Origin of the sequence: Mesorhizobium sp. M0152, assembly GCF_040322415.1 — a bacterium.
Taxonomy (GTDB): domain Bacteria; phylum Pseudomonadota; class Alphaproteobacteria; order Rhizobiales; family Rhizobiaceae; genus Mesorhizobium.
On record NZ_JAMYTH010000032.1, the window covers coordinates 1 to 55,740 of the forward strand.

Annotated in this window: 51 protein-coding genes and 1 other RNA gene; 30 read left to right on the top strand and 22 right to left on the bottom strand. The window is 64.0% G+C overall.

Going from position 1 to position 55,740, the window contains the following annotated elements; genetic code table 11:
* Nucleotides 1–214: 214 nt before the first annotated feature.
* Both NKJ26_RS25345 and NKJ26_RS25350 read right to left on the bottom strand, forming a co-directional pair.
* Complete coding sequence (locus NKJ26_RS25345; RefSeq protein ID WP_352697921.1) at nt 215–1,690, bottom strand: esterase-like activity of phytase family protein; 1,476 nt, start codon at nt 1,688–1,690, stop codon at nt 215–217.
* 268 nt (nt 1,691–1,958) lie between these two features.
* Nucleotides 1,959–2,984, bottom strand: coding sequence for a LacI family DNA-binding transcriptional regulator (locus NKJ26_RS25350; protein WP_352597776.1), 1,026 nt, complete (start codon nt 2,982–2,984; stop codon nt 1,959–1,961).
* 195 nt (nt 2,985–3,179) lie between these two features.
* Between NKJ26_RS25350 and NKJ26_RS25355 the strand changes: the two genes are divergently transcribed.
* From NKJ26_RS25355 to NKJ26_RS25375, 5 genes are all read left to right on the top strand, one after another.
* Nucleotides 3,180–4,211, top strand: a complete 1,032-nt coding sequence (locus tag NKJ26_RS25355) for a Gfo/Idh/MocA family protein (protein WP_352697923.1) — start codon at nt 3,180–3,182, stop codon at nt 4,209–4,211.
* Nucleotides 4,208–5,116 (top strand): sugar phosphate isomerase/epimerase family protein, encoded by a 909-nt coding sequence (locus tag NKJ26_RS25360; RefSeq protein ID WP_352697925.1) that lies wholly within the window; start codon nt 4,208–4,210, stop codon nt 5,114–5,116. The genes NKJ26_RS25355 and NKJ26_RS25360 overlap by 4 nt, the downstream gene beginning before the upstream one ends.
* 101 nt (nt 5,117–5,217) lie before the next feature.
* Nucleotides 5,218–6,228: a substrate-binding domain-containing protein gene (locus NKJ26_RS25365; RefSeq protein WP_027025487.1), complete on the top strand. Its 1,011-nt coding sequence runs from the start codon at nt 5,218–5,220 to the stop codon at nt 6,226–6,228.
* 76 nt (nt 6,229–6,304) lie between these two features.
* Entirely contained in the window at nt 6,305–7,102 is a 798-nt protein-coding gene (locus NKJ26_RS25370) for an ATP-binding cassette domain-containing protein (RefSeq protein ID WP_027025488.1), read from the top strand.
* A complete protein-coding gene (locus tag NKJ26_RS25375) occupies nt 7,099–8,148 on the top strand; it encodes an ABC transporter permease (protein ID WP_352697928.1) in 1,050 nt (349 codons plus the stop codon). Before NKJ26_RS25370 ends, NKJ26_RS25375 begins: the two co-directional genes overlap by 4 nt.
* A gap of 296 nt (nt 8,149–8,444) precedes the next feature.
* On the opposite strand, the gene NKJ26_RS25380 is transcribed toward NKJ26_RS25375, so the two are convergent.
* Nucleotides 8,445–11,111 (bottom strand): ATP-dependent helicase, encoded by a 2,667-nt coding sequence (locus NKJ26_RS25380; RefSeq protein WP_352697930.1) that lies wholly within the window; start codon nt 11,109–11,111, stop codon nt 8,445–8,447.
* A gap of 262 nt (nt 11,112–11,373) precedes the next feature.
* On the opposite strand from NKJ26_RS25380, the gene NKJ26_RS25385 reads away from it, so the two are divergent.
* Nucleotides 11,374–13,692, top strand: coding sequence for a glucose/quinate/shikimate family membrane-bound PQQ-dependent dehydrogenase (locus NKJ26_RS25385; RefSeq protein WP_352697932.1), 2,319 nt, complete (start codon nt 11,374–11,376; stop codon nt 13,690–13,692).
* Between the two features lie 400 nt (nt 13,693–14,092).
* Nucleotides 14,093–14,986: a dienelactone hydrolase family protein gene (locus tag NKJ26_RS25390; protein ID WP_352697934.1), complete on the top strand. Its 894-nt coding sequence runs from the start codon at nt 14,093–14,095 to the stop codon at nt 14,984–14,986.
* A 37-nt stretch (nt 14,987–15,023) separates the two neighbouring features.
* On the opposite strand, the gene NKJ26_RS25395 is transcribed toward NKJ26_RS25390, so the two are convergent.
* Nucleotides 15,024–15,920, bottom strand: coding sequence for an EamA family transporter (locus NKJ26_RS25395; protein ID WP_352597792.1), 897 nt, complete (start codon nt 15,918–15,920; stop codon nt 15,024–15,026).
* Between the two features lie 89 nt (nt 15,921–16,009).
* Between NKJ26_RS25395 and NKJ26_RS25400 the strand changes: the two genes are divergently transcribed.
* Nucleotides 16,010–16,489 (top strand): Lrp/AsnC family transcriptional regulator, encoded by a 480-nt coding sequence (locus tag NKJ26_RS25400; RefSeq protein WP_352597794.1) that lies wholly within the window; start codon nt 16,010–16,012, stop codon nt 16,487–16,489.
* A 52-nt stretch (nt 16,490–16,541) separates the two neighbouring features.
* Here the strand turns inward: NKJ26_RS25400 and NKJ26_RS25405 are convergent, their stop codons facing one another.
* The 5 genes from NKJ26_RS25405 to NKJ26_RS25425 form a co-directional block, all read right to left on the bottom strand.
* Complete coding sequence (locus NKJ26_RS25405; RefSeq protein WP_352597796.1) at nt 16,542–16,994, bottom strand: SRPBCC family protein; 453 nt, start codon at nt 16,992–16,994, stop codon at nt 16,542–16,544.
* Between the two features lie 20 nt (nt 16,995–17,014).
* Complete coding sequence (locus tag NKJ26_RS25410; protein ID WP_352597798.1) at nt 17,015–17,506, bottom strand: MarR family winged helix-turn-helix transcriptional regulator; 492 nt, start codon at nt 17,504–17,506, stop codon at nt 17,015–17,017.
* Nucleotides 17,503–18,357 carry an N-acyl homoserine lactonase family protein gene (locus NKJ26_RS25415; RefSeq protein ID WP_352697937.1) on the bottom strand — a complete coding sequence of 285 codons (855 nt, stop codon included), beginning with the start codon at nt 18,355–18,357 and terminating at the stop codon, nt 17,503–17,505. Before NKJ26_RS25415 ends, NKJ26_RS25410 begins: the two co-directional genes overlap by 4 nt.
* A gap of 232 nt (nt 18,358–18,589) precedes the next feature.
* Nucleotides 18,590–18,787: a hypothetical protein gene (locus NKJ26_RS25420; RefSeq protein ID WP_015317249.1), complete on the bottom strand. Its 198-nt coding sequence runs from the start codon at nt 18,785–18,787 to the stop codon at nt 18,590–18,592.
* 145 nt (nt 18,788–18,932) lie between these two features.
* Nucleotides 18,933–19,418: a thioesterase family protein gene (locus tag NKJ26_RS25425; protein ID WP_352697939.1), complete on the bottom strand. Its 486-nt coding sequence runs from the start codon at nt 19,416–19,418 to the stop codon at nt 18,933–18,935.
* Nucleotides 19,419–19,523: 105 nt separating this feature from the next.
* On the opposite strand from NKJ26_RS25425, the gene NKJ26_RS25430 reads away from it, so the two are divergent.
* From NKJ26_RS25430 to NKJ26_RS25440, 3 genes are all read left to right on the top strand, one after another.
* On the top strand, nt 19,524–20,936 hold the full coding sequence (locus tag NKJ26_RS25430; protein ID WP_352697941.1) for an FAD-binding oxidoreductase: 1,413 nt from the start codon (nt 19,524–19,526) through the stop codon (nt 20,934–20,936).
* 130 nt (nt 20,937–21,066) lie between these two features.
* Nucleotides 21,067–21,435 carry an avidin/streptavidin family protein gene (locus NKJ26_RS25435; protein ID WP_352697943.1) on the top strand — a complete coding sequence of 123 codons (369 nt, stop codon included), beginning with the start codon at nt 21,067–21,069 and terminating at the stop codon, nt 21,433–21,435.
* 226 nt (nt 21,436–21,661) lie between these two features.
* The gene (locus NKJ26_RS25440; RefSeq protein ID WP_352697945.1) at nt 21,662–25,660 is read left to right on the top strand and encodes an AsmA family protein; all 3,999 of its coding nucleotides are present in this window, start codon (nt 21,662–21,664) and stop codon (nt 25,658–25,660) included.
* A 40-nt stretch (nt 25,661–25,700) separates the two neighbouring features.
* Here the strand turns inward: NKJ26_RS25440 and NKJ26_RS25445 are convergent, their stop codons facing one another.
* The 3 genes from NKJ26_RS25445 to NKJ26_RS25455 form a co-directional block, all read right to left on the bottom strand.
* Nucleotides 25,701–26,588, bottom strand: coding sequence for a sigma-70 family RNA polymerase sigma factor (locus NKJ26_RS25445; RefSeq protein WP_352697947.1), 888 nt, complete (start codon nt 26,586–26,588; stop codon nt 25,701–25,703).
* Between the two features lie 32 nt (nt 26,589–26,620).
* Nucleotides 26,621–26,926, bottom strand: a complete 306-nt coding sequence (locus NKJ26_RS25450; RefSeq protein ID WP_352597808.1) for a hypothetical protein — start codon at nt 26,924–26,926, stop codon at nt 26,621–26,623.
* 124 nt (nt 26,927–27,050) lie between these two features.
* Nucleotides 27,051–27,488, bottom strand: a complete 438-nt coding sequence (locus tag NKJ26_RS25455) for a MarR family winged helix-turn-helix transcriptional regulator (RefSeq protein WP_352697949.1) — start codon at nt 27,486–27,488, stop codon at nt 27,051–27,053.
* A 155-nt stretch (nt 27,489–27,643) separates the two neighbouring features.
* On the opposite strand from NKJ26_RS25455, the gene NKJ26_RS25460 reads away from it, so the two are divergent.
* Entirely contained in the window at nt 27,644–29,446 is a 1,803-nt protein-coding gene (locus NKJ26_RS25460; RefSeq protein ID WP_352697951.1) for a chloride channel protein, read from the top strand.
* Here the strand turns inward: NKJ26_RS25460 and NKJ26_RS25465 are convergent.
* From NKJ26_RS25465 to NKJ26_RS25480, 4 genes are all read right to left on the bottom strand, one after another.
* Nucleotides 29,443–29,661 (bottom strand): ribbon-helix-helix domain-containing protein, encoded by a 219-nt coding sequence (locus NKJ26_RS25465; protein WP_352697953.1) that lies wholly within the window; start codon nt 29,659–29,661, stop codon nt 29,443–29,445. The genes NKJ26_RS25460 and NKJ26_RS25465 overlap by 4 nt on opposite strands.
* Before the next feature lie 10 nt (nt 29,662–29,671).
* On the bottom strand, nt 29,672–29,869 hold the full coding sequence (locus NKJ26_RS25470) for a DUF4169 family protein (protein ID WP_352697955.1): 198 nt from the start codon (nt 29,867–29,869) through the stop codon (nt 29,672–29,674).
* Nucleotides 29,870–29,881: 12 nt separating this feature from the next.
* Nucleotides 29,882–30,412, bottom strand: a complete 531-nt coding sequence (locus NKJ26_RS25475) for an SspB family protein (RefSeq protein ID WP_027025901.1) — start codon at nt 30,410–30,412, stop codon at nt 29,882–29,884.
* 140 nt (nt 30,413–30,552) lie between these two features.
* On the bottom strand, nt 30,553–31,242 hold the full coding sequence (locus NKJ26_RS25480) for a TetR/AcrR family transcriptional regulator (RefSeq protein WP_352697957.1): 690 nt from the start codon (nt 31,240–31,242) through the stop codon (nt 30,553–30,555).
* Between the two features lie 165 nt (nt 31,243–31,407).
* Between NKJ26_RS25480 and NKJ26_RS25485 the strand changes: the two genes are divergently transcribed.
* Nucleotides 31,408–32,613: a multidrug effflux MFS transporter gene (locus NKJ26_RS25485; RefSeq protein ID WP_352697959.1), complete on the top strand. Its 1,206-nt coding sequence runs from the start codon at nt 31,408–31,410 to the stop codon at nt 32,611–32,613.
* 198 nt (nt 32,614–32,811) lie between these two features.
* Here the strand turns inward: NKJ26_RS25485 and ssrA are convergent.
* Nucleotides 32,812–33,170, bottom strand: a transfer-messenger RNA (tmRNA) gene (ssrA, locus tag NKJ26_RS25490).
* Nucleotides 33,171–33,335: 165 nt separating this feature from the next.
* Between ssrA and NKJ26_RS25495 the strand changes: the two genes are divergently transcribed.
* The 6 genes from NKJ26_RS25495 to NKJ26_RS25520 all read left to right on the top strand — a co-directional run bounded on the left by NKJ26_RS25495 (nt 33,336) and on the right by NKJ26_RS25520 (nt 38,199).
* On the top strand, nt 33,336–33,647 hold the full coding sequence (locus NKJ26_RS25495; RefSeq protein WP_352697961.1) for a DUF2853 family protein: 312 nt from the start codon (nt 33,336–33,338) through the stop codon (nt 33,645–33,647).
* Nucleotides 33,648–33,986: 339 nt separating this feature from the next.
* On the top strand, nt 33,987–34,781 hold the full coding sequence (locus NKJ26_RS25500; protein WP_352597822.1) for a thymidylate synthase: 795 nt from the start codon (nt 33,987–33,989) through the stop codon (nt 34,779–34,781).
* Nucleotides 34,782–35,155: 374 nt separating this feature from the next.
* Complete coding sequence (modA, locus tag NKJ26_RS25505; RefSeq protein WP_352697963.1) at nt 35,156–35,950, top strand: molybdate ABC transporter substrate-binding protein; 795 nt, start codon at nt 35,156–35,158, stop codon at nt 35,948–35,950.
* Nucleotides 35,951–35,963: 13 nt separating this feature from the next.
* A complete protein-coding gene (modB, locus tag NKJ26_RS25510) occupies nt 35,964–36,668 on the top strand; it encodes a molybdate ABC transporter permease subunit (protein WP_352697965.1) in 705 nt (234 codons plus the stop codon).
* Nucleotides 36,665–37,777, top strand: coding sequence for a molybdenum ABC transporter ATP-binding protein (gene modC, locus NKJ26_RS25515; RefSeq protein WP_352697967.1), 1,113 nt, complete (start codon nt 36,665–36,667; stop codon nt 37,775–37,777). Before modB ends, modC begins: the two co-directional genes overlap by 4 nt.
* 80 nt (nt 37,778–37,857) lie before the next feature.
* A complete protein-coding gene (locus NKJ26_RS25520) occupies nt 37,858–38,199 on the top strand; it encodes a winged helix-turn-helix domain-containing protein (RefSeq protein WP_352597828.1) in 342 nt (113 codons plus the stop codon).
* Nucleotides 38,200–38,380: 181 nt separating this feature from the next.
* On the opposite strand, the gene cobF is transcribed toward NKJ26_RS25520, so the two are convergent.
* Nucleotides 38,381–39,145: a precorrin-6A synthase (deacetylating) gene (gene cobF, locus NKJ26_RS25525; protein WP_352697969.1), complete on the bottom strand. Its 765-nt coding sequence runs from the start codon at nt 39,143–39,145 to the stop codon at nt 38,381–38,383.
* Between the two features lie 233 nt (nt 39,146–39,378).
* On the opposite strand from cobF, the gene NKJ26_RS25530 reads away from it, so the two are divergent.
* From NKJ26_RS25530 to NKJ26_RS25555, 6 genes are all read left to right on the top strand, one after another.
* Nucleotides 39,379–40,395: a DUF4424 domain-containing protein gene (locus NKJ26_RS25530; RefSeq protein WP_352697971.1), complete on the top strand. Its 1,017-nt coding sequence runs from the start codon at nt 39,379–39,381 to the stop codon at nt 40,393–40,395.
* Nucleotides 40,395–40,913 carry a dihydrofolate reductase gene (locus NKJ26_RS25535; protein ID WP_352697973.1) on the top strand — a complete coding sequence of 173 codons (519 nt, stop codon included), beginning with the start codon at nt 40,395–40,397 and terminating at the stop codon, nt 40,911–40,913. Before NKJ26_RS25530 ends, NKJ26_RS25535 begins: the two co-directional genes overlap by 1 nt.
* A gap of 152 nt (nt 40,914–41,065) precedes the next feature.
* A complete protein-coding gene (gene hflK, locus NKJ26_RS25540) occupies nt 41,066–42,181 on the top strand; it encodes an FtsH protease activity modulator HflK (protein WP_027025913.1) in 1,116 nt (371 codons plus the stop codon).
* Nucleotides 42,181–43,146, top strand: coding sequence for a protease modulator HflC (gene hflC, locus NKJ26_RS25545; protein ID WP_352697975.1), 966 nt, complete (start codon nt 42,181–42,183; stop codon nt 43,144–43,146). The genes hflK and hflC overlap by 1 nt, the downstream gene beginning before the upstream one ends.
* A gap of 6 nt (nt 43,147–43,152) precedes the next feature.
* Complete coding sequence (locus NKJ26_RS25550) at nt 43,153–43,341, top strand: DUF2065 domain-containing protein (protein WP_352697977.1); 189 nt, start codon at nt 43,153–43,155, stop codon at nt 43,339–43,341.
* Between the two features lie 145 nt (nt 43,342–43,486).
* Nucleotides 43,487–45,004 (top strand): DegQ family serine endoprotease, encoded by a 1,518-nt coding sequence (locus NKJ26_RS25555; protein ID WP_352697979.1) that lies wholly within the window; start codon nt 43,487–43,489, stop codon nt 45,002–45,004.
* A 37-nt stretch (nt 45,005–45,041) separates the two neighbouring features.
* On the opposite strand, the gene NKJ26_RS25560 is transcribed toward NKJ26_RS25555, so the two are convergent.
* Entirely contained in the window at nt 45,042–45,614 is a 573-nt protein-coding gene (locus tag NKJ26_RS25560; protein WP_352697981.1) for a GNAT family N-acetyltransferase, read from the bottom strand.
* Complete coding sequence (serB, locus tag NKJ26_RS25565; protein ID WP_352597836.1) at nt 45,611–46,498, bottom strand: phosphoserine phosphatase SerB; 888 nt, start codon at nt 46,496–46,498, stop codon at nt 45,611–45,613. The genes NKJ26_RS25560 and serB overlap by 4 nt, the downstream gene beginning before the upstream one ends.
* On the opposite strand from serB, the gene miaA reads away from it, so the two are divergent.
* Both miaA and NKJ26_RS25575 read left to right on the top strand, forming a co-directional pair.
* A complete protein-coding gene (miaA, locus tag NKJ26_RS25570) occupies nt 46,482–47,453 on the top strand; it encodes a tRNA (adenosine(37)-N6)-dimethylallyltransferase MiaA (RefSeq protein WP_352697983.1) in 972 nt (323 codons plus the stop codon). The two genes, serB and miaA, sit on opposite strands and share 17 nt — an antisense overlap.
* Before the next feature lie 105 nt (nt 47,454–47,558).
* The gene (locus NKJ26_RS25575; protein ID WP_352697985.1) at nt 47,559–48,350 is read left to right on the top strand and encodes a GGDEF domain-containing protein; all 792 of its coding nucleotides are present in this window, start codon (nt 47,559–47,561) and stop codon (nt 48,348–48,350) included.
* 287 nt (nt 48,351–48,637) lie between these two features.
* Here the strand turns inward: NKJ26_RS25575 and NKJ26_RS25580 are convergent, their stop codons facing one another.
* Nucleotides 48,638–50,470, bottom strand: a complete 1,833-nt coding sequence (locus NKJ26_RS25580) for an ATP-binding protein (protein ID WP_352697987.1) — start codon at nt 50,468–50,470, stop codon at nt 48,638–48,640.
* Nucleotides 50,471–50,623: 153 nt separating this feature from the next.
* Between NKJ26_RS25580 and NKJ26_RS25585 the strand changes: the two genes are divergently transcribed.
* Both NKJ26_RS25585 and NKJ26_RS25590 read left to right on the top strand, forming a co-directional pair.
* Complete coding sequence (locus NKJ26_RS25585; RefSeq protein ID WP_352697989.1) at nt 50,624–51,187, top strand: helix-turn-helix domain-containing protein; 564 nt, start codon at nt 50,624–50,626, stop codon at nt 51,185–51,187.
* 4 nt (nt 51,188–51,191) lie between these two features.
* Complete coding sequence (locus tag NKJ26_RS25590) at nt 51,192–51,497, top strand: hypothetical protein (protein WP_352597841.1); 306 nt, start codon at nt 51,192–51,194, stop codon at nt 51,495–51,497.
* A 116-nt stretch (nt 51,498–51,613) separates the two neighbouring features.
* On the opposite strand, the gene NKJ26_RS25595 is transcribed toward NKJ26_RS25590, so the two are convergent.
* The gene (locus NKJ26_RS25595) at nt 51,614–53,416 is read right to left on the bottom strand and encodes an NAD(P)-binding domain-containing protein (protein ID WP_352697991.1); all 1,803 of its coding nucleotides are present in this window, start codon (nt 53,414–53,416) and stop codon (nt 51,614–51,616) included.
* A gap of 528 nt (nt 53,417–53,944) precedes the next feature.
* Between NKJ26_RS25595 and NKJ26_RS25600 the strand changes: the two genes are divergently transcribed.
* On the top strand, nt 53,945–55,726 hold the full coding sequence (locus NKJ26_RS25600; RefSeq protein WP_352597842.1) for an acetolactate synthase 3 large subunit: 1,782 nt from the start codon (nt 53,945–53,947) through the stop codon (nt 55,724–55,726).
* The last annotated feature ends 14 nt before the right edge of the window (nt 55,727–55,740 follow it).

Below are 55,740 nucleotides of genomic sequence, written 5' to 3' on the forward strand. Positions count from 1 at the left end.
GGGCCGCGGGCCGGGTGGGCGGCGGGGGGCGCGGGGGGGGGGGTCTTTTTCAGGCGGCCGTGGGGGCGTGGCTCCGTCTCGGCGCGGGGGGGCGGCGCGCGCTCATCGCCCCGCGCCGCGACCGAGATGCACCCTGGCGGAGCGGAAGCGCGGCCGAATACCGGTGCTCCGACGGGATGGCCGTGAGCGCGCTCGGCGACTACCTTCGGGGCCGTTACTTCCTGCCGAGGCCCGGCAGCGTGACCTGATAGACCAGGAACATGGTATCGACATTGGCGCCGTCATCGGCCTTGTAGGAGGCGCCGACCTGAAAACCGTCCTGGGTGAGAAAGTCGTTGTCGTTGCCGACGAACAGGAAATAGTCGTCAGGCAGTTTTGGATCGAGCACGCTCACGACCGACATCGCTTCCCACTTCTCGGACAGGTTGTCGTGGTCGTTCGGCGCGCCGTTGTGGAGGCCGAAGCGGCCGAGTTCCGCACTGTCGTTGATGTCGATGAACGGCGCCAGCCTGGCCGGCGTCACCGAGGGGGCGAGCACGCCCTTGGGCGCGAGCGGCTTGTCGGCCGTGTCGAAGGCGCCGGCGATATCGGTCGCGCCGGCGAGATCGACGATGTTGATTCTGCGATAGAACGAGGTGTCACCCTTCACGCCCTGGCCATTGCCGCTGTCGCGCGCCAGCATCAGGAAAGCGGTGTCCGACAGCGCTACGATCTCGCTTTGCGCAGCGACCTTGGTCTTGCCCTTGGCGTCGGTGAATACCGGCAGCGGCACGACATATTCGTGCGCCAGCTTCAGATGGGCGGGGTCGGAGGCGTCGTAGACCAGAGCCCTGGTGTTCTGCCGGGTCGAGGGGGAATCGCCGCCATCCTGCCTTGTCGCGGACTGGAGCACAGCGATCAGGAACTTGCCGTCCGGCGTCAGCGCCATGCCCTCGAGGCCCTGATTGTTCTGGCGGCCCGTTTCGGGGTCCTTCGGATCGGGTTCGGCGGCACCCGCGCCGGGATTGTCCGAGGAGAAGTTCGGCGTTCCCTTGCGCATCGGCACCAGTGCGGCCGGCGGCTGCGTCGCCGACAGCAGGCGGCCTTCGGCGGAAAACCGGTAGATGTTGGGACCGTATTCGTCGGAGATGAACATCGAACCGTCGGGCAGCCGCACGATCGCTTCATTGTCGAGCGCGAGCTTGCCGTTGGTGGCGGCGGGCAGCATCGGCATGTCGCCGCTTGCCGCGCGAACATCCGACAGCGGATCGAGGCCGGTGGCGTTGACGCCCTTGTCGTCGGTGAGCAGCATGGTGTCGGCCAGCGTCGCCTTGACGCCGGTCTGCTCCTGGCCGGCGGCGGGAGCGGCGCCCGGCGCGACGGGAGCGAACTCGATGCCGATGGTGTTGAGGCGCGGCCGGTAGTCGGCGGTGCCGGCGACATTGTAGCCGCGGTCCGGCAGCAGCCAGAGCGAACCCTTGTAGCCGGTCACGTCATGCGTCCAGCCGGCGGGGTCCATCGCCATGCCGGAGCCCGAGCCGAACGTCTCGCCGAACTTGTCGCGCTGGCCTGCCGGGATGCGGCCGACGCCGACGAGCCCCTTGTTGACGAAGCTGGCGCCGCCGGCGGTGCCGTCGGCAAGCGCCGGCGTCAAGGCGGTGAACAAGGCCAGCGCGACGCCGAGCGACGCGGTTCGGTACAGGTGTTTCATGGACAATCCTCTTTCTGAAAAAGCGTGCCGGAGCGGCCCAAAGACGAAAAGCTGAAAGAGGCGGCACATCGACGATGGCGCGCGCTTCCCCGAAAGCGATCTACGGCGCGAACATGATGCTTGCATGACAGCGTGGGGTCGCATCTCCGCCAGTCTCTGGGCGCGACGTTGGAAACGAGCACCGGCGGGAAGATTTGCTTGCCCGCCGGCGTGACGCACGGGCGAAGCCGGCAGCGAAAGCAGCCGCTGGGCTCGGCTTCAGTCCTGCTCAATCGCTGTCGCGCGCAATCAGCTCCAGGGGCCAGACCTCGCGCATGATGCGCGTTCCTTCGGGGCCGGCGAAGGCGGGAAGCGAGGCCAGCAGCATTTCGGCCAATCGCTTCCCCATCGGCTCCAGAGCCGGGCGGAAGCCGGTCAGCGCCGGCGAGAAATAGCGGCAGAGCGGCGTGTCGACGATGACGATCACCGCGATGTCATGGCCGGGCCTGATGCCCATTTCGGCCAGCGCCTTGCAGCCGCCGAGCGCCATCGCGTCATTGTTGAAGATGATGGCGGTGGGCCGGTCTTTCGCGAGCATCACTCGCGGCGTCACCTGGTAGCCGCCGGCCTCGTTGATGAACCCCTCCGCTATCAGCCCGGGATCGACCTCGATGCCGTGCCGCCGCAGGGCCTTGCGGTAGCCGGCGACGAACAGATGCCCGAAATTCAGGTCGAGCGATGGGCGGATGGCGGCGATGCGGCGGTGGCCGCGCGACACCAGCCGGTCGACCGCGTCGGCGCCGGCCTTCTCGAAATCGAGGTCGAGCGAGGGATAGGCCATCCCGCCGGAGCGGCTGCGGCCAAGCGTGGCGAAGGGGAAGCCGGCCTGGGTGAGATAGTCGATGCGCTCGTCTTCGCGTCGCGTCCAGGCCAGCACCACCGCATCGGCGCGGCGCGTTTCGACGACACGGCGCAGGCGCTCCTGCTGATAGTCGCCGGGCGCGCCCATCACCACGATCAGGTCGAGCCCGCTTTCGGCTAGCCTAGCCTGCAAACCGGTCAGGAACGGAATGAAGAACGGCTCGCCATATTCCAGGTCGCCCGGATGCGGCTGCAGCATGAAGGCGATCGAGCGGGTGGCGCCTTGCCTGAGACTGCGGCCGGACTGGTTGGGCGCATAGTTCAACTGCTTGGCGGCATCGAGCACGCGCTGGCGCGTGTCGGCGTTGACGTCCGCGCGGCCGTTGAGCGCGCGCGACACGGTGCCGATCGAAATGTTCAGGTGACGCGCGAGGTCGTGGATGCTGGACGCCAAGGACAGTTCTCCCCCGCTCTGGCTAGCACCGGCCGCCGCTCAGGCCAAGGCGGTCGATGATGATTTTCGTCAGCGGCCGGTTGACATTCTACGCCTTCGGGTGTGTTCTCGTAAACGTTTACGGAACAACATTTACGGTGCTGCCGTGGATGCCGGGACGATCGGTCTGGAGGGGCCGAGAGGGAGGAGCGCTGGATGATCAATGTCGTCCTTGTCGGCTGCGGAGCGATGAGCAAGCAGTGGCTCGATGCCGCGAGGCAGATCGATGGGCTCGCCATCGTCGGCCTTGTCGACCTCGACGCCGAGCGGGCGAAGGCGAGGGCGCGCGAATACGGGCTTTCCGGCGCCGTCATCGGAACCAATCTCGACATGGTCCTCGACCAGACCAAGCCCGACGCGGTGTTCGACGTCGTGGTTCCCGCCGCCCGGCGCGAGGTCGCGCTTTCCGCATTCGCCCATCATTGCCATCTGCTCACCGAAAAACCGCTGGCCGACAGTCCGGACAATGCCCGGATCATCGTCGATGCCGCGCGCCGGGCGGGGCGTATCCACGCCGTCGTGCAGAACCGCCGCTATGTCGCCAATGTCAGGCGGATCAGGCGGTTCCTGGAATCCGGCGCCATAGGCGCGGCGACAAGCATCCATGCCGACTTCTTCGTCGCGCCGCATTTCGGCGGCTTTCGCGAGGAGATGAGCCATGTGCTGCTGCTCGACATGGCGATCCACACGTTCGACGCCGCGCGCTATATGGTCGGCGGCGAGCCGGCCAGCGTCTATTGCCAGGAATGGGAGCCGCCCAATTCCTGGTATAGCCAGGGATCTTCGGCCAGCGCCGTCTTCGATCTCGGCGGCGGCAAGGTCTTCACCTATGCCGGTTCCTGGTGCGCGGCCGGCTTCCGCACCAGCTGGGAGAGCACCTGGCGCATCGTCGCCGAGCGCGGCAGCCTGGTCTGGGACGGCAATGACGAGGTGAGAGCAGAGGTCGCGCTGCCGGTGCGCGAGGGCCTGTTCGACCAGACACAGCCGATCGCCGTGCCGCCGCTCGACGCCGCCGACCGCATCGGCGGCCACCTCGGCATCATCAAGGATTTCATGCAGGCCATAGAGACCGGCACGGAGCCGGAAACGCGTGGCGCCGACAACATCAAGAGCCTGGCCATGGTTTTCGGCGCCATCGAAAGCGCCGAGAGCGGACGCCGCGTGGCGATCACACAGGATGCACGATGATGCCAAACCCGCTTCTCGACATCAGGATCGGCACCATGGTGCGGGCCAACCTCGACGACCCGGCGGCTTACATCAAGCAGATCCTGCCGCTTGGCTTCGAGAGCATCCAGCCCTTTTTCTGGCAGACGCTGGGCGGCAAGGATCTGCCGCGTCTGGCCGGCCAGATCCGCGAGGCGATCGGCGACGCCGACGTCACCGTGTCCTCGCTCGGCGTGTTCGGCAATCCGCTGGAGAGCGGCGATGTCGATCGCGGCGTGCTGAAGGCCTGGGAGATGGTGATCGACAATGCGCATCTGTTCGGCGCCTCGACGGTCAGCGGCTTTACCGGCCGTATCCGTGGCAAGCCGCTGCCCGACAGCCTGCCGCGCTTTCGCGAGGTCTGGGGGCCGCTGGCCAAGCGCGCCGCCGACAAGGGCGTGCGCATCGCCTTCGAGAATTGCGCGATGGACGGCAACTGGGCCGGCGGCGACTGGAACATCGCCCACAATCCCGACGCCTGGGAGCTGATGTTCAACGAATTGCCGGATGAGAATCTCGGGTTGGAATGGGAGCCCTGCCATCAGCTCGTCTATCTGATCGACCCGATGCCGCAGATCCGCAAATGGGCGCCGCGCATCTTCCATGTCCACGGCAAGGACGCGACGGTGCGCTGGGACGTGATCCGCGAGCATGGCGTGTTCGGCAGGCTGCCATTCGTGCAGATGCGCACGCCCGGCTTCGGCGACAGCGACTGGACGCGGGTGATCAGCGAATTGCGGCTGGCCGGCTATCGCGGCGCCATCGACATCGAAGGCTGGCACGATCCGGTCTATCGCGACGATCTCGAGATCACTGGCCAGGTGCGGGCGCTCGATTATCTCAAGCAATGCCGGGGAGGTGCGACCTACCTGCCGAACCCGGCGTGACAGCGGCCGGCGGGAGGAGCCGGCCGGCCAGATTGCAAAGCACTGCCGGAGCGAATGTCGAAAACCCTCGGTTAGCGAGGACACAAAGGGAGGATAAGTGCATGAGCATTGCGAAGAGAACATTTCTGCGCTCGACCGTCGTGGCAGCCGCCACGGCGCTTGCCGCCGCCGTCTCCACCTTGCCGGCGCAGGCGCTCGACGCCCAATGGTGCAAGGACGTCCATATCCGCTTCTTCGTCGGCGGCGCCGAGGGCGACGCTTTCGGCACCATCGTCTACAATGGCGCCAAGCAGGCAGCGGCCGATCTCGGACCCAAGGTCGACTACATCTTCTCGGGCTGGGACATCGAAAAGATGGTGCAGCAGCTGCGTGAAGCCGTCGCCGTCAAGCCCGGCGGCATCGCCATGATGGGCCATCCGGGAGATGCGTCGATCATGCCGCTCGCCGAACAGGCGCATAAGGAAGGCATCAAGATGATGTACCAGAACGTGCCGGTGCCGAAGGTGACGGCAGCGTTCGGCGGCGGCTATGTCGGCGCCCAGCAGGAGCAGCAGGGCCGCGCGCTCGGCGCCGAGGCGTTCAAGCTGGCCAAGCTGAAGGCCGGCGACAAGGCGATCATGATCGGCCCGTTCGAGAATGAGAGCCGCGGCGCGCGCGAGCGCGGCACGGTCGCGGCGCTGAAGGAAGCGGGCGTCGAGGTCATCCAGCTGTCGTCGCCGCCGAGTGGCGAATGGGCGTCCGATCCGAACCTCGCGATCCCGGTGATCACCGCCGCACTGCTCAACAATCCCGACGTCAAGGCGGTTGGTTATCCCGGCGGGCAGATGCTCGGCAATGTTCCCACCTACATGCAGGCGGCGGGACGCAAGGCGGGCGACATCTTCAACTTCGGCTTCGACACCAGTCCGCAGATCGTCGAAGGCTTCAAGGGCGGCTGGGTGCAGCTGACGGCCGACCAGCAGCCGTTCCTGCAGGGCTACCTGCCGATCCTCAGCCTTTGCCAGCAGGTGGTGCTGGGGCTGGCGCCGATGAATGTCGACACCGGCGCCGGCTTCGTCACGCCGCAGAATTACGAGATCGTCGCCGAGCTGGCCAAGCAGGCACTGCGCTGAACCTCCCAAGCCGCCGGCCGGGGCTCAGGCCCGGCCGGCGGGACCGCCGGCACCCGGAAACAAAGCGAGGACAGTCATGGCCGAACGCATCATCGAACTGCGCGACATCAAGAAGTCCTATGGCCAGGTCTATGCGCTGGGCGGGGTCGACCTCAGCGTCGACCGCGGCGAGGTGGTTGGCCTGATCGGCGACAATGGCGCCGGCAAATCGACGCTGATCAAGATCCTGTCGGGCGTGGTCAGGCCGACCAGCGGCGAGATTCTCGTGCGCGGCAAGCCGGTAACCGGATGGAGCCCGGCGCGCTCGCGCGACGCCGGCATCGAAACCGTGTTCCAGGACCGGGCGCTGGCCGTGCAGCAGACGATCGTGCGCAACATCTTCATGGGCCGCGAGCTCACCGGTTTTCTTGGCTGGCTGAAGGTCGAGAAGGAGATCGAGGAGGCGAGCCGGCTGATGCGCGAGATCGGCTTTACCTCGAAAGTGTTCACGCCGCACTCAATCGTCGGCCAGCTGTCGGGCGGCGAGCGACAGGGCGTGGCGATCGCCCGCGCCATCTACAAGCAAGCGGAGTTGATCATCCTCGACGAGCCGACGACGGCGCTGTCGCTGACCGAAACCGCCAAGGTCTTCCACTTCGTACGCCAGGTGCGGGCGAGCGGCCGCTCGATCCTGTTCATCGGCCATAACATCCACCACGTCTTCGACATCGCCGACCGCTTCGTGGTGCTGGACAGGGGCAAGGTGGCGCTGACCACCGATCGCAGCCAGGTCAAGTCGGCCGAGGAGCTCATCAATTTCATGGAAGACGTGGCGCATCCGGGCGGACTGCCCGGGCTGCACGAAGCCGGCGATGCGGAGAGGGCGGTGCGATGAGCAAGACCATGGAACCCGACCTGCACGAGCCGGCCGCCGGCATTCCCCGCCCCGGTCCCCAGAGGGAGTGGAAGCACCCGTCCGACCACTGGCTGCGCGGCTTCGTCCTCGACAATCGCGCCGCGCTCGGCACGCTCGGCGTGTTCATCATCATGATGGCGGTGTTCATGATCGCCAACCCGACCGTCTTCACCACCTGGTATCTCTACAGCTCCGTGCTGACCACGCTGCCGGTGGCGCTGTTCGTGGTGGTGCCGCTGGTCTTCGTCGTCACCTGTGGCGAGATCGACCTGTCTTTCCCGGCGACGATGGGCTTTGCCTCATGGGTGTTCGCGCTGGTGGTGCAGGCCGGCTACGATCCGTTCCTCGGCATTGCCGCCGCGCTCGTCACCGGCACGCTGCTCGGCTTCCTGGTCGGGTCGCTGGTCGTCTATGGCGGCCTGTCGTCGCTGATCGCCACGCTCGGCATGAATTTCCTGTTGCGCGGCCTGATCCAGATCATCAATGAGGGCAGGTCGATGGCGCCGACCGGCGTTGCCGACAGCTGGGCCTACAAGATCTTCTCCAGCCAGCTCTACGGCATTCCGGTGCAGATCTTCTGGGCCATCGCCTTCGTGGTGCTGTCGGCGATGCTCTATAACCGCCACCGCTTCGGCGCGCAGGTAAAGGTGGTCGGCGACAACCCCGACAGCGCCCAGCAGATGGGCATCGACGTCAAGCGCGTGCGGGTGAAAGTGTTCGTCTTCGTCGGCATCGGTGCGGCGATCGCCGGCACCTTCTCGGTGATGATCAACTTCACCTGGTGGCCGACGGCCGGCGACGGCTATCTCCTGCCGGTGCTGGCCTCGGTGTTCGTCGGCGGCACGCCGACCTGGGGCGGCATCGGCACCGTCGCCGGTGGTGCCATCGGCGCCGTCACCGTGTCGTTCATCCAGACCGGCGTCGTGGCCGCGGGCCTGAGCGGCTTCTACGTCCAGTTCTTCAACGGCCTGATCATCATCCTGTCGCTGCTTGGCCATAAGTGGAACCAGGCGCGGTATCGGTGAGGGGGTTGGTTCGTTTGGCGGACGCATGCTGTAACGATTGGCGCGGACGCCCGTCGCTTCGTCATCCACGGGCGAAGCAAGGAGCGTAGCGACGCAGCGCAGACCCGAGGATCCATGCCGCGACTTAAATGCACCGCTCCGGTTGCAGAATTCTGCTCCGCTGCACCCTTCGGCCAAGGTCACGGAATGGATCCTCGGGTCTCCGCGACGTCGCTTCGCTCCTGCTCCGCCCGTGGATGACGACGGTAGGGGCTTCTGCCAGAGAATGGTCGCCTGTAGGACAACAGGGCGCACACTCACACCGCAGCGACAAACCCGTCCAGCACGCGTTTCTGGCCGGCCTTGTCGAAGTCGATGGTCAGCTTGTTGCCTTCGATGGCGGAGATGTTGCCGTTGCCGAATTTCTGGTGGAAGACGCGGTCGCCGACGCTGAACGGGGAGGGCTTGTCGGCGACGGACTTGGCGACCAGTTCGCCGTCGATGGTGCGGCCCTTGCCCGAGGTGCGGCCGGCGCCGTAGCCGGAATCGGTCTCGCCATAGCCGATGCGCTCGACCTGGTGGCCCGAGCGGGTGCCCCAGTTGCGGTCGGTCGCCTCGGTGCGGTTGGCTTGGGCGCGCTGCCAGCCCGGCGTCGAATAGGTGTTGGAGAAAGCGCCGGATTTTTCCGCGCCGACATTGTCGAAGCGCGAGGCGCCATAGGGGTTCTGTCTTCCCGCCCCCTGGCCGCCACGGCCGGAGGCGAATGAGCCGCCGCCATAGGGATTGCCGTAGCCGCCATAGGAATTGCCCGCTTCGGCGATTTCGACATGGGCTTCCGGCAGTTCCTCGAGGAAGCGCGACGGGATGGTCGATTGCCACAGGCCGTGGATGAGGCGGTTGGAGACGAACCAGAGATGCAGGTTCTTCTTGGCGCGCGTCAGGCCGACATAGGCGAGCCGCCGCTCTTCCTCCAACCCGGAGCGGCCGCCTTCGTCGAGCGCGCGCTGGTGCGGGAACAGGCCTTCCTCCCAGCCGGGCAGAAACACGGTCTCGAATTCGAGGCCCTTGGCCGAATGCAGCGTCATGATGCTGACCGCATCGAGTTCGGCATTCTGCTCGGCATCCATGACGAGCGCGACATGTTCGAGGAAGGAGCGCAGCGATTCGTACTCCTCCATCGAGCGGATCAGTTCCTTCAGGTTCTCCAGCCGGCCGGGGGCTTCGACCGAGCGGTCGTTCTTCCACATGTCGGTGTAGCCGCTCTCTTCGAGAATGGTCTCGGCGAGTTCGGTGTGCGGCTTGGTCTCCAGTGCCTTCTGCCAGCGCTCGAAATTGGCCGCGACCTCGCGCAAGGCGGCGCGCGGCTTCGGCTTCAACTCGTCGCTCTCGGCCAGCGTCGCCGCCGCCTCCAGCATCGGAATGCGGAGCGCGCGCGCCGTGTCGTGGATCTGGCGGATGGTGGCTTCGCCCAGCCCGCGCTTGGGCACGTTGACGATGCGCTCGAAAGCGAGGTCGTCGCCGCCATTGGCGACAACGCGGAAGAAGGCCAGCGCGTCGCGGATTTCCATACGCTCGTAGAAGCGCGGGCCTCCGATGACGCGGTAATTCAGGCCGAGCGTGATGAAGCGGTCCTCGAAGGCGCGCATCTGGAAAGAGGCGCGCACCAAGATCGCCATGTCGTTGAGATTGTGCTTCTGCCGCTGATAGGCCTCGATGGTCTCGCCGATGGCGCGGGCTTCCTCCTCGGAATCCCAGGCGGCGTGGACGTTGACCTTGGCGTCCTCCGGATCGTTGCGGTCGGTGAACAGCGTCTTGCCGAAGCGGCCTTCATTGTGAGCGATGAGGTGCGATGCGGCGCCGAGAATGTGGGCGGTGGAACGGTAGTTGCGCTCCAGCCTGATGATGGTGGCGCCGGGAAAATCCTTGTCGAAGCGCAGGATGTTGTCGACCTCGGCGCCGCGCCAGCCATAGATGGATTGGTCGTCGTCGCCGACGCAGCAGATGTTAACTTTGTTTTCGCTCACGGGCTGTTCCGCGCCTGCCGGCGCGGGCCCTCCGCGCGGGCCTCGCAACGGCTCGGACGCCCGGTCGGGCTTGCGGCCTTCGGCCGATCGCAAATCCGTCGACGTTGATGCGCGTCCGACATCGGGCCGCTGCGCCAAAAGCCGCAGCCACATGTATTGGGCGGTGTTGGTGTCCTGGTACTCGTCGACGAGGATGTATTTGAAGCGCTTGTGGTATTCCTTCAGCACATCCGGATTGGCGCGCAGGATGCGGATGGGATGGCACAGGAGATCGCCGAAATCGCAGGCGTTCAGCGTCTTCAGCCGCTCCTGGTAGGCTTTGTAGAGTTCGCGGCCCTTGCCGTTGGCGAAGCTGCGCGCGTCGCCCTCGGCGATGTCGGCTGGACCTTGCCCCTTGTTCTTCCAGCCGTCGATCATCTGGGCGAACTGCTTGGCCGGCCAGCGCTTGTCGTCGAGGCCCTCGGCCTGGATCAACTGCTTGATCAGCCGCACGACGTCGTCGGTGTCGAGGATGGTGAAGTCGGAGCGCAAGCCGGCGAGTTCCGCGTGGCGGCGCAAGAGCTTGACGCCGATGGAATGGAAGGTGCCGAGCCAAGGCATGCCCTCGACATTGCCTTCGCCGATCAGGATGCCGATGCGCTGCTTCATCTCGCGCGCGGCCTTGTTGGTGAAGGTCACGGCGAGGATCTGCGACGGGAAGGCCTTCCCCGTGGCGAGGATGTGGGCGATGCGGGTGGTCAAGACGCGGGTCTTGCCGGTGCCGGCGCCGGCCAGCACCAGAACCGGGCCTTCGGTGGTTTCCACCGCCAGCCGCTGCTCGGGGTTCAACCCCTTGAGATAGTCCGGCGCATTGTTCTGGCCGCTGCGGGCAGCCATGGCGCGCGCGGCAATGCCCGACGGGGCCGTGGGCCGCGCATTGGGTTCATCGAAAAAGGGCATGTCTTCGGAAAAGCCGGACATCTTCCCTCCGAATGTAGTGATTCGGGGGCGAAAGACCAGAAGTGTCTACGTTTTGTTCCGGGTAAAGTGCCTGATGCGGCCACAAGACCTTGTGCGGCAACCGGCCTGGGCGCCATTACCAAGAGAACAAAGGCCGGCTCAACCGCTTACGACCCACGCTTGACAGGCAGGGCAGGCGTGGGAAAGTTGTGTCCGGGGCAGAAGCGCAATGCCGGGTTGCCCATGGCCGCGTCACAGGCGCAACAGTCGAAGGAGTATCATCTTGGCTGTCACCATCACCTCCCTCATTCTTCTGCTCATCGGTTTGGCGCTTGGCGCCGGCGGCATCTGGTTGGCGTCGCTGGGCGGCAGCTGGTACTACATCGTCGTCGGCATCGCCTTCCTGCTCGCCGCCTGGCTGCTCTACCGGCGCCGTTCCACCGGTTTGTGGCTCTACGCGGCGATCGTGATCGGCACGCTTGCCTGGGCGGTGTGGGAAATCGGCTTCGATTGGTGGGAGTTGGGCCCGCGCGGCGGCATCATCGTGGTGGTGGCGCTGTGGCTGCTAACGCCCTGGGCGCGGCGGGGTCTTGCCGGGCCTGACGGCCGCGCGCCGCTCATCCTGGCCGTGCTCGCCTCGCTGGCTGTCGCCGGCTATTCGATGACGACCGATCCCAAGGACATCGCCGGCGAACTCGATACCGACAAGGTGGTCCCCAACGCCAATCTTGGCAATGACGTGCCGGCCGGGGAGTGGCACTATTACGGCCGCACGCAGTTCGGCCAGCGCTATTCGCCGCTCGACCAGATCACGCCGGACAATGTCGCCAACCTCAAGCCGGCATGGACGTACCAGACCGGCGACGTGAAAGGGCCGGACGATGTCGGCGAGACCACCTACCAGGTGACGCCGCTCAAGATCGGCGACACGCTTTACATCTGCACGCCGCACAATTTTGCCATCGCGGTCGACGCGGCGACCGGCAAGGAGAAATGGCGCTACGATCCCAAGGTCAAGCTCGACAAGGACCGCCAGCACCAGACCTGCCGCGGCGTATCCTACTATGCCGATGCCGCCGGCGCCGCCGGGCAACCCTGCGCGACACGCGTCTACCTGCCGACGTCCGATGCGCGGCTGATCGCGCTCGACGCCGCCAACGGGCAGGTCTGTCCCGCCTTCGCCGAGGGCGGCACGCTGAACCTTCTGGCCAACATGCCCTATCCGAAGTCGGGCTATTACTACTCGACCTCGGCGCCGCTGATATCGGGCGGCAAGATCATCGTCGGCGGGGCGGTCAACGACAATTATTCGACGCAGGAGCCGTCCGGCGTCATCCGCGCCTACGACGCCGCCACCGGCAAGCTGCTGTGGAACTGGGATTCCGGCAATCCGGACCAGACGGCGCCGCTGGCGCCCGGCCAGACCTATACCGCCAACTCGCCCAACATGTGGTCGACGCCGAGCGCCGACGAGAAGCTCGGCCTGCTCTATGTGCCGCTCGGCAACCAGACGCCGGACCAGCTCGGCGCCGGGCGCAGCGACAATGTCGAGAAGTTCTCCTCCTCGATCACCGCGCTCGACCTCAACACCGGGCAGTTGCGCTGGGTTCGGCAGACGGTGCACCACGACCTCTGGGACATGGATGTGCCGGCGCAGCCGAGCCTGCTCGACATCACCAAGGCCGACGGCTCCGTCGTGCCGGCGCTGGTCGGGCCGACCAAGCAGGGCGATCTCTATGTGCTCGACCGGCGCACCGGCCAGCCGGTGATCGCGGTCAAGGAAGTGCCGGCGCCGCGCGGCGCCATCGAAGGCGACCACACATCGCCGACCCAGCCGGCGTCGGACCTGTCCTTCAATCCGCCGCCGCTCAGGGATGCCGATATGTGGGGCATCACCATGTTCGACCAGCTGGCCTGCCGGATCGCATTCCACAAATTGCGCTATGAAGGCCGCTACACACCGCCGTCCTTGCAGGGATCGCTGGTCTATCCCGGCAATTTCGGCGTCTTCAACTGGGGCGGGGTCGCGGTCGATCCGGTGCGGCAGGTGCTGTTCGGCATGCCGACCTATCTGGCCTTCACGTCGAGGCTGGTGCCGCGCGCGGATGTGCCTGCGCCCGGCGACGACACCAAGGGCAGCGAGCAGGGGCTGAACCGCAATGACGGCGCTCCCTATGCGGTGGTCATGGGGCCGTTCCTGTCGCCGCTCGGCATTCCTTGCCAGGCGCCGCCCTGGGGCTATGTCGCCGGCGTGGATCTGCGGACCGGCGCCATCGCCTACAAGCACCGCAACGGCACCGTCTACGACATGACGCCGCTGCCCCTGCCGCTCAAGGTCGGCGTCCCCGGCATTGGCGGGCCGGTGATCACCGCCGGCGGCGTCGCCTTCTTGGGTGCGGCGGTCGACGACTATCTGCGCGCCTATGACCTGACGTCAGGCAGACAGCTCTGGCAGGCCCGGCTGCCGGCCGGCGGCCAATCGACGCCGATGACCTATACGGTGGCCGACGGACGCCAGTTCGTGGTCATCGTCGCCGGCGGCCACGGCTCGGTCGGCACCAAGCCCGGGGACTATGTGATGGCGTATGCGTTGCCGAAGTAGGAGGCTCGAGGCTGGAGCGAGTCGGGCAGCTATGCTGTGGCAACGTTGGCGCTGCCCCTCATCGCCCTGCCGGGCGCTTCTCCCCGTATAGCGACGGGGAGAAGGGGCCGTCATCGATGGTTTCGCCAATCGTCGACGCAGCAGGAATGGCGTGAGCGTTGAAGCTGTCCCTTCTCCCCGTCACTATACGGGGAGAAGGTGGCGGCAGCCGGATGAGGGGCGGCGCCAACGCCAGTCAATAAAGCAGGATGTCCTTCTGCCTTCCAGTGGCCAGTTGGCCGTGCCTATCTCAGCTGATCCCAGGGCCAGTCGCGGCACGACGAAATGTCATTCGCCGATGACTGGACGCGGCGGGTCACGCCCCTATCTTGCGGATATTCCGAGATCGAAGGAGCGCGCCATGCCCAAAACCGACGCCGCCACCAAGCCCGTCATCACCCAGGCGATGATCGATGCCTATGACGAATATACGCATTTGACGCTCGATCGCCGCCGCTTCATGGAGCAACTGACCAGGCTTGCCGGATCGGGCGCGGCGGCGGCCGCGATCGCGCCAATGCTGGCGGCGAACTCGGCCCAGGCGGCAATCGTCGCCGAGAACGATGCCCGCGTGAAAGGCGAAGACATCACTTATCCCGGCAGCAGCGGCGAGATGAAGGGCTATTTGGTCAAGCCGGCGAACCAGACCGGCAAGCTCGGCACAGTCATGGTCATCCACGAAAACAGGGGGCTCAACCCGCATATCCGCGACGTCGCCAGGCGCGTGGCGCTTGAGGGGTTCGTGGCGCTGGCGCCGGATTTCCTGTCGCCGCTCGGCGGCACGCCCGATGACGAGGACAAGGCACGCGACATGTTCACCAAACTGGATGCCGCGCAGACCGTCGCCAACGGCGTTGCGACCGTCGCCTTCCTCAAGGCCGACAAGGACGGCAACGGCAAGGTCGGTGCCATCGGCTTCTGCTGGGGCGGCGGCACGGCAAACATGCTGGCCGTCAACGCCCCCGATCTCAGCGCCTCGGTCGCCTATTACGGCATGCAGCCGAAGGCAGCCGACGTGTCCAAGATCAAGGCGGCCTTGCTGCTGCACTATGGCGGGCTGGACGACCGCATCAATGCCGGCATCGACGCCTTCAAGAAGGAACTCGACGCCGCGCATGTCGAATACACAGTCTATGTCTATGAGGGCGCCAACCATGCCTTCAACAACGACACCTCGGCGGCACGCTACGACAAGAAAGCGGCCGACCTCGCCTGGGGCAGGACCATCGCTTTCCTGAAGGAGAAACTGGCCTGAAGAAGAAACCGGCCTGAAGGAGAAACCGGCATAGGGTTCAGCCTGTGTTCGCCGGCTTGTGGGCGGCCACGCCGGCGACGACGAGAGCGATGCCGAGGCAATCTCTGACGTCCGGAATCTGGCGCAGCACGATGACGCCGATCAACGTCGCGGTGACCGGCAGCAGCGACAGCATCAGCGCGAAGCTCGAGCGCGGCAGCCGCGACATGGCGAGCTGGTCGCAGATGTAGGGAATGACCGACGAGCAGATGCCGACGCCGACGGCGGCGAGCAGCAATTGCGGTGCCGAGAAAGCCGGCAATGCTTGGGCAAGGCCGATCGGTAGCACGGTGATGAAAGCGATCGCCATGGCCGCCCCCAGGCCAGCGATGCCGGCGCCGGCGCGGGCGACCTTGTGGCCGAGCACGATGTAGCCGACGAACAGCGCGCCGTTGAGGAAGGCCCAGAACAGTCCAAGCGGATCGCTCGACCATTTGATGTCGATGAGCAGCAAGGTGCCGACGACGGCGACGGCAAGGGCGGCGAGATTACGCGGGCTTCTGAAGCCGATAAGCGCGACACCGATGGTGCCGACGAATTCGATCGCTGCCACCAGTGAGATCGGCAAGCGGTCGAGCGCCAGGTAGAACGAGCAGTTCATCACCGCCAGACAGGCGCCAAAGGCGAGCAAGAGCAGCCGCGTCGGGCGATCGGCATGGGCGAGGGTTCGCCATGGGCGGGTCAGCGGCGCGAAAATCAGCGCCGCGGTGGCGATGCGCAGCCACGCCATGCCGAGCACGCCGACATGCGGGAAAAGCAGCACGGCAAAGGCCGGTCCAAGATAGTGGAAGACGGCACTGATGCCGAACCAGACATGCGGCGGCAGTTTTGTCGCCATGCTGTCGAGCGCGCCGAGGGCTGAGCTGATAACCGGGGCTTGTGTCTGGTCATCCATCGGAGCAGTATCGCAGGCGATATCCGCGAATTATATGGATGATGCTCAAGCGATTTGATCGTCCCTTCGCCGAAAGCAAGGAGATTTTCGTGAAACGCCTTCGAACCGAAAATATCGATCTCGACCCGGCCGACATGAAGATCCTGCGCTTGCTGGAAAAAGACGCACGCACCAGCACCGCGGAACTGGCACGCTCGGTCGGCCTGTCGGCGCCGAGCGTCGCCGAGCGCATCAAACGGCTGCAAGAGAGCGGCGTGATCGAGGCTTATTCGGTGAGGATCAACCCTGCCGCACTTGGCCTGCCACTATCGGCATGGCTGCGCATCCGGCCGGTGCCGGGGCAATTGTCCGTCGTGGCCGAGATCATCCGCGACCTGCCGGAGATCGCGCAATGCGACCGGGTGACCGGCGAGGATTGTTTCATCGCGCTGGCGCATGTCGGCTCCGTGGCCGAACTGGAGCGAGTGATCGACCGCATCATTCCCTATGCGATGACAAACACGGCCATCATCCAGTCGTCACCGGTGGCGGCGCGTTCGCCGCTGCGGGCGCTCAGGCGCATGGCATGATGCTCAAGAGACGAAGCAATCGTTCGCCGATTATCCGCTAAACATCGCGCCGCTATGCGTCTGGGCCGAGTCTTGCTTCAAGGATGCGCTTCAGATTGGCGATGTTTGCCCGCATGCCCTGCTCGAAAAAACGCGATGCGAGCGGAGCCAGAAGTGCTATCGGTCCGCCCAGCCCGTCGCCGCTAATGGTGCCCTCGAGGTGCAGGATCGTCGCGGCGCCATCCCGGTCGAGCCGGTAGCGATAGCTGAACGGCGTTGGTCCGCTCACGCTTGCGAGCGTCAACAGCTTTTCGTCCTGGAATTCGGTGACTTCGACCGTGTTTTGGATGCGCCGTCCGGCAATTTGGCGAGTGAAGACAAAGCGACTTCCGCAACCCACTGGGCCATCGGACAGTCTTGTTACCGATTCCACCGCCGAGTACCAGCGTGGTGCAGCTTCGATATCCTGGAGGTATGCGAATACCGTAGCCGCGGGCCTTTCGATCTTCAGCGATATTTCGAACATTCCTTGCCCCTTTGCCCTTTTTAGCCTTTTCGACCGGGAAGCGGTTCGTCGAACGACTTTCTCTCCAATTTGCGCCGCGCAATGGCGTCACCCGACGGCGTTCCATCGACAAGGTGCCGCAATTGTCCGACTGCGATCACAATGCCTTCCGCTCCGAGGCGCTGCGAAACCCAGCCATAGAGCTTGTCTTCGACCTCGACGATGCCCTTGGCCAATTGCTTGCCCTCTTCGGTCAGCGCCAGGGTTACCTGCCTGCGGTCCAGCGCATTCTCACGCCGGTCCACGATGCCGCGGCCGACGAGTGTGTCGACCAGCCGGCTCGGACTGCCTGTCTCGCAGACCAGCAGCTTGCCGAGCGAACTGAGCGACATCTCACCGCCGGTACTGAGACACGAGATGACTTCCCCCTGCGACGGCGTGACCCCGAGGGGGGACAGCATTTCGGCGAGAAGCCGGTTTCCCTCTCGCTGCGCACCTAAAATGAGGAAGCGCAGCTCCTCTTCCGGGCTCATGCGGTCCCCCTGGGGTCGAGCGGGCGGAGCAGCGAGGCCGTCACCGGAGTGCGGGCAGCGAGGCGCGCGGCGCCGTCCGGGTCATGGGTCGGCAGATATACCGTCGGCTGTTCAAGACCAAAGCGCTTGATGTTCGCCAGTGTTGCGGCGGAGGCCTTGGCGTCGGGGCTGACGCCGTCCACTTTGCCGGCGAGCATAAGTCCCTCGGTGTAGGACGTATCCCCCGCGAGGAAAATGGTGGTGTCGCCATCGTGGACCAGCACGGAGAGGTGATCGGGCGTGTGACCCGGCGTGGCAACAGCAACGACATCGCCTGCCTTGGTCAATCGCTTGCTCGCCGCGAAGGGTCCATACGGCCCATCGTCGAGTTCGAGAGAGATCGGATCAAACCAGTTCGGCCAGCGTTGCGGAAGGTATCCGCGGATCATCCCCATAGCACCTTTGGCCTTTTCAATCTCGCCGCGCGCCGCCAAAATCTCGGTGTTCGGAAAGTGGACGAGTCCTGCATCGTGGTCCATGTGAAGATGGGTCAGCACCACGCGTTTGACATCACGCGGCGCGATGCCCAGCGCTCGCAACTGTGGGCCGATTTCCTCTTCGGGTTCAACTCGAAACATAACCTCCCAGCGGAAAAACGGATGCAGGGAACGGCCATGTCCGCGCAACAGATGCGCCGCCTGGCCGGTATCGACGACGATGACCCCCTCATCGTGCTCGATTGCCCAAGCGAACGACGGCAACCAGTCCGACCAGTTCCGGTCGGCGAAAATGCTGGCGAGGCCGTACCCTCGTCCCTCCATCTGCGCGGTTTTGATGCGGACGGATCCCGTCTGGATGGCATGTATTCTCATTTCCAGCTCCGATTTAATGACATATCATTTAATGACATAGCATGTATATGGGCAGACGCGATCTCGTGTCAATAGGCGGATATTCACGCCATGCGGGGCATCTTTAGCTGGTTCAAGGATGGATCAGCGCGATTCACCCAGCCCGTGAGCGTCACGGGAACGCATTGGCGCTACGGAGAGATGACCGGCAAGCTGATGAGGGAGGCCTGGAGCTATTTCACTGCCACGCCGATCAGGCGTGACCACGCTTCAAGCGGGCGCGCTTGAGGATACTGCGCCAGCGGATCATGTCGAACGGGATCGGCTCGTTGTTGTTGGCGATATGAAAAATCTCATTGTCGACGTTCTTGAGCGAGCGCCAGAAATCATAGTCTGATATGCGCGGATCGGCCGCCAGCCTGTCCACCTCGACCTTGATGTCGGTTTTCATGCACGTTCCTCGAACCGGCTCGCCGCGCCGCCCGCATCGCAACCCTGTGCGGATCGTTCTCGACCGCTCCGCTGAGTCGTTCAACGGCTCAATTGGCTTGTTCCCGTTAAAACCTCGGTAAGGTTAATGCGGCCGGTCGAGGGCTTCAAGCGGTCTTGCGGCGAATCCCGATCGAGCGGCCGGCGCGTTCCGGCATCGGCAATGCAGAATGCGCGGCGCGCATGGCTTCCACCTTGGCAAGCACATCGGTCGGGAAGGGCGCCACCTTCGGCCCGGACATGTCGACATGCAGGGACAGGGTCTCGGAGGTGGCGGCGAGCCAGCCGTCGACATGGCGAATTTCCTGGTAGGCCCGCAGCCGCTTCTCGTCGTGGTCGATGAGCTGGAAGGAAACCCTGACCTTGTGGTCCAGATGCAGCTCCTGCACGTAGCAGACATGGACTTCGGCGGTGTAGATGGTGAGTCGCCGGCTCTTCACGTAATCCAGCCCCATGCCCATCGCCTCGAAGGCCTCGTCCGAGCAGCGGTCGAACAGCACGTTGTAATAGGCCATGTTGAGATGGCCGTTGTAGTCGATCCAGTCCTTCTCGATGTCCATGGGCTTGGAGACGAAGGGGGCGGAGATGGACATCGAAACTTCCTTGTTCTGGCGCTGGACAGAGCGTGTCTACAGAGACTAGGCATCATCCATAGATGCATGACAAGGATGGGCGCTGGTCCATTCGCGGAGGATTTCATGGCTCTGAGCGACCTCAACTTGATTGAACGCAACGAGGAAGGCATCGCCGCGGTGCTCGGCATCCTCAAGCAGCGGCTGGGCGAGCGCTTCCAGACCGGCGAGGCTATCCGCTCGCAGCACGCGCACACCACCACTTACATCCCGACGCAGGCGCCGGACGGCGTCGCCTTTCCCGAGACAACAGCCGAGGTGCAGGAGATCGTGCGCGCCTGCGCCGCGCATCGCGTGCCGGTGATCGCCTTCGGCGTCGGCTCCTCGCTGGAAGGCCACACCAACGCCCCGGGCGGCGGCATATCGGTCGATACCTCGCGCATGAACCGCATCTTGGCGGTCAATCCGCAGGATCTCGACTGCACGGTCGAACCCGGCGTCACGCGCGAGGATTTGAACCGGCACCTGCGCGACACCGGCCTGTTCTTTCCGATCGATCCGGGCGCCAATGCTTCGCTCGGCGGGATGGCGGCAACGCGGGCATCCGGCACCAATGCGGTGCGCTACGGCACCATGCGCGAAAACGTGCTGTCGCTGACGGCCGTCATGGCCGACGGCGAGACGGTGAAGACCGGCAAGCGCGCGAAGAAGAGCTCGGCCGGCTACGATCTGACGCGGCTTTTGGTCGGCTCGGAAGGCACGCTCGGCATCATCACCTCGCTGACCTTGAAGCTGCAAGGCATTCCGCAGGCGATCTCCGGCGGCGTCTGCCCGTTTCCCAGTGTCGAGGCGGCCTGCAACGCGGTCATCGCCACGATCCAGATGGGCATCCCGGTGGCGCGCATCGAACTGGTCAACGCCTTGCAGATGCGGGCGATGAAGAACTATTCGAAGCTCGATTATCCGGAGAGCCCGTGCCTGTTCGTCGAGTTCCACGGCAGCGATGCCGGCGTTGCCGAACAGGCCGAGACTTTCGGGATGATCGCCGAGGAGAATGGCGGCGGGCCGTTCCTGTGGACCAGCGTCGCCGAGGAACGGACAAAGCTATGGAAGGCCAGGCACGATGCTTACTGGTCGTCGCTGACGCTGCGGCCGGGCGCCAAGGGCCTGTCGACCGATGTCTGCGTGCCGATCTCGCGCTTTGCCGAATGCGTCACCGAAACCGAAGCCGATATCGCCGAAATGGGCCTGATTGCGCCGATCGTCGGCCACGCCGGCGATGGCAATTTCCACGTGCTGGTGCTGATGGACGTGAACGACCCGAAGGAGATCGCGCTGTCGGAGAAATTCGTCGCGCGGCTCAACATGCGGGCGATCGCCATGGATGGCACCTGCACCGGCGAGCATGGCATCGGCCAAGGCAAGATCGGCTTTTTACGCCACGAGCTAGGCCATGGCGTCGATATCATGCGCACCATCAAGCAGGCGCTCGATCCGCTTGATATCATGAACCCGGGCAAGATATTGCCGAGGGACTAGGCCAGTCCTCCGACGCAAGTTTCCCAGGCGGCTCGAGCCGAGCTCGGCAGCTGCCCGCCACCTTCGGAACCGAGTCTCGGCTTTCACGTTGCGGCAACCAACGGATGTCGTCAAAGCGGAGCGGCCGCCCATGAACTGGAAAGGCGTCTGGAAGAATCAATACGGGTCCATCGTCGAAATCACCGACGATGCGGAAAACCGGATATCGGGATCGTTTCGGACCGCGCTGACGGACAGCGGTTTCCATGGCCAGGAAATTCCGATTCTGGGCGTCCACCGCGGCGACTGCATCAGTTTTGCCGGCGGTGGGAAAACGGCGGCTGGCGATGCAATCGTTTCTTACACCGGTCTCCTTCGGGAGGGAAAAATGGAGACGTTGTGGTTTGTCGTCTCGGATGCAGCGATAAAGGCTAGCGGCGAGGGCCAGCCTGCGAAAATCGAAAAACTGAATTGGTGGCGCTCGATGTCGACCAACGCGGACACTTTTCAAAGAAGCTAGTCCGATTTTGCCTCGCACGCGGCCGCTCGGTCATTCGCGGTCGGAGCCGACGTTCTGCGCGTCGAGCGGCACGCGGTCCCAGTTCTGCCCGACACCCAAGAATCTCCACTTTCCAGGATTTGCTTCAGATCGTCCGACATCGCGCAACACTGGATGAATTGCCTCTTTATCGACACGCGGATGCGGGTAGAGTGCGGCTGAATTTCATCAAACCCATTCGGAGCTGATGCTCGCACGCCTGTTCGTGATTTTCGGTGGCTTTTTCGTGCTGGTGCTGTGCGCGGCGCTGGTGGTGCCGTACTTTGTCGACTGGACCGGCTATCGCGCCGATTTCGAGCGCGAGGCCAGCGCCATCCTCGGCCGCAAGGTGACGGTGCAGGGCGACGCCACGGCGCGGCTTCTGCCGTTTCCGTCGGTGACCTTCTCCAACGTCGCCGTTAGCGGCGGTCCCGACGGCCAGCCGGCCATGACCGTCGAGACGTTTTCGATGGATGCCGAGCTGGCGCCCTTCCTGCGCGGCGAAGTGCTGATCTTCGACATGCGGCTGGTGCGGCCGAAAGCGACGATCGACATCGCCAATGACGGCACCGTCGACTGGGCGATGCGGCCGTCCTCGCCCTTCGATCCCGCCCAGATCTCGATCGAGAAGCTGACGGTGACGGAAGGGCAGATCGAACTGCGCCATGCCGCCGGCGGGCGCAGCCATTTCATGTCGGAGATCAACTCGACCATTTCGGCCAAGTCGCTGGCGGGGCCGTGGCGGCTGGACGGCACGCTGCGGTTGGATGGGTTGCGCACCACGGTCGCCGCCTCCACCGGCAAGACCGAAGGCAACGGGCAGATGCGGCTTCGGCTGAGGGCCGATCCCGACGCCTATCCGCTCATCATCGAGACCGACGGTAATGCCGGCATCGTCAACGGTGCCGCCGTCTATTCCGGCCAGTTCAAGATTTCGAATTCAGACAAGGACTCCGCCGACAGGGACAGCGCCGAACTGCGCGGCACCGATGGCAAGACGGTGAAGGTCAGCGCCGGCAAGCCCGATCCGGGCTTTCGGCTGAACGGCAAGTTTTCGCTCGACCACCAGAAGCTCGGCGTCGACGAATTCCGTTTCGAGACCGGACCGCTGGACAATCCCTACACCGCCGAAGGCAAGGCTTCGGTGGATCTCGGACAGAAGCCGAGCTTCGCCATCGAGGCCAATGGCGCGCAGGTGCAATTCGACGAAGCGGTGACAGGTGAAGCAGGCGCCGGCCTGACGCTGGATCAGCGCATCGCCGGGTTGGAGCAGGCGCTGCTCGGGCTTCCGAAGCCGACCATCCCCGGCACCGTGGAGGTCAAGCTGCCGGCGGTGGTGGCCGGCGATACCACGGTACGCGACGTGCATCTTTCGGCCGAGCCGGTCGATGGCGGCTGGTCGGTGAAATCGCTGGCGGCAACCTTGCCCGGCCGCGCCAAGCTGGAAGCCGACGGCATGCTCAGCGTCGAGGACCATTTCGGCTTCACCGGCTCGCTCTTGCTGGCGGTGGCGCAACCCTCCGGCTTTGCCGCCTGGCTGTCGAAGGATGTCGACGAGGCGATCCGCCGTCTGCCGGCCGCAGGCTTCAAGGCCAAGGTCGATCTCACGGAAAAGCGCCAGGCCTTCAGCGACCTCGAACTGATCCTGGGCAAGGCGAAGTTCTCCGGCCGCATCGATTCCAGCCGGCCTGATAATGCCAGGCCGTCGGTGCTGATGCGGCTCGAGGGCGGCGAACTCGACGTCGACGGGCTGGCGGCCTTCGCCTCGATCTTCGTCAGCGACAAGGGCGCCAACCGCTTCGCCGACCGCGACCTCGATTTCCAGATCAAGGCCGGCCCGGTCAGCGCCGGCGGTTTGACCGCCGACACGGTCGACACGGCGCTCAGGCTGCGCGAAGGGCTGCTCGAGATCGACCGGCTGTCGCTGGGCGGCCTGGCCGGCGCCTCGATCAGCGCCACCGGCCGGATCAAGGATTTCCCGGCGAGCCCGACCGGCAAGCTCGACGCTTCCGTGGTTGCTGTCGATCTCAAGCCGCTGATCGACGTCGCCGCGCAGCACTATCCCGACAATGCAGTGCTGGAGGGGCTGGCGAGCCGTGCCGCAGCCTATCCCGACCTGTTCCAGGATGCGCGCATCGACGTCGTGGCAAGTGCCGCCGACAATGGCGACTCCACCACGGGCTTGGCGGTGAGCGCGCAAGGCAAAGCCGGCGGATCATCCTTTTCGGCCTCTCTGTCGGGGAACGGAGCGGCGGACAAGCTTCTCGAAGCGCCGGCGACGCTGACCTTCAACGCCAGGAACCCTGACGCTACCGCGCTGCTGGCCCTCTACGGCCTGCCGGCGCTGCCGCTTGGCATGCTGGGAGAAGCTACCACGGATATCCAGGCCAAGGGCACGCTTGGCGGCGGCCTGGCGACGACTTTCAATCTCACCGGCAATGATTTCAGGGCCGGCTTCGAAGGAACCGTTGCGGATACGCCGCAAGGGCCCACCGCCAAAGGCAAGATCAACCTCGATGCCGCCGACATCGAGCCCTGGCTGATGACATCAGGCATCGGGCTGCCAGGCATGGGGGCGGGCATGTCGACGTCGCTGACGGCACAAGGAGATTACGGCAACGGGCTGCTGGTGCTGGGCAATCTAAGTGGCGCCATCAACGAAGCGGCGGTGTCCGGCGACGTCAATGTCGACGCCAAGGACGGCGTGCCACACCTGGCCGGCGCGCTGGCGCTTGACGAAATCGACCTCGATCCGATGGCCGTGGCCCTGTTCGGCGATTCCGCTTTTCTTGCCGACAAGAGTGGTCTTGCTGACAAGAGTGGGGCTGACAAGAGTGGAGCCGACAAGAGCGGCAACGACAGGAATGGCGTCTGGCCATCGGCTCCGTTCAGCCAGAAATCCAGCCTGCCGTTCACAGCCGATCTCGACCTGACGACAGCCGCACTTGCCGCCGGGCCGTTCGCCGCAGCCTATGACGCCGCCTTTTCACTGAAGCTCGACCAGGAAAGCGTCCGCGTTTCGGACCTCAAGGCAAAGTTCCTCGGCGGGGCGCTGACCGGCCTATTCGAACTGAAGAACAATGAAGGCACCGGATTGTTCACAGGCCAGATGAAACTGGCGGGTGCCGATCTGGCCAACGTGCTGCCGGATGCCGGCATCGGCGGCAAGGGCGACTTCTCGGCGGCGCTGTCGACCAGCGGCAAGTCGGTCGACGCCATGGTAGCCGCACTGTCCGGCTCCGGCACGGCGACGCTCAAGGGTTTGCAGATTGCCGGCGTCAATCCCAATGCGTTCAGCGCGTTCCTGGCCAAGGCCGATGCGATCGGCCGCGACATCGACGCGGCCAAGACCGCCGGCTTTGCACCTGAGATCGCTGGCGATGGAAGTTTTGCCGCCGGGGATGCCGACATCGCCTTCACGATTGCCGGCGGCACGCTGCGGGCGCCGCCGATCAGCCTCGAAACTCCGGCGGCGACCTTGTCCGCCGACATCACGGCCGATCTCAACACAGCCATGGTTTCCGCCAAGGGAGCAATCACCTATCGGCCCGGCGACGAAGCGCTGGTCGGCTCCGACCCGGTCGTGAATTTTACCGCCGAGGGACCGTTCGGCGGCGTGAAACGGCAGTTCGACAGCGAGCCGCTGGCGCAGTTCCTGACCCAGCGCGCGCTGGAAAAGGAGCAGCAGCGCGTCGAAGCGATGCAGGCCGCGTTGCTCGAAAAGCAGCGGCTGCGGCGTGAGGTGCGCTACTACGCGGCGCTGCAGGACGCGCGTGAAAAGGCGGCCGAGGAGAAGCGCCAACAAGAGGAGGCGGCGCGGTTGAAAGCAGAGGCCGACGCCAAGGCCAAAGCCGAGGCGGACGCCCAGGCCCAGGCTGAAGCCGATGCAAAGGCGAAAGCCGATGCGGAAGCGAGAGCCAAGGCGGATGCCGAGGCGAGGGCACAAGCCGAAGCCGAAGCGAAGGCCGCGGCCGAACGACAGGCTGCCGACGAAGCGGCCAAGGCCGAGGCCGAACAGGAGCGGCGGAAAACGGAAGAGGGGGTTGGCATCGCCACGCAGGAAAAGGCGAGGCTCGAGGCTGAACGCAAGGCCGCGGAACAGGCGCCGAAGCCCGAGCGGACGCCGCCAGCCAACGACAATCCGCCTCCGGCCAAGCCAAAGGCCAATCCCTTCACGATCGACAATCTGCTGAAATCGTTGGAGTAGGGAGTAGAGCTCCCATCGCTCAATCCGCAGGGGTAACCATTCAAAGAACGGACATTTTGGCGCTGTCGGCGACGTAGCGGGCGTGGCGAAAATCGCGGATGGCTGCAAGCCTACCATCCTGCCAGGCCAGCAGGATGAAATAGGCCGGAGGTGCCGTCGGATCGTCGCCATCGCGGACGAGAACCGCCGGTCTGTCCTCGACAAACCCGGGCACGAAACACCAATCCTGGACCCGTGAATAATTGTAAAAGTAGGTGCTGACTTCCTTGCGTCCGTTGAGCCGCGCCTTGGCCACCAGCTCCAGCCGCACTTCATCGGCCAGCATGTCGCGCACCGCATCGAAATCGCGGGCGTTGAAGCGATCGATATAGACGTCGAGCAGCGCACGTTCGGATGTGCTCAGCCGGGGAAGCGGGCGGTCGTCAGGTTCGTCGGCAAGCTCGCGCAGGCGGCCGCGGCCGCGATGCAGCGCCGCCTTGATCGCCGGGATGCTGGTCCCCAGCATGGCGCTGATCTCCAGCAGCGAATAGCCCAGGACATCCATCATGATGACGCTGCTTCGCTGGGCGACGGGAAGGCGCATGAATGTATGCAGGCCGGCCGCGGCCGCCTGACGGTCGATGGCGGGATTTGCCGGGTCGACGATCATATCCAGCTCCTCGTCGGAAAATGCCTTTTCACGGGTGCGCCGGCGCAGGAAATCGAGCGCCGCATTGTGCGCGATGCGGAACAGCCAGCCTTCCGGATTGGTGATCGGGCCGGCATCCGGCAACGCCTCGAACGCCTTGGCCATCGCCTCCTGCAAGACATCCTCGCCATCGACGACCGAGCCCGTCATGCGGGCGCAATAGCGGTGCAGCTTGGGCCGCAATTCCCCGAACAGCCTGTCAAAGAGCGCGCTCTGGTCGCCAGGAACGGTTATGTTCATACGCCTTCCCCGTGACGTCGTTGCACCCGCAACTACTCGGCCTGCATCCGGTAATGGCCGACCATGGTCATTACGTCGCGATGCGGCGGGTCGATGCAGCGATCCCGGATGCCGTCCTGAAAGGCCTCAAATGCGGCAAGCCCGGGAATGATGCCGGCATGGCCCTCGGTTTCCATCTCGACCATGTGGACGAACGTACCGTCGCTGGACCGCCATGTCATGTAGCGGACGCCTTCCGGCGATTTGTCGCGCAGTTCCTGGAACACGGCCTTGACCAGGCGCTCGTTCTCGTCGGCCCGTTCCGGTTTGGTCTTGTAGCGTATCAGGTGGTGTTTCATCGCATCCTATCCTTTTTGGCCGCCTTGCGTTCCGCAGGCGCTCATCTCCAAGACGTCGCGGCGAGGCCAAAGGATTCGACGTCGGCGAAAATAACCGGCGTTGTCCGCGCCAGGACGCCGGCAGTCACTTGGCGCCCCGATCGAGCAGGCGCCTCAGCATGGGTTCGATGCGGGACAGTTCGTCAAGATGGGCGGCCGACAACTCGGCCAGGCGATCGTCGGCGCGCTCGGTCAGCCGCAGCAGCACGCGCCGATGATCGTCCTTGTCCTGATCCCTTGCGACCAGCCCTGCCTCGCAAAGGCGATTGACCAGTTCGACGGCGCTGTGGTGGCGGATGCGCAGGCGCTCGGCCAGATCGCCGACCGTGACCGGTCGGCCGCCCGGAAACCCCTTGATCGCCAGCAGCGCCTGGTGCTGGCGCGGCGTCAGGCCGGCGTCTTCGGCCTGCACCTGGCTGAATTCGATAAAGCGGCGGATCAGGTAGCGAAACTCGGAGAGACGCTGGTAATCGGCTTGGCTGATGGCGGGGCGTGATTTTTGCGGCTGCGTCATATCAGACATTTGTTTGTTTTCCGGCGAAAGCTCAAACGGATTTCGAACAGAACCGGCTTGAATATTTATATCGTGTTACGATACATAGCCAACCGACAGTCCCGGTCGGTCGCGTTGGCCCTGCCGCGGATCAGATACGGCCGCCGCCAGGAAGCAAATCCACCATGAAGACGCATCAGCCCAATCCCGGCCACCTCAGGGATTTCACCACCGACGCCAGGGTGTTGCTTGTGGCGGCGATAGCCGTGGTGGTGGCGACAGCGGGGCTGTTTGCCGGCATCGTGCTTTTGAAACTGATCCGGCTTGCCACCAACATCGCCTATTTTGGCCAATTCTCGCTCGCCGACCTGAAGCTTGAGGATACGCCGCTCGGCTATGCCGCCGTCATCGTCCCGGTGATCGGCGCACTGATCATCGGCCTGATGGCGCGTTTCGGCAGCGAGAAGATCCGCGGCCACGGTATTCCCGAGGCCATCGAGGCGATCCTGCTCGGGCGTTCGAAACTCGACGCCAAGGTTGCGATCCTGAAGCCGCTGTCGTCGGCGATCTCGATCGGTTCCGGCGGACCGTTCGGCGCCGAGGGCCCGATCATCATGACCGGAGGCGCGATCGGCTCGCTGATCGCGCAGATGCTGCCGGTCAGCGACAATGAACGCAAGACGCTGCTGGTGGCGGGAGCGGCGGCCGGCATGACCACCGTGTTCGGAACGCCGATCGCCGCCATCATGCTGGCCGTCGAATTGCTGCTTTTCGAATGGACACCACGCAGCTTCATTCCCGTCGCGGTCGCGGCGATCATTGCCGAGGTCGAGCGCACCATGCTGCATCTGCCCGGGCCGATCTTTCCGTTTCAGGGCGGCATGGAGATTTCCTTTGTCGGCCTTGCCGGCTGGATCGCGATCGGTGTCGCGGCAGGCCTGTTGTCGGGGCTGCTGACGCAGATGGTCTATGCCTGCGAGGACGGTTTCCAGAAGCTGCCGATTCACTGGATGTGGTGGCCGATGCTCGGCGGCCTGGTGGTCGGCATCGGCGGGCTGATCGAACCGCAGGCGCTCGGCGTCGGCTACGACAATATCGCCGAGATGCTGGACGGCCGCATGGTCGCCACCGCGGCGCTCATGCTGCTTGTGGTGAAGGGCATTATCTGGTCGGTTGCGCTCGGTTCGGGAACATCGGGCGGCGTGCTCGCGCCGCTGTTGATCATGGGCGGGGCAATGGGAGCGGTGCTTTCCGGTTTCCTGCCGGAGGCGGATCCAGGCTTCTGGGCGCTGCTGGCGATGGCCGCCACCATGGGCGGCACGATGCGCGCGCCGCTGACGGCGACCTTCTTCGCCGTCGAACTGACCGGCAACACGCATATGCTGGTGCCGCTGATCGCCGCCTGCGCGGCGGCGCATGCGGTCACCGTGCTCCTGATGAAGCGTTCGATCCTGACCGAGAAGATCGCCAGAAGGGGACATCATCTGGTTCGCGAGTATCGCGTCGATCCTTTCGCCCTGACCAGGGTGCGCGAGGTGATGACCTCGCAGGTCGAGAGCGTGCCGGCGGCAATGACGCTGCATGGCGCGGCCGCGTTCCTGACCGCCCCGGAAACGCGGCATCCGAGCTTTCCGGTGGTCGACGAGAACGGACATGTGCTCGGCCTCATCGATCCGCCGGCGATCCTGCGCTGGAGACGCGCCGGCAAGCACAGGACGACGACGCTCGGCGACTTGCTTGCCGGAAGCAAGGTGACGCTCGCCTATCCGGATGAGTATCTGGAAGGCCTGTCGGACAAGCTGTTGACCGCCAACGTGTCGCATCTGCCGGTCGTCACCCGCGAAAGCCAGCAACTGGTCGGTTATGTCGGCTGGAAGGATTTGATGCGCGTACGGTCAAGGAAGCAGGCCGAGGAGCGCGATCGCTCGACTTTGCTGGGTTTCGGCGCCGGACGCAGGAAAAAGGAAGACGTGGTCGACGGTGTCTAGCCGCCGCGCTTCGCCCGCTCCAGGACATAGAGCCTGAGCGCCGAGGACAGATTGGTGTCGCGGGGCCGCGTCTCATCGACTTCGGCGACGAGCGCGGCGAGCGTCAATTGCCGCGCTGCGGCGATCGCGACGAGGTCGTCGTAGAAGGGCTTTTCGAGGGAATAGCTGGTGCGGTGGCCGCGGATCGTCACCGAACGCTTTTCGACGGCGCTCACGCCGGCACCGTCATTGCTCGCTGTCGCCGCCGGATGGCTCGCGGCGGTGTCCGGCGACGAATCTTTCGCTTCTGTCGGCCGTCATGCGGTCGCGCTCTTTTTCGGCCCGGGTGCGGCCATGCAAGGCGCGGTTCTGGTCGGCCGTGTGTTCCTTCTCCAGCCTTGCCTTCTGCTTGCGGACATGGCGAAGATTGACGATGTCGGCCATTGGCTCGGGAGCTTATTTCTTGCGGAAGGCGTCGAGCGAAACGACTTCGGCGCCCTTGGCGGACGCATCGGCCGGGGCAGGCTTCTTCTCGGCTTCGGCGGCGGCCTTCTTTTCGGCTTTCGGCTTTTTCTCCGAAACGACCGCCAGCGGCTCGGGGGCGGTCGGCTCCTCGGCCGCCGCGTCGTCGGTCTTGACGTCGAACTCGAGTTCGAAATTGACCGACGGATCATAGAAGCCGCGCACGGCCGAGAACGGGATTTCGAGTTTCTCCGGCACGTCGGAGAAGGAAAGGCCGACCTCGAAGCCGGTGTCGGTCACCTTGAGGTCCCAATATTGGAACTGAATGACGATGGTCATCTGCTCGGGATACCGCTCGCGCAGCCGCGACGACACCCGCACGCCCGGTGCGCCGGTCAGGAAGGTGATGAAGAAATGATGGTTGCCGGGGAGGCCGGTGCGCGCGACCTCGGCCAGAACCTTGCGCATGACGCCGCGCAACGCCTCCTGGGCCAGAATGTCGTAGCGTATGTGGTCGTCGGCCATGTCGGGTTCCGTTGAATCGTCCGCATAGCTGTAATCAAGCTTGAGCGCGGCGTAAACCGCATATAGACCATAGCCGCGCCGAAGCGAGGACTTATTGCCGACGATTTGATCGGTGGGCTGCTCCGCCGCGGCTGTGATTGTCAGGCGCCAGCCAGGGCGCTCTGCTTTTCCACCAGGGCCGCGGACCGGCGCTTGCCGAAGGCGCGAAGGAAGGTACGCACACCATTCCTCGCGGATTGCACTACCTCCTCCTCGCTCGGCGTGCCGCCGAGCATGAAGGTGGTCTGCAGCTCGGCATTGGCAAGGCCAAGGAATTGGCGTGCCGCCACGTCGGGATTCTCGATCGTGAGATAGCCGCCATAGGCGAGGCGGGCGAAGCGGGCGGCGATTGCCGGCCATGTCCTGCCCGGTCCCTGTTCGCGCCACTCGGCGAACAGTTCGGGATAACGCTCGCCTTCGGTATGGATCAGCTTGCGCAGGAATTTGCCGTCGCGGTTGCAGATGCAATTCTGATTCATGCGCACGGCAAAGCCGGTCAGATCCGCTTCAAGATCCTTCGGCTGGTCGGGAAAGGTGGCAATAGTGGCGAAGATGCCGGCATTGCAGCGCTCGGTAAGATCGCGCACCACGGCGATGAACAGTTTTTCCTTGTCGCCGTGGTGGTTGTAGACCGTCTGGCGCGAGACGCCGGCCTCGACTGCGATCAGGTCGATATTGGCGCCGGCAAAACCTTCGCGGCAGAACACGCCAGCGGCGGCGTCCACGATCGACACCCGCTTGGCCTCGTGGCCGCGTGGCGGGAAAATGTCAGGAGAGACGCTCGATTTCATGAAAATCTATATAGAGGTGATTGACGATTTAGACAAGAGTGTCTAAATTTCTGGACACAATATTAAGAGATTTCGCTGCGGAAACGTGTCGGAATCTCCTGGGATGAAACGTCCTAGGGTCAGATGTCGCCGGCCGGCGGCAACCAAATTCGAAAGAGCCTTATCATGAGTCCCAAATTCCTCCGCATCGCGGTCGTGCTCGGCCTGTTGTCCGCCATCGGCCCGTTCGCCATCGATATGTATCTGCCGGCACTGCCTTCGATCGGCGCCGATCTCAACGCCAGCACCGCGGCCGTGCAGATGAGCCTGTTGATCTTCTTCCTGTCGATGGGCTTTGGCCAGATCGTCGTCGGGCCGATTTCCGACATGGTCGGCCGCAAGCTGCCGCTTTATGGCGGTCTTGCGCTGTTCATGGTCGGCGGCATCGGTTCGGCCCTGGCGCCGAGCATCGAGTGGCTGATCGCTTTCCGCTTCCTGCAAGGGCTTGGCGCCAGCGCCGGCATGGCCATTCCGCGCGCCATTGTGCGCGACCTGCACACCGGCAATGAAGCCGCCAAGCTGATGTCCTTGCTGATGCTGGTGTTTTCGGTGTCGCCGATCCTGGCGCCGCTGACCGGCAGCCAGATCATCGAGAATTTCGGCTGGCGCGCCGTGTTCTGGACGGTGACGGGCGCGGCGGTGCTTGCCACCATCCTGCTCGCCACCTCGCTCAAGGAGACGCGACCGGCGGAAGAGCGTGTCGGTTCCTCCTTCGGCACGGCGCTTTCCGGCTATCGCTTCCTGATGGGGGACCGCAATTTCCTCGGCCTGGTGGCGATCGCAGGGTTCGGTATTGCGAGCTTCTTCGTCTATCTGTCGAGTTCGTCCTTCATCCTGATCGGCCATTACGGGCTGTCGCCTTCGGTCTACAGCGTGTTCTTCTCGATCAATGCGGTGGCCTTCATCGGCATGTCGCAGTTGACGGGATTGCTGGCCGAGCGCTTCGGCCTGCGGCGCGTGGTGCGTGTCGCGGTGACCGGCTACGCGACGACGATGGTGGTGCTGTTCGCGGTGATGGCGACAGGCATCGACCGGCTCGACGTGATGGCGGCACTGTTGTTCGTCGGCTACGGCTTCCTCGGCCTGGTCATCCCGACCACCTCGGTGCTGGCCATGGAAGAGCATGGCGAGATCGCCGGCACGGCCTCGGCGCTGATGGGCACGCTGCATTTCGCCATCGGTGCGGTCGCCATGGGCGTCGCCGGGGTGTTCTTCGACGGCACGCCATTGCCGATGGTCGCCGGCATCACGCTCTGCGCGGTGATTTCGTTCACGCTGGCCAAGATAACGCTCGGCCGCTCGCGCGAAGCCGTCGAGGCGCCAGCGGAGTAAGCGGCCACGAACACATGAAAAAGGCCGGGTTCGACCCCGCCTTTTTCATGTCAGTCCCGCCTCGGCCAGCACGAAGCGCAGCCGCGCCTCGACCATGGGAAAGAAGCACGCGGCGGCTCCGCGGCCCATGGGTCGTGCGAAGTTGGGTCGTGCAAAGTCTGCCAGCGCGGCCGATGCGTGTGCATTGAAAGGGGGAGAAGTGGAGGTTTCTGTTGCCAGGTACCTCCGAACCCCGCCTAGAAGTGCGAACCCCTAGGGCTTGATTTGAAGCTATCGCACTGCATTAAGCAGCGAGACGTGCTTCCGCATAGTTGTCGTTGGCAACTACAAGTTTAGCCCGATAACGGTGGTACAATGCCGGGCAAAAGTACGATCTTTACACCTTCGTCGATCCTATTTCGCCCCCAGCAAAAACCGCTCTGTCCAACAGCGGCTTTTGGTGGAGGCGCCGGGTACCGCCCCCGGGTCCGAACGGCTTATTTCATCGCCCATTTATCGCCATAGTCGGTCAAGCCGACAAAGCGAATATAGGGGGCCACCGCATGAAATGAAAGGCCACCTTGGCACTTTGTCCCTGTGTCAAATCGCGACGCCGAGGGTTGACTTGCACGCGGTCTCAACCGAAGCTTTGTCACGGTGAGGAGTTACCGAACGAGCGCACGAGTTGCGGAGCGCGCCACAGCCCTCATCGATCGATCCGTGGCGCCGACGAGGGGATTTTTATGGCCGACTATCTTGCGGATGTGAAGAAATACGACGCTGGCGCCGATGCCAACGTGGTCGAGAAAATCGTCAAGCATCTCGGCATCGCGCTGAGGAATCGCGATTCCTCCCTGGTATCCTGCACGGATCCGAAGGAATTGGAGCGCGTCAAGGAGAACTGGGTCGCCAAGAAGCTCGGCGTTGCCGACGCACAGAAGGCCGACGCCGCGATCGAGAAGACCTGCAAGGCGATGACCGCGGACAACACCAAGAACCGGGTGACTTTCTACTATCTCGTCGCAAAGGATCTGGGCAAGCTCGCGTCTCTCTGAAGGGGTGCTGCGATTTGCAAGGCTGGCAGCAGGCGGTTTGATTTTTAACTTGCCGGAGTCGGCGCCGCCCCTCATTGCCCTGCCGGGCATTTCTCCCCGTATAGTGACGGGGAGAAAGAGGCTGGCCGCGATCGCGCTGCCTCTCCTGCAACGTGGACGATTGGCGAAACCATCGATGACAGCGCCCCTCTCCCCGTCTCTATACGGGGAGAGGATGCCGGGAGGCAGGTGAGGGGCAGCGCAAACGCAGGCATGTGAAATAGGGCAAGCGCCGCTTTGTTGTGTTCGGCAGCCTGTCTGTCGGTTATGATGGCCGGACAACCGAATCGAGCGGAACCGATGCGCCAGTATCTCGACCTCTTGCAGCATGTGCTGGAAAACGGCGCCGACCGTGGCGACCGCACCGGTACCGGTACCCGCTCCGTCTTCGGTTACCAGATGCGGTTCGATCTGGCGCGCGGCTTTCCGGTCACCACCACCAAGAAACTGCACCTGAAGTCGATTATCCATGAGTTGCTGTGGTTCCTGGCCGGCGACACCAACATCAAATACCTGACCGACCATGGCGTTTCGATCTGGGATGAATGGGCCGATGAGAATGGCGACCTCGGCCCGGTCTATGGCAAGCAGTGGCGCTCGTGGCCAGACGGCCATGGCGGCTCGATCGACCAGATTGCCAACCTTCTGAAGGAGATACGCCGCAATCCTCAATCGCGGCGGCTGATCGTTTCGGCGTGGAACCCGGCCGAGGTGGAAGCGATGGCGCTGCCGCCCTGCCACTGCCTGTTCCAGTTCTATGTTTCGGAAGGGCGGCTTTCCTGCCAGCTTTACCAGCGTTCCGCCGACATCTTTCTCGGCGTGCCGTTCAACATCGCCTCCTATGCGCTGCTGACGCTGATGGTGGCGCAGGTGACCGGGCTAAAGCCTGGCGATTTCGTCCACACGCTGGGCGACGCGCATCTCTACTCGAACCATTTCGAGCAGGCGCGCGAACAGTTGCGGCGTACGCCGAGGGCGCTGCCGACGATGTGGATCAATCCGGAGGTGAAGGATCTGTTCGCCTTCCGCTTCGAGGATTTCCGGCTCGAAAACTACGTCGCCGATGCATCGATCAAGGCGCCGATCGCCGTCTAGAGCGGTTCACCGTTTCACGGAAACACCGAACCGCTCTATCTCTTTGTTTTTACGCAATTCCCAAGGGAAAGCGCTGCGCGCTTTTCCCGGGAAAACCGTTTCACACTTTTCTGGAATTGCTCTTGGAGCCGCGGGCCTCAATCGACCCCGACCGTCACATCCGATGCCTGACCGCGGCGTAGACCTGCTTGCGCTTTTCGAGCTTGAGATCGGCCACGGCCTCGTCGTTTCGAGGTTTGTGGTGCCTGTCTTCAGAGCAATCCATGTCGCACGGGCTCTTTCCAAGAGCGTCGGGCCTTCCCTTGTTATATTCATGCGGATATATCGGTTGGCGAGCCACAGCCGATTGGGTTTGAACCTAGGGAGAATTTTCGATGACGCGCGACGGTTTCGGATTGAGGGCGATTGCCATTGGCGGTTTTGCGGCGATGCTGATGGCGGCCGTGCCGGCCGCACATGCCGAAGACAAGGTTGTGGTTTTTGCCGCGGCAAGCCTCAAGGACGCGCTCGACGCCGTCAACAAAGCCTGCGCGGCCGATGTCGGCGATGCGGCGACGATCTCCTATGCCGCGAGTTCGGCGCTGGCCAAGCAGATCGAGGGTGGGGCCCCGGCCGACGTCTTCATCTCGGCCGACCTCGACTGGATGAAATATCTCTCCGACAAGAAGCTGACGAGGCCCGATACCGAAGTGAAGCTGCTCGGCAACGAGATCGTGCTGGTGGCGCCAAAGGATTCGACGGTGGAAACCAAGATCGAAAAGCGTTTCGACCTTGCCAGGCTGATCGGCGACGGCAAGCTCGCCATGGGTGACGTCAAGGCGGTGCCGGCCGGCAAGTACGGCAAGGCGGCGCTGGAATCGCTCGGCGTCTGGTCCTCGGTCGAGGGCAAGGTGGCGCAGGCCGAGAATGTTCGTGCGGCACTGAAGCTGGTTTCGACGGGTGAAGCGGGTCTTGGCATCGTCTATGCCACCGACGCGCATGCCGAGAAGGGCGTCAAGGTGGTCGGTACATTCCCGGAGGATTCGCACCCGCCGATCATCTATCCGGTTGCCCAGACCGCCGATTCGAAGGACAAGAATACGCTGGCCTTCCTGAAGTGCCTGCGGTCCGCCAAGGCCAGCGCGCTGTTCAAGGAGCAGGGTTTTACCGTACTCACGCCGAGCAACTGAGGTACGAAACAGCATGGACTGGCTGCTGGACCTCACTCCCGACGAATGGAATGCGGTCCGGCTGTCGATCAAGGTGGCAAGCGTGGCGATGGTGGCCAGCCTGCCGCCGGGCATATTGATCGCGCTGCTGCTTGCCCGGGGCCAGTTCTGGGGCAAGACCTTGCTCAACGGGCTGGTGCATCTGCCGCTTGTCCTGCCGCCTGTCGTGACCGGCTATCTGCTGCTGCTCGCCTTCGGCAGGCGCGGTCCGGCCGGCGCCTTCCTGGCCGAGCATTTCGGCATCGTCTTCTCGTTTCGATGGACAGGTGCGGCTCTGGCCTGCGGCGTCATGGGTTTCCCCTTGATGGTGCGGGCGGTCAGGCTGTCGATCGAGGCGGTCGACCGCAGGATGGAGGCGGCAGCGGGAACGCTCGGCGCCAATCCTTGGTGGGTTTTCGCCACTATCACGCTGCCGCTGATCCTGCCCGGGCTGATCGCCGGCGCCATCCTGTCCTTCGCCAAGGCGATGGGCGAGTTCGGTGCCACCATCACCTTCGTTTCCAACATTCCGGGCGAGACGCAGACGCTGCCGTCGGCGATCTACACTTTCACGCAAGTGCCGGGCGGCGACGAAGGCGCGCTCCGGCTGACACTGATCTCGATCGTCATCTCGATGGCGGCACTGGTTGCCTCGGAGGTGTTGGCGCGTCGCGTCGGCCGGCGGATGGACATCGAATGACGGTCCTCGTCGATATCAACCATCGGCTGGGTGCGTTCGCGACCGACGCCAGCTTCGAAAGCGCCGGGCGGCTGACGGCGCTGTTCGGACCTTCGGGCTCCGGCAAGAGCACCCTGATCAACGTGATTGCCGGGCTGATCCGGCCGGATAAGGGCCGCATCGAAGTCGACGGTCGCGTGCTGGTCGACACCCGCGCTGGCATTTTCGTGCCGAAGCACAAGCGGCGGATCGGCATGGTATTCCAGGATGCGCGGCTGTTTCCGCATATGAGCGTGGGCGGCAATCTGCGCTATGGCCGCTGGTTCACACCGGCAGCGGAGCGATACGCGGACCTGGATTCCGTCGTCGATCTGCTTGGCATGGGGCCGCTCATGGACAGGCGGCCGGCAAAGCTCTCGGGCGGCGAAAAGCAGCGCGTGGCGATCGGCCGGGCGCTGCTGGCGAGCCCGAGATTGCTGTTGATGGACGAACCGCTGGCCTCGCTCGACGAGGCGCGCAAGGCCGAAATCCTGCCCTACATCGAGCGGCTGCGCGACGAGACGAAGATCCCGATCGTCTATGTCAGCCATTCGGTTGCCGAGGTGGCGCGGCTGGCCAGCGACGTGGTGATGCTGGCGCAGGGCAAGGTCCTCGCCAGCGGCCCGACCGAGGCGGTGATGCAAAGGCTCGACCTGTTGCCGGCTGAAGAGCGCGGCGAGGGCGGTGCGGTGCTGGACACCAAGGTGCTGCGTCACGACGAAGCCTTCGGCATGACCGTGCTTGCCTCGGCCGCCGGTGAGATCCGAGTGCCGCGGCTGGCTTTGATGGTGGGAGCGCCAGTCCGCATTCGCATCCGCGCGCGCGACGTCATGATCGCCACCGAACGGCCGGTGGGCCTCAGCGCGCTCAACATCCTGCTCGGCACGATCGTCGCGATCAGCCCGGGCGAGGGGCCGACGGTCGAGGTCGGCATCGACTGCAACGGCGCAACCGTGTTGGCCCGGATCACCGAACAATCGCGGCATGCGCTGGCGCTGCGGCTTGGCGGACAGGTCTTCGCCGTGATCAAGACGGTGAGCTTCGACCGGGCGAATACCGGGGCCGGCTTGCCGGTCGAAGCGGACGGATGACTACCGCTATGTTTTTTTGGAATAGCGATATCGCTGAACAGCTTATAGTGTGGGATCGGGTGTAGTCGCGGAGGAGCAACATGCCGTCGCTGAGTTTGCGGATAAACCTCGATCCCGACGGGCGGATCGGACCGGGCAAGATCGAACTCCTGGAGCAGATCGCCGCTTTCGGCTCGATCTCGGCCGCCGCGCGCGGCATGGAGATGTCCTATAAGCATGCCTGGGACCTGGTCGAGGATATGAACCGGGTATTCGGCAAGCCGCTGGTCGCGGCGCAGACCGGTGGCCGCAAGGGCGGCGGCGCGCAACTGACGGCCGTCGGCCTGGCGGTGGTCAGCCGCTTCCGCGCCATCGAGCGCGCGGCGGCTGCCGCGGCGGCGACCCATATGGCGGCATTGCAGGCGGAGATTGAGGCGGGGTAGGGAATTAGGCAGTAGGGAATTAGGCAGTAGGGCAGTAAGGCAGTAAGGCAGTAAGGCAGTAAGGCAGTAAGGCAGTAAGTGGAGGAGACATCGGGAGCCGAAACACAAGAAAGCACACGAAAAAATTTCGATACTCCCGAGTTGGCCTGCCCTACTCCCCTACTCCCCTACTGCCTAATTCCTACTCCCCCGCCTTCCGCAGCATATACGTGTCCATGATCCAGCCCTTTTTCCGGCGGGCTTCCTCGCGGATTTTTTCGATCTCGGCGCCGACGTCACCGAGGCGGCCGGAAACGATGATTTCGTCCGGCGTGCCGAGATAGGCACCCCATTGGATGAAAAGGTCCCGGTCGGCGAGCGTGTTGAAGGCGCATTTACCGTCGAGCATGACGACGGCGCTGCCGGCATTTTGCGGCATGCCTTCATCGGTCAGGCGGCGGCCGGTGGTGATCAGGATGGAATCGCCGATGCGGTTCAGCGCCGTTGCATGGCTGGCGGCAAGTGCCTGGATCGCGGTAATGCCGGGGATGACCTCGAGGCCGAACGCGACGTTGCCTCTCAGGCGCACGCGCTCGAGGATGCGCAGCGCGCTGTCGTAGAGCGACGGATCGCCCCAGATCAGGAAGGCGCCGCAGCCGTCTTCGGCAATCTCGTCGCGGATCAGGCCTTCGTAGATGGCGGCGATCGCTTCGTGCCAGTCGTCGACGGTCGAGCGGTAGCTTGGCGCCGGCTCGGCGCGCACCGGCACGTCGAATTCGACGCGCCGCGACTTCGGGTTGGTGACGAAGCGGTCGCATATACCGCGCCGCAGTTCGGCAAGGTCGTTCTTGTTCGCTCCCTTGTCGGGGATGAACAGCACATCGGCGCGGTTCAGGCCGTCTATCGCCTGGACGGTCATGTGGTCGGGATTGCCGGCGCCGATGCCGATGACGAGGAACTTGCGCATGGAGCGAACTCCTGCCCGATCGGAGCCTGTTAGTCCAGACGCTGTGGCACGTCCAGGACGCGGAAGGGCTTTGAAACGCCGCGTCGAAACCGCTAGAGCGGTTCACCGTTTCAACGAAACGCCGAACCGCTCCATCTTCATGTTTTTACGCAATTCCGGACGGAAAACCGTTTCACACTTTTCCTGGAATTGCTCTAGGGTCATGCCGATATCCTCGCCGAGGAGGGCCTTCTATGTTCCGATACGTCTTGACCGCCGCGCTCGCGCTGTGCGCAACACCAGCCCTTGCCAATGACTCGGTTGCCGAACTCGGCACCGGCGGCTTGATCCTGTCGCGCAGCGATGCCGTGGCGATGCAGAGCGAGGACCTCTTCATCTCGCCGGAAAAGGTGACGGTCGACTACGTCTTCCACAACAACACCGACAAGGATGTCGAGGCGATCGTCGCCTTCCCCATGCCCGACATCTCGGGCGATCCCGAGGAGATGCCGGCGATCCCCGAAAACCAGAGCGACAATTTTCTCGGTTTCGAGGTGACCATCGACGGGGTCGCGACAAAGCCACAGCTCGAGCAGAAGGTGTTCGCGCTCGGCATCGATATCGGCGCCGACCTGAAGGTCCAGAACGTGCCGTTCAACCCGTTCGGCGACGCGGCCAAGGCGGCGCTGGCGAAGCTGCCGCAAGCGGTGGCCGACGATTGGGTCAACCGCGGCATCATCATCGAGGATACGGTCGACGACGGCAGCGGCATGAAATCCACCTATGCGCCGTTCTGGCAATTGCGTTCGACCTATTGGTGGCGCTCAACCTTTTCGGCCAACAAGGACGTTCATGTCTCGCACCGCTACAAGCCGAGCGTCGGCGGCACGTCCTCCGTCAGTTTCTTCTATGACGGAAAGTTCCAGGGCCAGTACGCCGCCTATAAGACCCGGTACTGCATGGACGAGACGTTCGAAAACGCGGTGCGCAAGGCGGCGAAGGACAATCCCGACGGCTACCCCGGATATTATGAAAGCCGGATCGCCTATATCCTGACCACCGGCGGCAACTGGGCGGCGGGCAGCATCGGCAAGTTCAAGCTGACGGTCGACAAGGGCAATCCGAAAGCCCTGGTCTCCTTCTGCGGCGACAATGTCAAAAAGGTCGGGCCGACGAGTTTCGAGATGAGGGCGGACGATTTCTATCCTGAGCGCGACATCGACATCCTGATCCTCAATCCTTCGGACAGCAGTGGTGGGAACGGCGGCTGATGGACGTTGCGATCTACGTTGCCATCGCCCGGAACGGCGTCATCGGGCGGGATGGCGGGCTGCCCTGGCGGCTGTCCTCCGATCTCAAGCGTTTCAAGGCCGACACGATGGGCAAGCCCATCATCATGGGCCGCAAGACCTATGAAGGCATAGGCCGGCCGCTGCCGGGCAGGTTGAACATCGTCGTCACCCGCGACAGGGCCTGGCATGCCGAGGGCGTCGAGGTGGCGCATACGCTGGAAGCCGCGATCCAGTTGGCGACGGTGCGCGGGCGCTGCATGGCCGGCGTGGAAGAGGTCTGCGTCATCGGTGGCGGCGAGATCTATGCCCAGGCGCTGCCGCTGGCCGACCGGCTGCACGTCACCCATGTGTTGGCCACGGTCGACGGCGACGCGCTTTTTCCGCCGATCGACCCTGATTCATGGCGCATCGTGAGCTCGCAGGAGGTCCCGGCCGGGGAAAAGGACAGCCACGCGACGCGCTATACGGTTTACGAGCGCCGCCGCGACGTGCATTGAAGGACGACAAAGGGTCGCGACCGGTCCAAAATCGGATCGTGTCGGCAGGGCATCGCGTTGAAAGCGCCCCGTGGCGTCCCTATAGAAGAACAACACTAGGATTTTGCGCCGTAACACCGGTGCATGAGGGAATTCCAAGCGAAAGGACGTTCATGCCCTGGAATGACAAGAGTGGCGGTGGCGGCGGCCCGTGGGGCGGCGGCGGCAACAATCAGGGACCCTGGGGGCAGGGGCCAAAGGGACCGAGCGGCCCGCAGGGGTCGCCTCCCGACCTCGAAGACATTATCCGCCGCGGCCAGGACAGGCTGCGGCGCGCGCTGCCCGGCGGCGGTGGCGCAAGCCCCGCCGTGTTCGGGCTGATCGGCGCGGTACTCGTGGTGCTTTGGGCATTCCAGGCGGTTTATACGGTGCAACCCGACGAGGTCGCGGTCGAACTGCGCTTCGGCAAGCCGAAGGCCGAGCTGTCGCAGCCCGGCCTGCATTTCCACTGGTGGCCGCTTGAGACCGTCGAGACGGCCAAGATTTCCGAGCAGCTCGTCGACATCGGCGGCGGAAACACCAGCGGCAACGGCCTGATGCTTTCGGGCGACCAGAACATCGTCAACGTGCAGTTTTCGGTGGCCTATCAGGTTTCCGATCCCCGGGCCTATCTGTTCGACGTCTCCGATCCGGACGGCATGCTGCGGCAGGTTGCCGAAAGCGCCATGCGCGAAGCCGTCGGCCGCAGGCCGGCGCAGGACATCTTCCGCGACGACCGTCAGGGCATCGCGGCTTCGGTCCGGGAAATCATCCAGACGACGCTGGACGGCTACAAGGCCGGCCTGCAGGTCAATGCCATCTCGATCGAGGACGCGGCCCCACCGCGCGAAGTGGCCGATGCCTTCGACGAGGTGCAGCGCGCCGAGCAGGACGAGGACAAGTTCGTCGAGCAGGCCAACCAGTATTCCAACCAGAAGCTCGGCCAGGCACGCGGCGCGGCCGCACAGATCCGTGAAGACGCGGCCGCCTACAAGAACCGGGTGGTGCAGGAAGCCGAAGGTGAGGCGCAGCGCTTCATCTCGGTCTACGACGAATATGCCAAGGCGCCCGACGTGACGCGCAAGCGGCTTTATCTCGAAACGATGGAGAGGGTGCTGAAGGATTCGGGCAAGGTGATCGTCGAACAGGGCAACGGGCAGGGGGTCGTCCCCTATCTGCCGTTGCCGGCGTTGCAGCAGAAAACGCCGCCTCCGGCGATCCCGGGTGCGACCACGGGAGGTAACCAGTGATGGCCAACCGCCTTCCCGTCTTCGTCGTCATCGCCGCGGTCATCCTGTTCCTGATCTATTCGTCGGTCTTCGTCGTCAATGCGCGCCAGCAGGCGCTCGTGCTGCGGTTCGGCGAGATCGTCGACGTCAAGACCGCGCCCGGCATCTACTTCAAGGCGCCGTTCTCGTTCTTCGACGCCGACACGGTGCAGATCATCGAGAACAGGGTGCTGCGCTTCGACCTCGACAACATCCGCGTCCAGGTTTCGGGCGGCAAGTTCTACGAGGTCGACGCCTTCATCGCCTATCGCATTTCGGACCCGCGCGTGTTCCGGGCGGCGGTCTCCGGCCAGATCGAACTGGCCGAGGCGCGGCTGAGGACACGTCTCGACGCCGCCTTGCGTCGCGTCTACGGTCTGCGTGACTTCGAGGCAGCGCTCTCGGAAGAACGTGCGGTGATGATGCGCGAAGTGCGCGATCAACTGCGGCCCGACGCCACCTCGCTCGGCCTGCAGATCGAGGACGTCCGTATCCGCCGCACCGACCTTACGGCCGAGGTCTCGCAGCAGACCTTCGACCGTATGAAGGCCGAACGTCTGGCCGAGGCCGAACGGCTGAGGGCACGCGGCAACGAGGCGGCGCAGCGCATCAAGGCCCGCGCCGATCGCGAGGTCGTCGAGATCGTTGCCGAGGCGCAGAAGGAATCCGAGATCCTGCGCGGTGAGGGCGAAGCCCAGCGCAGCGCCACCTTTGCGGGAGCCTATCAACGCGACCCGGCTTTCTTCGACTTCTACCGGTCGATGAATGCTTACGGCACGGCGCTGGACAACACCGGAACGACGATGGTGCTGTCGCCGAGTTCGGAGTTCTTCCGCTTCTTCCGCGATCCCGACGGCAAGCAAGGACCGGCGACGCCGGCCGCGCCGGCACCTGCCGCGCCGGCGACGGCACCTGCCGCGCCGGCGGCACCCAGCACCGGCCAGTAACGGCCGGTGCAGGATTTTTTCGCCGCCATCGGCCTGGTCCTCGTCATAGAGGGCCTGGTCTATGGCGGCTTCCCTGGCTTGGCGAGGAAACTTGCCGGCGACATGCTGTCGATGCCGGAGAATGCGTTGTGGATCGCCGGGTTGGCAGCGATCGCGGCTGGCGTCGGCATCGTCTGGCTGGCGCGAGGCGGATAAAGGCAGTGCGGCCGCCGAATAACGCGGGATTTACACTCTGCCGATAGCCATAGCCGCAAACGTGCCGTATTTTTTGCCATCATGGCGCGACGCGGCGTTTTCGCCGAAGCGCTTTTCTCTTTCAGAAACGCCGGGAGGCTTCTCGATGACATCCACACCCCTTTTGCGCGCGGCACGGCGGACGTTCATCGCTGGCGCAGCCATGCTTCTCGTCGGCGCCGCTGCTGTGCCGTCCTTCGTGACGCCGACGTTCGCCGCGGACGGCCCCGCTTCGGTCGCCGATCTGGCGCAGGGCCTGCTCGGCGCCGTGGTCAACATCTCGACCTCGCAGACGGTCAAGGGTACGGAAGGGCCGGGCGCGGTGCCGATGCCGCAGCTGCCCGAGGGCTCGCCCTTCCAGGATTTCTTCGACGACTTCTTCAAGAATCGCGGCGGCGACAAGGACAATAGCGGGCAGAAAGTGCAATCGCTGGGCTCCGGTTTCGTCATCGATGCCGAGCAAGGCATCGTCGTCACCAACAATCACGTGATTGCCGATGCCGACGATATCGAGGTCAATTTCTCCGATGGCGTCACCTTGAAGGCGACGCTGGTCGGCACCGACACCAAGACCGATGTCGCGGTGCTGAAGGTCGATCCGAAAGGCCACAAGCTGACGGCGGTGAAGTTCGGCGATTCCACCAAGATGCGCGTCGGCGACTGGGTGATGGCGATCGGCAATCCGTTCGGCCTCGGCGGCACGGTGACTGTCGGCATCGTCTCGGCGCGCAACCGCGACATCAATTCCGGCCCTTATGACGACTTCATCCAGACCGATGCGGCGATCAATCGCGGCAATTCGGGCGGACCGCTGTTCAACAGCGCCGGCGAGGTCATCGGCATCAACACGGCGATCATTTCGCCGTCGGGCGGCTCGATCGGCATCGGCTTCTCCATTCCCTCGCAGCTCGCCTCGGGCGTGGTCGACCAGTTGCGCCAGTTCGGCGAGACGCGGCGTGGCTGGCTCGGCGTGCGCATCCAGCCGGTGACGGACGACATCGCCGAAAGCCTCGGCATGGCGACCGCCAAGGGCGCGCTGGTTGCCGGCGTCATCAAGGGTGGTCCCGTCGACAACGGCACCGTCCAGGCTGGCGACGTCATCCTCAAATTCGACGGCAAGGACATTCATGAAATGCGCGACCTGCCGCGCGTTGTCGCTGAAAGCCCGGTCGGCAAGGCGGTCGACGTGCTGATCGTGCGCAAGGGTGTCGAGCAGACGGTGAAGGTGACGCTCGGCCGGCTCGAGGATAGCGAGAAGCTCGCCAGCGGCGAGGAGGGCGGCAACACCGATCAGGACAAGGGTGACAAGGCTCCGGCCGTTTCGACCGCTTCCGTGCTCGGCATGACGATCGGCGAGCTCAACGACGAAACCCGCAAGAAGTTCAGCATCGCCGCCGACGTCTCCGGCGTCGTCATCACCGATGTGGCCAAGGATTCCGCCGCTGCCGAACGCGGCATCCAGCCGGGAGAGGTGATCACCGAAATCGCACAGGAATCGGTTGCCGCGCCCAAGGACGTCATGGACCGGATCGGCGCCCTGAAGGAGCAAGGCCGCAAGAACGCGCTGCTGATGCTGGCGTCGAAGACCGGTGAGTTGCGGTTCGTGACGATCCGGATGGATTGATCCTGATAAGGCAACAGCCTGATCTGAGCGAGGGCGGCTAGCAGGCCGCCTTTTCTCTTTTCCGCCAGTCCTCGCGCGAGAGCCTGTAGAACACGTGCCGCTTGAGCGCGGGGTGGCTGTCGGGAATGCTGGGATGGTCGAAATCGGCGGATGGGTCGGCGGTCATGCCGAGGCGTTCCATCACGGCAGTGGAGCGCTTGTTCTTCCCGACGGCAAAGGACACGATTTCGCCAAGGTCAAGCGTTTCGAAGCCGAAGGCCAGCCAGGCTTCCGCCGCCTCGGTGACGTAGCCCTGGCCCCAGAATTCGGGTGCCAGTCGCCAGCCGATCTCGACAGTGCCGGCCGGCAGGAACGGCAGATGGTCAGTATCGAGCAGACCGACAAAGCCGATGCATTCGCCGGTTTCAATGATCTCGGCGGGAGCGAAACCGTAGCCATCCTCGGCGATCCGGCCACGCAACTCGTCCATCTTGACGTCCGCCTGCGCACGGTCGCGGCGGAACGGAAAGAACTCCATGACCTGTTCGTCGGAATTGATCCGGTGGAACAGATCGCGGTCGCGATCCTCCCAATTGCGCAGGATCAAGCGTTCGGTGCGCATCGGCTTCATTGCACGAACTCTTCCTGACGATAGCCTTGCAGATAGAGCAATGCGGTGAGGTCGCCATGGTCGATGCGCACGCTGGCCTGCGCCGCCACGGCCGGCTTGGCATGCAGCGCGACGCCGGTGCCGGCAAGGCGGATCATGTCGAGATCATTGGCGCCGTCGCCGACGGCGATGGCGTCGGCCGGCGTCAGGCCGAGCCGCGACGCGATTTCGATCAGAGCCTCGGCCTTCGCGGCACGGCCGAGGATCGGCTCGCCGACCAGGCCGCTGAAGCGTCCGTCGTGTTCCAGCAGACGGTTGGCGCGGTTTTCCTGGAAGCCGAGCATTGAGGCGACGCGCATGGTGAAAACCTCGAACCCACCCGACACAAGCGCCGTCCAGGCGCCGTTGGCGCGCATGGTTTGGACCAGTGCGCGGCCGCCGGAGGCCAGTGTCAGGCGATTGGCGACGATGCGGTCGACCACGGCCGCATCGAGACCCTTCAGCAGCGCCACGCGCTCGCGCAAAGCCGGTTCGAACGCGATCTCGCCGTTCATGGATCGCGCGGTGATGGCGGCGACGTGATCCTTGACGCCGATCTCGTCGGCCAGTTCGTCGATACATTCCTGGTCGATCATCGTCGAATCCATGTCGGCGAGGAGGATCTTCTTTCGCCGTGTCTGCGCCTGCTGGACGATCACGTCGACCGGTTCCGCGGCCAGTGCTGCGCGCAGGCTGGCGGTCATGTAAGCAGCGTCGGCGCCGTCCGGCAGCGCAAGATCGCAGGCAATCCCTTCGGCCAGCCAGAGAACGCCGCTTGCGCCCACCGACCTTGAGGCCATATTCGCAAGCGACGGCGACAAAGCGCGGTCAGCAGGACGGGAAACAAGCGTGGCAACGAGCGGCATCGAGAATTCCGGCACGGATGCGGGCGAGGGCCGCGTGAAGAACGCGATCCTGATAGCCGGACCGACCGCCAGCGGCAAGTCGGCGCTGGCGCTCGATCTGGCCGAACGCACCGGCGGCGTCATCGTCAACACCGATTCCATGCAAGGCTACGCGGTGCTCGACGTGCTGACCGCCCGGCCGGAGGCGGCGGACCTCGCCCGCGCGCCGCATTTTCTCTACGGTCACGTTGATCCCGGCACTGCCTATTCGACGGGAGCCTGGCTGCGGGACGTGACCAGGCTCATCGACGATGGAACGCTGTCGCGGCGACCAATCTTCGTCGGCGGCACCGGGCTTTACTTCCGCGCGCTGGCCGAGGGCATTTCGGAAATGCCCGCCATTCCGCAGCGGGTCCGCGACCGCTGGCGTTATGAGTTGAAGGAACAAGGCGCCGTCAAACTGCATGGCATCCTGCTGCGCGAGGATTCGCGGGCCGCCATGCAACTGAGGCCGACCGACAGCCAGCGCATCGTGCGGGCGCTCGAGGTGCTCGATGCCTCGGGCCGTTCGATCCTGGAATGGCAAGCGGAGCGCGGCCAACCGTTGATCGACCGGCAAAGCGCGCGCTTTTTCGTCATCGAGCCGGACCGGGCCGCACTGGTCGGCCGCATCGACAGGCGCTTCGACCAGATGCTGGACAAGGGCGCAGTGGAGGAAGTCAGGCAGCTTGCAGCGCTTGGTCTCGATCCGGACTTGCCGGCGATGAAGGCGATCGGCGTTCGCGAGTTGCAGGCCGCGATAGCCAGGCAGTCAAGCTTTGCCGAGGCGATCGAACGCGCAAAGGTCGCAACCCGGCAATATGCCAAGCGGCAGGCGACCTGGTTCCGCCATCAGCTAGGGCCGGAATGGCAGAGATTGCGCCCCGATAGCGATCTCGAAACCATGATCCAAGCGACTGTTGCTAATGCAACCTGAAAAGTCGATCTTGAGGGAAGGATTCCCGTTGTGGTTGTCCGAATTAACCCTCCGTAAGGCCGGCCGTGCCATAAGACCGGTTGGCACTTTTCGATCGGGGAGCAGATGCGTTTCCACAAGGCGGAATCCGCTTTTTTCGTCTTTATCTTCGTGATCCTGGCCGCCGGCCTGGTGACGCTCCACGCCTATGGGCAGCTGCAATCCTTCGCCATGGAACTCCACACGGCTTCCGGCCTGGACAAGGTTATCTACCTCAACAAGCTGTTGTTCGCGACAGGCGTGCTTTTGGCGACGGCGCTGTTTTTCGGCATCTTCTTCATCTACCCTCTGATCCGCAAACAAGCGACGGAGGAAGGTAAGCTGCGCGCCATGACGGTTTCGCTCAGCGCCCGCTCGGAGACGCTTGAGCATGCGGCGCTGACCGACAGCCTGACCGGCATGCAGAACCGGCGCTATTTCGATGACGCGCTGAAGGAATATCTCGAGGAGTTCGGACGCATCGAAAAGCCCGTCGGGCTGATGATCCTCGATCTCGACCATTTCAAGCAGGTCAACGATACGCACGGCCACGATGTCGGCGACGAGGTGCTCAGGGCTGTCGCCAATTGCCTGAAGGACATGACGCGCTTTCACGACGTGGTGGCGCGGCTGGGCGGCGAGGAATTCGCCGTGGTCACGCCCAATATGGAGGCGGAATTGTTGTCCAAATTCGCCGAGCGCATCCGCAAGGCAATCGCCAACATGTCGGTCCTCTCGGGCAATGTCCGGCTCAAGATCACCACCAGCGTCGGCCTGGCCGTCTGGGACCGCAAGGAAACGGCCGAGGAGTTCTATCGCCGCGCCGACCGGCAGCTGTACGAGGCCAAGAGGCAGGGCCGCAACCGCGTCTGCGCCTAAAATCCCGCCACTGAATTCGTGAGGCTGGCCGTCTGCCGCCGTTTTCTGCGCTTCCGGCCTTCGCCGGCCGAAGCACTCATGGCGGTCGTGGCAGTTAAGGCTACGGCCGGCGTAGGCCTGTGCTCACGGACAGAATGTCCGCTCCGCTCCGGCTTCTCGAAAACCACTCCATTCAATCCGGCCTGATGAATTCCCTTCGGGATTTACCCAAGCTTTCAGAACTAAGCAGCTTCCTCAGCTGCTTATGCAGTTCTCAAGATTGCAGGCATTTGGAGGTAAGGCGCAGCCTAATCGTTCTGGGGGCGCATGCCGAAGGTGGCGGGCTTGAGGCCGTAGCGCATGTCGAAATCGTCGTCGGTTTGCCCGCGGGCGACCGGCGGCTTGCGGTAGTCGGGATCGCCGGCCTGCCGGCCTGAATCGACGACCTCCGCGAAGGCCATGGCCTGCGGCTGCGGTTTCGGCACGTTGCGCAGCCGCTCCACGATCGCCACCAGGTCGACATCGTCGCCGGCTTTCGATGACTCGGCCTCTTCGCGCTTGGCCGTGCCGGGGATCAGTTCCGCCGGCAGTCGTTCGAATTTCAGCCGCATGGTCGTTGCCACGCCCTCGCCGAAGGCAATGGCTTCGCGCTGGCCCATGGACGACAGGAAGGCAAGCGTCGAGGCGGAAGAGTCGGCAATGGCCGAGCGGATGATCGCCTGGTCCTGCTCGTTGGCGAGCCGCATGGCGAAGAAGGTCGAGCATTGCGACAGGATGGTCGGATCGAGTTCGCCCGGACGCTGGGTAACGACCCCGAGATAGCAGCCATATTTGCGGCCTTCCTTGGCTATGCGCGACAGCGCGTGCCTTGTCGGCGCGAAACCGAGACGCGCATCGGCCGGCATGTAGCGGTGCGCTTCTTCGCACAGCAGCAGGAGCTGCAGCTTGCCCTCGCTCCACAGCGCAAGGTCGAAGGCCAGGCGCGCCAGCACGGAACAGACCGAATTGACCACTTCGGAGGGCATGCCGGCCATTTCGAAGCAGGTCACCGGCCGGCCATGGTGCGGCACGCGGAAGATGTTGCCGATCGTCTCGTGGATGGTGTCCTCGATCAGGCGCGAGTTGAACATGAAGCGGTAGCGCGGATCGGCGGCCGCGGATTCGATGCGCGTCTTCAGCGATTTGAGCGTCGGGCGCTCGTTCTTGCTTTCGAGCATGCCCGTGCGCTCGTCGATCTGCTTGAGAAGGTCGGCGATGCGGTAGGGCACCGGTGTATCCGCGGTTAGCGCATCGTTGCCGCGCCGGAGATAGGCGCCTGAATTCGGGTTGCGATAAAGATTCTTGGCGAGCGGAATGAGGTCGCGCAAGGCGTCGATCTCTTCCGGCACCGTTTCACGTCCGCGAAACAGCACCTCGGCGAATTCTTCCAGCCTGAACATCCAGAACGGAAGATCGAGCGTCTTGGAATCGACCTTGACACAATATTCGGGCAGCGACGCCGCAAACTCATTGTGCGGATCGAGGATCAGGATGCGCAGGTCGGGCCGCGCCGCGATCGATTTGCGCAACAGCAGCGAGACGGCGGTGGACTTGCCGACGCCGGTGGTGCCGACAATGGCGAAATGGCGCGCCAGCGTGTCGTCGATGGCGATATTGGCGGCGATCGCCTCATCCTGCGACAGCGAGCCGATGGTGATGGAATGACGGCCGGCCAGATCATAGACCGCCTGCAGGTCACGGGTGCGGATGCGATGGGCGACGGCGCCGATATGCGGATAGGTGGTTATGCCGCGATCGAAGACCGGCTTGGCGCCGGCCTCGGCTCCGTCACGCACTTCGCCAATCAGCTCGATACTGACCTCGATGGCATTCGGGCCTTCATTGCTCCAGGCGCGGTCCGATTTGCCGATCGCATAGACCAGGCCGACGGTTCGCGTCGTGCCCAGATTGATGGAGATCATCCTGCCGACCGTCCACAGACCGGTGACCGCGCCGTCGACATCGTCGGCATAGGCGGCGATGGTGGCGCGTGCGCCGTCGCATTGCACGACATTGCCAAGGATCCGCCTGTCATTCTGCTCCGCGTCACGGCGCTCCTGCGATGTCGGTTCTCCGACGGAGGCTTCGCGTTCGACATACATGGACAGCCAATCCCCATTTCCCTGGTGCGCCGACCCTACAGGAACGGGGTTAAGGTGCGATGAGGTCGGATGGTGTAGAGACGATTAAAGAACTCGTGAGAATTGTCGCGAGACGGCTCTTCTCCAGTCCCGGTATTTCGTTATAATGGACGAATGGATGGTATGGCGAACGATATCTCTTCGACTATCGGCAGGCGGATACATGCCGAAAGGATCATGCGCGACTGGTCGCTGGCGGAGCTTGCCGAGCGGTCCGGGGTTTCCAAGGCGATGCTGAGTACGATGGAGCGCGGCAAGACCAGTCCGACGGCGGCGCTTTTGGTGCGCATTTCCGCTGCTTTCGGCATGACGCTCTCCACCCTTATCGCACGCGCGGAATTGCAAGGCGGCGGGCTGCTGCGAGACGCCGATCAGCCGGTGTGGCGCGATCCCGACACAGGTTATGTCAGGCGGCATTTGTCGCCGGCCAGCGACATGCCGCTGGAGCTGATCAGGGTGCATCTGCCGGCGGGCAAAAGGGTCGGTCTTCCAGCCGCTTCCTACGTCTTCATCAAGCAACAGATATGGCTGATTTCCGGCCGCCTGGAATTCACAGAGGGTGATGTGGTGCACAGGCTTGAACCCGGCGATTGCCTGGCGCTGGGCGCGCCGTCGGATTGCGTGTTTCATGCCCTGGAGCCGGGCGCCGACTATCTCGTCGCGCTGGTCAGGAGCTGACGTCATGGCGAGACGGCCAAAGCGCTCCGACAATGGCGGGCCGCCTCTCGACGACTACAAGGGACCGCCATGGGGCAAGGGCGACCCCTACATCTTCCTTGCCTGGCAAGCGGCCCATGCCAAAGCGTGGAAAGCGCCGAGCCACGAGGTCATGCTGATGCGCATGGACAAGGCAGATCGGCTCGGCCTGACCTACGAGGAATACACGCTCGAGATTCTGGAACGCGGACGGCATCTCAGGGAAGAAGACACAGAGCGCATCAGCGCCATCAAGGCCGCGCGCAAGCGGCGCCGCGTGCGCCATCTCTGATTGACGACCGTGGTGCGGCCGATGGCCCCGACAGAGAGCCTCGAGGTGCTGAAAAGTCCGAAATCCGCCGGAGATGCGGCAGTCGCCGCACCTCGCCTGGCATCTGCCCGGCCTTATTATCCTTGGTGGTGGACCTGCTGCAGTCCATAGACCGGTGTCGGCAGCCCGGCCTGCCTGGCCTTCAATTGCAGCGCCAGGAACTGCGAATAATGGCGCGACTGGTGCAGATTGCCGCCATGGAACCATAGCGCCTCCTGCTGGGTCGGTTTCCACATGTTGCGCTGCTCGCCTTCCCAGGGGCCGGGATCCTTGGTGGTGTTGGAGCCAAGACCCCAGCATTTGCCAACTTTGTCGGCTACTTCTTTCGAGATCAGCTCCGCCGCCCAGCCATTCATCGAGCCGTAGCCGGTGGCGTAGACGATGACATCGGCCGGCAGTTCGGTGCCGTCGCTGAGCAGCACGGAATGCTCCTTGATCTCCTTCACGTCGACGCCGCTCTTGAGCTTGATGTCGCCGTCGATGATCAATTGCGAGGCACCGATGTCGATGTAGTAGCCGGAGCCGCGCCTGAGATATTTCATGAACAGGCCGGAGCCGTCATCGCCCCAATCGAGCATGAACCCAGCTTTCTCCAGCCCTTTGTAGAAGTCGGCATCGCGGTCCTTCATCTTTTGGTAGAGCGGGATCTGGAACTCGTGCAGGATCTTGTAGGGCAGGGAGGCGAAGATCAGGTCGGCCTTGGCCGTGGTCATGCCGTTCTGCACCGCCTGTTCCGAATAGAGCGCGCCAAGGCCGATATCCATCAGCGTGTCGGACTTTACGATATGGGTGGTGGAGCGCTGCACCATCGTGACGTCGACGCCGGCCTCCCAGAGTGTCGCGCAAATGTCGTGGGCGGAGTTGTTCGAGCCGATGACGACGACCTTCTTACCGGCATATTGGTCGGGGCCGGGGTGTTTCGAGGAATGGTGCTGGTCGCCCTTGAAGCTTTCCATGCCCTTGAATTTCGGCAGGTTGGGCCGGCCGGACATGCCGGTGGCCAGCACCAGCTGCTTCGGCTTCAGCGTGATGTCCTTGCCGTCGCGGTGAACGACGACGGTCCATTCCTTGGTCCTATCGTCATAGGAGGCGCTCTTGGCCTCGGTCGAGGACCAGTAGTTCAGCTCCATCACCTTGGTGTACATTTCCAGCCAGTCGCCGATCTTGTCCTTGGGCGAGAAGACCGGCCAGTTCTTCGGGAAATCGATGTAAGGCAGATGGTCGTACCAGACCGGGTCGTGCAGGCAGAGCGATTTGTAACGCTTGCGCCAGCTGTCGCCGGCGCGTTCGTTCTTCTCGATGATAATGGTTGGCACGCCGAGCTGCCGCAGCCGGGCACCGAGCGCGATGCCGCCCTGGCCACCGCCGATGATCACGGTGTAGGGCTGCGTCTTGAAGCCGAGCTCGGCCGCTTCAGTCTCGCGCTCTTCCTTCCATGTCGGACGGTTCTTGCCCGCGCCATGCTTGGCGCCCATCGGCCGCGCGAAGCCCGCGGGCTCCTCGTGGCCCTTCAGTTCGGCCATGGTGGTCAGCAGCGTCCAGATCTTGCCGTCCTTCAGCCTGATCTGGCCGAAGCCGCGCGCCACCTCGGTCTCGAAACTGATCCAGCCTTCGATCAGCCCGCCGCTCTCGGTCGCGTCCTCGCCCTTGGCGATGGCAAAGTGCGATGGCCTGGTCTTCAACAGCTGGCTTTCCAGCATGTCGCGGACCTGGCCGCGACCTTCCATGGTCTTGATGTTCCAGGTGAAGGTGACGAGATCGCGCCAGTAACAATCCTCCTGAAAGCAGTCGACCGCTTTCTCGATGTCGTTGGCGGCAAGGGCGGCGCCGAATTGGTCGAGCAGGTCGGACAGTTTCTTGTTGGGGGTCTTATCGAGCATCAGGGTTCCTCCCGTGAAATCCAGATCGTCATGTGGCTCCTCCCGACTTGCAGGCCGGACGATCAAGTATCGGCGGAGATGGCAGCCTTCGTCACGCCCCACCATAGTTTCACGTGCGTTCAATGGCTTACCTGTGAGGTCACCAAGCGGCTTCAATGGCTGACGGAGAGCGTCGGGAGCGGGCGTCCCGACTCCAAGACGCCGGGACAGCTGGCGAGGAAGGCAACCAGATGCGATCCGCGCGTTTTCCGCTGCAAGGCGCCGGGCTGATCCCCAGGGGTGCGCCGGCTTGCTGTGCGTGCCGGCGCGATTTTTGCCGTTGACAGGCTGCCTTGCCCGCCCTTAGTGTCCGCCACCATGAAAACGGCACTCATTCTCGTAGGAAAGCGCGTGGGCAAGGCGGTGTAACCGCCGGGCGAAAACCTCCCATGCGCAACACACAGGCTCCCTCGGGGGCCTTTTTTATTGCCCGAAACACGACTAAACGACCAGCAATCGCCAGATGGCGGACAGTACGGGACCAGACCGATGAGCAATGGACAGAGCGAGCGGCGCGAAATGACGGGCGCCGAAATGGTGGTGCAGGCGCTGAAGGACAATGGCGTCAAGCACGTCTTCGGCTATCCGGGCGGCGCGGTACTCCCGATCTATGACGAGATATTCCAGCAGGACGAGGTCGAGCACATCCTGGTGCGGCACGAGCAGGGCGCCGGCCACGCGGCCGAAGGCTATGCGCGGTCGACCGGCAAGGCCGGCGTCATGCTGGTGACCTCCGGCCCCGGCGCCACCAACGCGGTGACGCCATTGCAGGACGCGCTGATGGATTCGATCCCGCTCGTCTGCCTGACGGGGCAGGTGCCGACTTCGCTGATCGGCTCCGATGCGTTCCAGGAATGCGACACGGTCGGCATCACGCGTCCCTGCACCAAGCACAATTGGCTGGTGAAGGACGTCAACGAGCTTGCCGCGACCATCCACGAAGCCTTCCATGTCGCCACGACGGGCCGTCCCGGTCCCGTGGTGGTCGATATCCCGAAGGACGTGCAGTTCGCGCGCGGCTTCTATGTCCCGCCGCAGATCGCGCCGCGCACCAGCTATCAGCCCAAGGTCCAGGGCGACCTGGAGAAGATCAAGGCGGCGGTCGAGTTGATGGCCAGCGCAAGGAAGCCGGTCATCTACTCTGGCGGCGGCGTCATCAATTCCGGTCCGGAAGCCAGCCATCTCTTGCGCGAACTGGTCGACCTCACCGGTTTCCCGATCACCTCGACGCTGATGGGGCTCGGCGCCTATCCGGCATCGGGCAAGAACTGGCTCGGCATGCTCGGCATGCACGGCACCTATGAAGCCAACATGGCCATGCATGACTGCGACGTGATGATCTGCATCGGCGCACGCTTCGATGACCGCATCACCGGCCGGCTGACCGCGTTTTCGCCGAATTCGAAGAAGATCCACATCGACATCGATCCATCGTCGATCAACAAGAACGTCCATACCGACGTTCCTGTCATCGGTGATGTCGGCCGGGTGCTGGAGGATATGGTGCGGCTGTGGCGGGCGACCGCCAAGGCCGACAAGAAGGCGCTCCACCCCTGGTGGGAGCAGATCGCCAAATGGCGTGCGCGCGACTCGCTCGCCTTCAAGATGAACCACGACGTGATCATGCCGCAATATGCCATCCAGCGGCTCTACGAACTGACCAAGAACATGGACACCTACATTACCACCGAGGTCGGCCAGCACCAGATGTGGGCGGCGCAGCATTATCATTTCGAGAAGCCGAACCGCTGGATGACGTCGGGCGGGCTGGGCACGATGGGCTATGGCCTGCCGGCGGCGCTCGGCGTGCAGATCGCGCATCCCGACGCGCTGGTCGTCGACATCGCAGGCGACGCTTCGGTGCAGATGACCATGCAGGAGATGAGCGCGGCCGTGCAGCACGATGCGCCGATCAAGATCTTCATCTTGAACAACCAATATATGGGCATGGTGCGGCAGTGGCAGCAGCTGCTGCACGGCAACCGGCTGTCGCATTCCTACACCGAGGCGATGCCGGACTTCGTCAAGCTGGCCGAGGCCTATGGTGGCCACGGCATACGCTGCGAGAAGCCGGACGAGCTGGACGACGCCATCAAGGAGATGATCTCGGTCAGGAAGCCGGTGCTGTTCGACTGCCGCGTGGCGACGCTCGCCAACTGCTTCCCGATGATCCCGTCGGGCAAGGCGCACAACGAGATGCTGCTGCCGGACGAGGCGACGGATGAAGCGGTGGCCAACGCCATCGACGCCAAGGGCAGGGAACTGGTGTAGCTGAAGGCCAAGGC

Excerpts from the sequence above, each read along its gene's own strand:
- NKJ26_RS25345 (WP_352697921.1), bottom strand. The coding sequence starts at position 1,690 with ATGAAACACCTGTACCGAACCGCGTCGCTCGGCGTCGCGCTGGCCTTG.
- NKJ26_RS25355 (WP_352697923.1), top strand. The coding sequence starts at position 3,180 with ATGATCAATGTCGTCCTTGTCGGCTGCGGAGCGATGAGCAAGCAGTGG.
- NKJ26_RS25360 (WP_352697925.1), top strand. The coding sequence starts at position 4,208 with ATGATGCCAAACCCGCTTCTCGACATCAGGATCGGCACCATGGTGCGG.
- NKJ26_RS25365 (WP_027025487.1), top strand. The coding sequence starts at position 5,218 with ATGAGCATTGCGAAGAGAACATTTCTGCGCTCGACCGTCGTGGCAGCC.
- NKJ26_RS25370 (WP_027025488.1), top strand. The coding sequence starts at position 6,305 with ATGGCCGAACGCATCATCGAACTGCGCGACATCAAGAAGTCCTATGGC.
- NKJ26_RS25375 (WP_352697928.1), top strand. The coding sequence starts at position 7,099 with ATGAGCAAGACCATGGAACCCGACCTGCACGAGCCGGCCGCCGGCATT.
- NKJ26_RS25380 (WP_352697930.1), bottom strand. The coding sequence starts at position 11,111 with ATGTCCGGCTTTTCCGAAGACATGCCCTTTTTCGATGAACCCAATGCG.
- NKJ26_RS25390 (WP_352697934.1), top strand. The coding sequence starts at position 14,093 with ATGCCCAAAACCGACGCCGCCACCAAGCCCGTCATCACCCAGGCGATG.
- NKJ26_RS25395 (WP_352597792.1), bottom strand. The coding sequence starts at position 15,920 with ATGGATGACCAGACACAAGCCCCGGTTATCAGCTCAGCCCTCGGCGCG.
- NKJ26_RS25405 (WP_352597796.1), bottom strand. The coding sequence starts at position 16,994 with ATGTTCGAAATATCGCTGAAGATCGAAAGGCCCGCGGCTACGGTATTC.
- NKJ26_RS25410 (WP_352597798.1), bottom strand. The coding sequence starts at position 17,506 with ATGAGCCCGGAAGAGGAGCTGCGCTTCCTCATTTTAGGTGCGCAGCGA.
- NKJ26_RS25415 (WP_352697937.1), bottom strand. The coding sequence starts at position 18,357 with ATGAGAATACATGCCATCCAGACGGGATCCGTCCGCATCAAAACCGCG.
- NKJ26_RS25420 (WP_015317249.1), bottom strand. The coding sequence starts at position 18,787 with ATGAAAACCGACATCAAGGTCGAGGTGGACAGGCTGGCGGCCGATCCG.
- NKJ26_RS25425 (WP_352697939.1), bottom strand. The coding sequence starts at position 19,418 with ATGTCCATCTCCGCCCCCTTCGTCTCCAAGCCCATGGACATCGAGAAG.
- NKJ26_RS25430 (WP_352697941.1), top strand. The coding sequence starts at position 19,524 with ATGGCTCTGAGCGACCTCAACTTGATTGAACGCAACGAGGAAGGCATC.
- NKJ26_RS25435 (WP_352697943.1), top strand. The coding sequence starts at position 21,067 with ATGAACTGGAAAGGCGTCTGGAAGAATCAATACGGGTCCATCGTCGAA.
- NKJ26_RS25440 (WP_352697945.1), top strand. The coding sequence starts at position 21,662 with ATGCTCGCACGCCTGTTCGTGATTTTCGGTGGCTTTTTCGTGCTGGTG.
- NKJ26_RS25445 (WP_352697947.1), bottom strand. The coding sequence starts at position 26,588 with ATGAACATAACCGTTCCTGGCGACCAGAGCGCGCTCTTTGACAGGCTG.
- NKJ26_RS25450 (WP_352597808.1), bottom strand. The coding sequence starts at position 26,926 with ATGAAACACCACCTGATACGCTACAAGACCAAACCGGAACGGGCCGAC.
- NKJ26_RS25455 (WP_352697949.1), bottom strand. The coding sequence starts at position 27,488 with ATGTCTGATATGACGCAGCCGCAAAAATCACGCCCCGCCATCAGCCAA.
- NKJ26_RS25460 (WP_352697951.1), top strand. The coding sequence starts at position 27,644 with ATGAAGACGCATCAGCCCAATCCCGGCCACCTCAGGGATTTCACCACC.
- NKJ26_RS25470 (WP_352697955.1), bottom strand. The coding sequence starts at position 29,869 with ATGGCCGACATCGTCAATCTTCGCCATGTCCGCAAGCAGAAGGCAAGG.
- NKJ26_RS25475 (WP_027025901.1), bottom strand. The coding sequence starts at position 30,412 with ATGGCCGACGACCACATACGCTACGACATTCTGGCCCAGGAGGCGTTG.
- NKJ26_RS25480 (WP_352697957.1), bottom strand. The coding sequence starts at position 31,242 with ATGAAATCGAGCGTCTCTCCTGACATTTTCCCGCCACGCGGCCACGAG.
- NKJ26_RS25485 (WP_352697959.1), top strand. The coding sequence starts at position 31,408 with ATGAGTCCCAAATTCCTCCGCATCGCGGTCGTGCTCGGCCTGTTGTCC.
- NKJ26_RS25495 (WP_352697961.1), top strand. The coding sequence starts at position 33,336 with ATGGCCGACTATCTTGCGGATGTGAAGAAATACGACGCTGGCGCCGAT.
- NKJ26_RS25500 (WP_352597822.1), top strand. The coding sequence starts at position 33,987 with ATGCGCCAGTATCTCGACCTCTTGCAGCATGTGCTGGAAAACGGCGCC.
- modA (WP_352697963.1), top strand. The coding sequence starts at position 35,156 with ATGACGCGCGACGGTTTCGGATTGAGGGCGATTGCCATTGGCGGTTTT.
- modB (WP_352697965.1), top strand. The coding sequence starts at position 35,964 with ATGGACTGGCTGCTGGACCTCACTCCCGACGAATGGAATGCGGTCCGG.
- modC (WP_352697967.1), top strand. The coding sequence starts at position 36,665 with ATGACGGTCCTCGTCGATATCAACCATCGGCTGGGTGCGTTCGCGACC.
- NKJ26_RS25520 (WP_352597828.1), top strand. The coding sequence starts at position 37,858 with ATGCCGTCGCTGAGTTTGCGGATAAACCTCGATCCCGACGGGCGGATC.
- cobF (WP_352697969.1), bottom strand. The coding sequence starts at position 39,145 with ATGCGCAAGTTCCTCGTCATCGGCATCGGCGCCGGCAATCCCGACCAC.
- NKJ26_RS25530 (WP_352697971.1), top strand. The coding sequence starts at position 39,379 with ATGTTCCGATACGTCTTGACCGCCGCGCTCGCGCTGTGCGCAACACCA.
- NKJ26_RS25535 (WP_352697973.1), top strand. The coding sequence starts at position 40,395 with ATGGACGTTGCGATCTACGTTGCCATCGCCCGGAACGGCGTCATCGGG.
- hflK (WP_027025913.1), top strand. The coding sequence starts at position 41,066 with ATGCCCTGGAATGACAAGAGTGGCGGTGGCGGCGGCCCGTGGGGCGGC.
- hflC (WP_352697975.1), top strand. The coding sequence starts at position 42,181 with ATGGCCAACCGCCTTCCCGTCTTCGTCGTCATCGCCGCGGTCATCCTG.
- NKJ26_RS25555 (WP_352697979.1), top strand. The coding sequence starts at position 43,487 with ATGACATCCACACCCCTTTTGCGCGCGGCACGGCGGACGTTCATCGCT.
- NKJ26_RS25560 (WP_352697981.1), bottom strand. The coding sequence starts at position 45,614 with ATGAAGCCGATGCGCACCGAACGCTTGATCCTGCGCAATTGGGAGGAT.
- serB (WP_352597836.1), bottom strand. The coding sequence starts at position 46,498 with ATGCCGCTCGTTGCCACGCTTGTTTCCCGTCCTGCTGACCGCGCTTTG.
- NKJ26_RS25575 (WP_352697985.1), top strand. The coding sequence starts at position 47,559 with ATGCGTTTCCACAAGGCGGAATCCGCTTTTTTCGTCTTTATCTTCGTG.
- NKJ26_RS25580 (WP_352697987.1), bottom strand. The coding sequence starts at position 50,470 with ATGTATGTCGAACGCGAAGCCTCCGTCGGAGAACCGACATCGCAGGAG.
- NKJ26_RS25585 (WP_352697989.1), top strand. The coding sequence starts at position 50,624 with ATGGATGGTATGGCGAACGATATCTCTTCGACTATCGGCAGGCGGATA.
- NKJ26_RS25590 (WP_352597841.1), top strand. The coding sequence starts at position 51,192 with ATGGCGAGACGGCCAAAGCGCTCCGACAATGGCGGGCCGCCTCTCGAC.
- NKJ26_RS25595 (WP_352697991.1), bottom strand. The coding sequence starts at position 53,416 with ATGCTCGATAAGACCCCCAACAAGAAACTGTCCGACCTGCTCGACCAA.
- NKJ26_RS25600 (WP_352597842.1), top strand. The coding sequence starts at position 53,945 with ATGAGCAATGGACAGAGCGAGCGGCGCGAAATGACGGGCGCCGAAATG.